The sequence below is a fragment of the Paenibacillus roseus genome (assembly GCF_016424485.1).
Classification (GTDB): Bacteria; Bacillota; Bacilli; order Paenibacillales; family Paenibacillaceae; genus Paenibacillus_D; species Paenibacillus_D roseus.
This window is the reverse complement of sequence record NZ_JAELUP010000077.1, coordinates 102,805-160,475: the sequence shown is the minus strand read 5'-3', so window position 1 is coordinate 160,475 and position 57,671 is coordinate 102,805. Positions and strand designations below refer to the sequence as shown.

The following is a 57,671-nucleotide window of genomic DNA, read 5'->3' as shown; positions in this document are numbered from 1 at the left end:
ATGCCCAGCGAAATGAAGAGCACGCCTACGCTGCCCCATACTTTATCGTTGTTCAGACCGAAAAATACGCTGGATAGCGGCATGCCGCCTACAATCGGGACACTGCCCGGAATTTGCACTTTGGCTCCGATATATCCCTCGAAATCAATGCGGTTCTTCTCCAAATTCTGTCCAACGAAGATTCCAGCCTTCCCGATAATGACATCCCAGCCGCCAATATCAACTTCCGCCGCTAGACGCACAAACCACGGCGTCATCCATTGCGCTTCCAGCAGCGCCTTGCTGAGCATTGGGAGGAGGTCATCCTTTTTAGGATCAGGCTTTAATGAGAAATCCATCGTCCCTTCTACTTTGAAGCCGGTTCGCTTCACAGTGAGATCGACCTTGCCAAAGAAATTCGCCGGTGAAATTCCGAATTTCAAATCGACACCAGCCTGCACCACCAGCGGGAACGGATCTTTGTCGCTGCCGCCGGCAATGGTATCTGCCAGCTCACGGATGGCTCCGCGGATGGCGGTCAGGTAGGTAGCTCCGCCAATCATGACGCCCGGTTTCCCCAAGGTCGTGCCAAAGGCAACGACATCGGGCAATATTCGGCCGTCCGCTACCTTTTTGAAGCCAAGCTCCGCCTGTACTTCAACGGTATTTTTCAAATCCGCCTTGAACTTGATGCCATACTGGTTGTCGATATTCTTCACAGGCTGCACATAATGCACGACGTTCAGCTCGCCGCTAACGCCTCCGCCGTCATCATCCTTGCCTTTCTTGTCCTTCTTGTCTTTTTTCGAGCCCAGAAGCCCGAGATCCTTATCCAACTCAAACTTCATGGACGCGTCTACGCCTACGAAGCCCTTCTCATTGAAGACGACATTTTTAACTTCGCCCTCGACCACCTTCAGCTTGATCGAGCCGCCAAAGGAGACGCCGCCCTCGCGCAGTATGAAATCGTTAAAGGAGAAGCCGAAGCCGGAGATCGAAAAGCTCGGAGCCGCGAACAAGCTGTGCTTGTTAAAATACACCTTCTCAATCATCACCTGGCGAAGCGGATTAATCCGGTCTCCGAGACCGCCGACCGCCCATTTCAGACTGCCGTTCAGACTGTCGTCCTCTTCGTTGCCGTCATTGTCTTTCTCTTTTTCCTTCTCTTCGTCTTCTTCCTCTTCGTCCTCGACCAGACTGTCGCCAACGGTCTTGTTGAAGCCGTTATAGAAATCAAGCGTCCACTCTCCCCGGTGGAAGACGAAACCGCTGCTTGCCACACTGAGCAAGCCGTCACCTTTTACAAATAAGGAATCGAAAAACGGCATCCGGTCATAGCCGTTCACCTTGCTTTTCACACCGAAAATATCCAGTTTGCCGCGGACAAAGACCATGTCCTTGCCTTTATAAGCGACGGCGTCGTTAATAATTGCAGGTTCCGTGCGGGTATCGACGACGGCCTGGAGATCCTTGCCCTCGCCCACTTCCCGGATCATGCCCCTGACGACAACGAGCTTCTCGCGTTTTGCGCCTTCCTCGCTCTCTTCATCAAAGAACTGTTCCATTTCTTCCTCGGAAGAGAACAGCTTGTAGCTATAGGCCGGCACTTCCTCCAGTGAATCCTCATCCAGGAATTCGTCCAGCTTGAACTTCGGATCGGCCGCCTTGCTCGCGATTCCGAATAAGGTCTTCGTCTGCTTGAAAGCTGTAATTGAACTGTATAAATCCGCTCCTTGCTTAAACGGCTCACCAGGGAACAAACTGTTTAACTCATCGAGCAGTTCCTGACCAGGAGCGCCGCCTGTTGCCACATGCTTCAAATCAACGGTTTGCTTGTAGAGCGCCATGAGACCCGCTTCTCTGATCCGTGATTTCGGATTGTCGGTGACCCTGAACAATTGACTGGTTGTAATATCATACATGGCAGCGATTTCTTTGTCCCCGCCAGTGTCCCCCTTGAAGTCAATCTGCACCTGGTACTCGCCCAGCGGCAGCTCCGGCCCGAGTCCGGCCTGAATGACATCACCCGCGGCGTTAACCAGTTCCCCTCCACGGTATGCGATCCGCATATCACCGGAGAAGCCGTCATCTGTCGGCTGCAAAATAACCGAGTCCTTGACCGATACTTTGTACCGCTTCCCGGTTGCCTTTTCCTGCAGATATAAATCGAAGTTGGGAGGCGTCGTTTCGTTGCCTGTATGGTAAGCTTCAATATTCGACAGGTTGACCGTAATGTACTTGATGTCCTTGCTGTACAGTTCCTTTGGCGACATCGCATATACATAAGTTGGGACCGCATTGCCGACAGCAGGAAGCAAAATAAAGTTTGCCTTGCTCGATTCGTATTGCGCTTTTATGTCCTCATCCTGAATGCCGTTCTGGTTTGGCTGGCCCAGCTTCGCTTGTGTTTCCGGGCTTTTGACCTTGAGCATGTACTCCCTCGTCACCGGCCATGGTCTGCCCTTGGCCTGCACTTTGAAAGCTACCGTTACCGTATCGCCAGGCTTATACTTCGGGATAATCCCCTGCGCTGCTTCCTCCGGGGTTGCCGGCTTCATGAACTCCAGCGACTTGCTGCGGAACGCCTCGGTTGCCACCTTGCCGTTCTGATCCCGTACAACCCGCCCCTGATCATCCAGCTTGACGAAGTTCAATCCGTTCTGCAAAGACAGCTCCACGTTGATTTTGGATTGCTCCATATTAAAAGAGGCAAGATTCTCGACCTCGGCAATAATATCAAAGACGCCTTCGTTCGCATAATCACTATTATCCGATAGGGTGGCAAGCTGCTGTACCGGATCGATATAGCGGATGGAAAACACTTGATTGGGCTCAATAATCTCGCCCAGCCCGTAGACGGTCTCAAACGTCTGTACCGCCTTGTCATTGAGCGCCCTTGGCAGCCAATAAAACGCGACTGCCGAGTCGGCGGTGCCATAGTCATTCGTATCGCGTGTAAAATCGAGATTCGGGTTCGGCTTGTAATCCCACTTCGTGTTCGCCAGTCCATTCCAGTGACCAACGATCATCTCGTCTACGAGATTGATATTCCCCTCGGCAAAATTATTGAAGCCGTAGGCAATTACGTTCGTAGCGAGCGGATCAGCCAAATCCAGATTGTCCCGCATTACCCAATAAGGAGGCAGCTTGTAGAACGCCGCATCCTCATCGGGAATGCCCAGCTTCTTCGGATCATGAACCAGCTTGCGCTCCACCATAAGCGGTTGCGTGGAGATGGTCCCGATCTGGAACTCTGGCCCGTCATTGCCCGCGACCATTGTATCAAGCAGAATCCGGCTGCCAAGCTGTACCCTTGCCCCGCTTCTGTTCACGACTTCATAACGGACATTGACGTTACCGGAATTTTTCTTGTCGGCGCTGTCTGAATACAGCATTAAAATCTGCTTGATCTCCACGCCTTTTATTTTCCACACCGTTTCGATCTGCTTCGTGCCGTTTGGATTGCTCACGATTTTTGGCGCGGTAATTTCCGAGAACAGCCCGGAAGCGAATTTATACGGATTGCCGAAAATATAATCGGTTCCGTCGATTTTAAAGGTCGTAAAGGAGGTCTCCGGATCGTCGCCGCGGAACAGCATATCGACGTTCTGGTCCTTCTTGCGGACCGGCTGGCCTTCCACGGTACGGATACCGAAGCGTCCCGTGCTGTTGTCCACCGTTACCTTGATAAAATCATTTTGCAGTACGGTCACCTTCGGTGCCGTAGCTGCCGCCGCAATCGCCTGAATGCCGCTTATATTGGAAGGAAGCAACAGGATAAGAGCAAGCATAAAGACTAGCGTTTTTCTCATCAGCAGCACAATTGTACCTCCTGTCTGTTGGTGGCAAATTACAGCTATTTGCTACAATTTGCCGCAATTTACAGCATAGCAACCGTCCGCCATCTCACAGGGAGATGGCGGACTTGTCTGGTTCTGTATGCTTGTCCACAAGTTCATGTGGCTACTTCGTCCTGGAAATAAAGAAGGTTGCGTATTCGCGCTCGCGTTCCTGATTTCGGACAATAATGGTGTACCAGCCTGCCTGAGGGAAAGTGACGGTAAATTTGCCGTTCACCAATTCTTCATAAGTAAGCTTCTTGGCAATATATTTCATCTGGCCTTCACGGTACAAGCCGGACTGGTACATCAGTTCGTAGGTTCCGCGTTCATTGACTTCCCGTTTGCCGCCGATATTCATCAGGTTGTGGCGGGAGATATTGAACGTTACCGCGTTGGTATCGAACAATACAGATTCGCCCAGACCAGCGGAAATGAGCGCCCCATTGCCGAAGATCAACATGCCGTCTTCGCCAATTACGTACACATCCTGAACAATTGTGGAAGTATTCCCCACCTCGTCAGTCGCCGTATAGGTGACCTGCTGGCGTCCGGTCTTGCTAAGGTCCAGAGCGCTGATGGATACTTTAATATTCTCCGGCTTGGAAACATTGTCCGTCACCGTGTACCCGCCCAGGTCCGTACGGAAATCAAAATTTTTCTTGTTCTGCACTACTCCGGCCTGCGCCTGCTTCAGCACCAGTTCGGGCGCTTTATTGTCAAGTCCCTGTACGGTTACCGGAATGCGGTTCACATTGCCGAGCAAATCGGAGATTGCAATGATGGTCTGGCCTTCAGCGGAAAAAGTTCTCGCATAAGAGAAGCTTCCGTCAGCCTTCGTAATCTCATTGCTGTAAGCACCGCCTTCTACAATCGGGGCCATTCCTGCAAATACGCGGTTAGGCTCGGCGGTCTTCCCGGTAAGCGTCACCTTGACGCTGCCTTTGGCATACTTCCTGCCGTCAATCGTTGCGATTTTAGCGGGTGGTACCGGATTGCCTTGCTCATCGACAAAGGTGTACGCAATGTTATCGGGAGCAGGCGCTTCCGCTACAATGCTGCTCACCTCTTCTTTGAGCACGGTCGTATTGCCAAACAAATCCGCTACGATAAACTCCAGTGTCCCGTTGCGCTCTATAGAGACAGCAGGCTTGCTGTTCAACACAATAAAGTCTTTGGCCAGCGCGTCTTCCTTCTGCACTTCGAGCGTGACGCCAGAGGACAGTATGACGTTGCCGTTATGATCCCGAATCGTACCGAAGGTCCGGCTGCCGTCCGGACCATAATTATAGGAGCGAACGAGTTTTACCCGCGGCCCTTGTTTGTCAATATTGGACACGGTTGCTGTAGCTGTCCCTGTATTTCCTGCCTCATCCTTAAATTCGAAAGTAAAGGAGCCGTTTTCGTTAAAGATGTATACGTTGCGCCCCTGGTTGTTTGTAATCTGCACCGGCTTGGAGGTTCCAAGTTTGACCGTGACATTGCTATTCGTCGGTCCAGTGATCAAATACTCGATGCTTCCAACGGGCGTGTCGCCGTCAATACTGTTTACGACAGCGTAAAGCGTCTCTTTCCGATCAGGGTTCGCGGTATCCGTCAGGTCAAAGGCGTAATAGCCATTCTCTTTCACCGTAAACGTATTGCCCTTGCGAATCAGAGGCGCCGGATTAACGGCAGACGTTACAATCTTAATGCCCAGCGGCGCCGCAACCTCGATATCCACCCCGCGATTCGGGTTCACCGGTCTTGTCGTATGAAGCGTCGCAATGGCGTACACCGGCTCTACTGGTGACAGTGTACCGGCTCTCAGCGGCTGCGGCTCACTCATCTTGCCCCCGGGAGTCCGGTATTTGACCATAATCTGCTGGTCGGCAACCGTTCCTGCGGGAACCTTAAGGGAGGCAAAATTGGTATATGGACGCCATTTCCCCCAACTGACCCCGTAATCCGGCGACAGTGAAAATTCATAGCCGCGCTTATCCACCGTATCCAGACTCAGCTTGAGAATTGCCGTATAGCCGTCCTGCTCGTCCCCATGTACATAGATCAGGTCAGACTGGGAAGCCGCCGGCTCTGTATCGCTGCCTCCTGCCCGGGATACCTTGAACGTACCGGTTGTCCCTGCAAGCGCCCGGTTGCCTGCGCCGTCTACCGCCAGCACATGCAAGCGGAAGTCTGCGATTTCGCCCGGTTGAAGGCGGGAGGCGTCTATAGCAGCCACTCCCCCTTCGGGGAGCACTTCCCATAGCGGAGAGCTCTCGTCCGGTGCAGCCTCTCCATCCCTGACCCACTGGTAGCGAACGGAAAGTCCCTGCTTGCTGTATGGCTCAGTAACCGTTACTTGCACTTCCTGCGAATCCAGCGGGTAGGCGACACCACTTTTGCTGAAGGAAATGGCAGGCGGTTCATTATCGAAATAGTAGGCTTTGGAATAGTAATAATACCGTTCACCTTCCTTGGCCATCAGGTGCAAATATTGGATGCCGTTACGGTCTGGATCGGCGGGAATGAGATAGTTATCCGGGTCATCAGGAGAAATAGTCAAATCCGTATAAGCTCCCACGGATGGCCTGGCCGCGCTTATGCTGTATGCATAAGCAACTTTCTCCGGGACAATGCCGCTAATATAGAACCGTACAGCATGGCTCTGCGCATAATTCGGATTGGCCTCGGTTACAAATTCGGCATGGACAGTCTGTTCCGAATTGACCGTTACCGGAGCTTCCAACATCGTAATGCCTTCATTGCCCGCATGATCCGAGGCCTTGATGTACAGCCAATATTGTCCGTCTTCAAATACGTTGTTCTGTGTCGCAAATCTGGCCTGAGTGCCGGAAATCACTGCAGGACGCCACTCAATATCGCTTGGCTGGCTGCCATCCTTCACCCACTGATAGAATACCTGGTCAACACCGCTGTGCTTGTCATCAATAACAGCTTCCACCTGTACATTGACACTCTGGTCGCCCGTCACCTGGCTAAAGACAACATCAGGCGCTTTATTGTCCATCTTCAGTGTGGTCACTGCATAGGTCCAGTTGGAATCTTCCTGCTTGAAGTTCGAGAGCGGCCAGACGGCTGTGTCTCCGTATTGTCCGACAGCCTGCATAGCCTTGTTATTGGCGTAAAAAATCTGCTCCGCCTCGGGCGCATTCGCCAGCTCGGCTTTCCAAGCCTCGTACTGGCCAGGGTTATCGCTGATATAGCTTTTCATCTTTGCATATTGCATTAGTTCCCTGGCTGAATCCCAAGTCATATCAGCAGTCCATGCGTGCAAGTACCACTCTCCGCTGCCTTCGGCAGTGAAGGCTTCAGAAGGCGGTGCAATCAGGTTCGTCTTGTTGTTCGTGACCTGAAGCTGCACATTCGCGTATTCCCCCGGGTACAGCTCTTCTGACGGCTGCTTGGCGGACAATGCGTAGCGCTTGATCGCCGCGAACTGGTCAGCCCCTTTATCTGCAAAAGGATTATCCGGGCTTTGGCTCCACCAGTAGTAGACCAAGCCGACAGACGGCGAAGCCGGTCCTGTCATGTTGGACGGGCGGTAAATCCCGCGGCTCGGCCGCTCGGTTCCGCGCTGGCTCGCATCCGGCTCCAGATGTGGAATTTTGACGGGTGGATCATTGGCGTCAATCGTTACCTTGCCGTTTTTACGATAAATCAGGTCAGTAGCTCCATCCGCTTCATAACGGAATCCGATGACCGGCTTGGTGTTATCGATAGACAGCTTGGCCCAGTCGATCGTCGAATTCACTAGTGATTCGTCCTCGCCGTTCTCATCCCGGTGCAGCCCCTGGTAATTGGCAGGCTGCATGAGTATGTTGCCGGCATAGTCCTGGAGAACACCCTTGTCGGAGTCATCCCCCTTCTGACTATTGCTAAGCGCAATCACCTTCAACAGCGGCGTCTCATCTATCAGTTTGTCCGTCACGTAGGCTCTGAACAGCCATTTATCGCTGTTCTCACCGGAGACGTAGTGAGCTTTTATCCCGTTGTTAAGGAGCAGGTAGGTATTGGTCGCTACATAGCCCTTCCTCACGACCGCTTCTTCCGACAACTGCAGGCTGAAGTCGATCACGTCATTGTTATTCAGCGTCATGCCTGTCAGAATTTCCGGCTGAATGCCGTTGCCTGCCTTCGTGTACTTCGGCGCTACAGCATCGACAATGACTTTAAAGCCGCCGTTTTTGTAATCAAACGGGTTCACGGTCTTGGACTTGAGGTAATCGAGGCTGGCCGTGCTTGCCTTGCCTGGAAAGTTCGGCCTTACCGCATTCCCGGCTGCATCAGTCAGAACAGCATCCTTCAGCTTCTGCTCCATCGTCTGGTCGATTGGCGAGCCATCCGAGGTTCCGGTAATTTTGGGGTCAAGCGGAATATTGCCGCTATGATGATACTTGGCGCCTATGTATTGATATACAATCCTGCTGTTCAACTCTTTCAGACTCGCTGCGGAAGTATAAGTCCGGTTCTGCAAGTATTGCTGCTGCCCGGCTGCCGGAAGCCCCGTTCCTGTCGGATTCACAAACAGCGGGTGCCTGAGAAAATGCTCATAGTAACCGGAGTTTAACGCGGTAGGTCTAACAGGCTCGCTGAACTCATAAGCCAGCGTAATATTCTCGTTGGCCTTGACATACAGCTCCTCTTCACCGGTATTGGGATTCGTGCGCTCCGCCCCGTCGCCGGTAAAGGTGTAGCCCGTCATGACCGGCGCTGTCACATCCTTGAATCTGAAGTAAAGCCCCCGGACTCCTGACCTCTCGTCCGTGCTGTCGCGAATTCCTTCGATAGTGACTCTAATCTTTGTCTCCGTTCCCAGAACCCGGGTTATGCTTCTCGGCCCTACACCGCCATGGTAGGCTCTTTCATGAATCTGGTTCACACCGCCGATGTCAATCCAGGCCTCTGTGCCCTGGTAGTCCTTGTCCAGGCAAATGCCAAACACGCTCCTTGTACATTCCTCTATCCAATCCAGAGCACTCCAGCCGACCTGAACCTCGGCATGACCGCTGGCGGCAAGCTCTTTCAGATAGCTGTTCTTGGAAACATCAAGCTCGAATACAGCTACTGATCCGTTGGTTGAGAATGTGTCACCGGCGCCGAAATCTATCGTTACATCTCCGGATTTGGAATAGGTAAAGCCGTCTTTCTGAGAATTGAAGTTCACAACGGCGTTCGTCGCTGAATACGTCTGGTTTCCAACGCGAACACCGTTCCCGAAAAATACTTCGCGGTCCTCCCCGGCCGCCTGCGCCACGCTGATGAACATACCCTGCAGCGGCAACAGCAGCGTGGACAGGATCAGCAGTATACCCAGCAGCCTGTGTGTCTTGTGCTTTCTAAGCAATACTACAACCTCCCTTAAAAATGCTGAATAAATGTATGAATAGGACTTTTAACCCATGTGCAAACGGCTTTGTCGTACTTTGATAAGCAAAAAGCTTCATTTCGCTTGAAATATAAACGATTTATAATGGCAATCTATAAATTTTTATATTTGAATACCTTCCAGCATTCAGCGAAAATCGACAATTATCCACCTTTTGCACTAGATTTTCGACACCGATTCAAGTATAGCAACTAGCTCTGAGCAAATTCTGAGCAGATATTGTTCAGAACGGTTCAGAACGGTTCAGAGTGTGGGGTAGTATAATTCTTTAGAGTCATTCCGAATTTATCGGAATAGAAAGCAGTGACAGGAAGCTGGGTGGTAGACGAAGGATTTTGTTTGTTATAATCGGTTTAAACAAGGGAAGCGGAGCAGGAGAAAGACAGATTGCCGTAGATGTCGGGAGGGATGGGGTATGCGTAATAAGCTGTTGTTGACAGGCACTGCATTGCTGGTGGGATTCGGGATTTTTGCAGGCGTCTATTTCTATTATTTGCCTAGCCAGATGGTCAACCGATATTTAACAGACTTCAACTCGTATTCGGACAATAGAACGTTGTATCCCAATGAGATTTCCAGATTTCTCAGCTTCCATCAGGTTCATAGCCTGCCCTCTCCTTCTGTGAAACTGAAAATTAAAGATAGCGCCTTCAACTCAAGGGAAGTGCTGGCCAACTTTGAAATCATAACGTACGCAGGAAAAAAGCAGGTTGCGGATGTGTACTATGGAATGCTTGCCTTTTCTATGGTTCGGGATCAACTAGATTGGAGAATTGAATCGGTAAAGGTTGTGAGAGAGATGGGGAAGGCTGGACGATGAGCTTGGGTCGCGGAAATACTGTATATCAGGCAGCAGCAGCCCCCAGGTTTAGTACGCCTGGGGGCATTGCTATGATCGATTATCCGGCATCCGCCGTGGTTAAACTCCACTTCCTGACAAACTGGTCTATCCGCTCCAGCGCCCTGTTCAGTTGCTCTGGCGCCACCGAGTAAGAGCAGCGGATAAAGCCCGCCCCGCCTTCACCGAATACAGTGCCGGGTACGACGCCAACGCCTGTTTCCTGCATGAGCTGAATCGCAAATTGTTCAGATGTCAGCCCGGTACCCGCTATAGAAGGAAAAACGTAAAACGCGCCCTCCGGCAGATGACAAGGCAGACCGATATCCTGCAATCCTTGAACAAAGCTGTTTCTGCGCTGCTCGTATGCAGCGATCATCCGATCCTTTGCCTCTATGCCATTGCGCAACGACTCCAGCGCTGCGATTTGCCCGATTGCCGGCGCGCACATGGCCGTATATTGATGAATTTTCAGCATCGCTCCGATGAGCTCTCCCTGCCCGCAAGCATAGCCGATCCGCCAGCCTGTCATGGCGAATGCTTTGGAAAAGCCGTTGATGACAATCGTCCGTTCCATCATGCCCGGCAACGATGCAATGCTGACATGCTTGCGTCCATACGTAAGCTCACAGTACACCTCATCAGACAGCACAATCAGATTATGCTCTTTGATAACCTCGACTACCGGGAGCCAGTCCTCAGCGGTCATGACAGCGCCTGTCGGGTTGTTGGGGTAATTAAGCATTAAAACCCTTGAGCGGGGAGTCAGCGCTGCCTTCAAGGCTTCCGCCGTGAGCTTGAATTGGTCAGCCGCCGATGTCGGAATCGGGACGGTGCTCCCTCCATTAATTGCAACAATAGGAGAATATGCAATATAGCTCGGAACCGGGATCAGCACCTCGTCTCCCTGGCAAATAAAGGTCCGCAGCGCCAAATCAACAGCCTCACTCGTTCCCACCGTAACCAGCACCTCGCTGCCCGGCTCGTAGTGCAGTCCCCAGTTTTGCTCCATATAGCGGGCAATTTCCTCGCGCAGCTCAATAATCCCGGCATTCGAGGTATATTTCGTAAAGCCCTCATTCAAGGCACGGACGCAAGCTTCGCGAATATGCTCTGGTGTCACAAAATCCGGCTCGCCCACACCAAGCGAAATGCTGTCCTCGCCCTTCATATCGAAAAAAGCGCGTATTCCCGACGGCGGTATATCCCTTACAAGCGGTGAAATCCATTCGCTACCCATGGCTCAGCACTCCCTGATGCTCTTTAGATGATTTGGCTAAAGACAATTGTATAATTCGATCAAGCAAGCTGCTGTAACTCATACCGGCAGCCTCAGCGCTTTTGGGCAACAGGCTCGTTCTCGTCATCCCCGGCAGCGTATTAACCTCCAGTACATAGGGAATACCTTCTCGCAGGATGATATCCACACGAGCATAAACACTGCATTTCAATGTGCGATAGCTGCCAAGCGCGGCGGCACGGACCCGGGTATGAACATCATCTGGCAAGTGGACGACTTCTTCTACCGCCCCGCCTTCCTCATATTTGGCTGAAAAATCGAACCACTCTGACCCGCTCGCCTGAATGCGAATAATCGGCAGCAGTTCTCCATCTATAATGGCACAAGTGATCTCGTCCCCCTGAATAAATTGCTCAATCATAACCTCTGTATCCCAGCGGAAAGCATCCTCGACTGCTGCTCGCAATGCTCCACGTTCCTTAACAATATGGGTCCCGATGCTCGAACCACCGGAATTCGGCTTAACGACGACAGGATAGCCCAGCTTCTCTACCGCTTCGGCTGAATAATCACTCATACTGCTCCAGCACAGCCAATCGGCGGTTGAGATGCCGTCATAGCGAAGCAGCTTTTTCGACAAGTCCTTGTTCATGCAAATACTGCTGGACAGCACGCCGCTGCCTGTATACGGGATACCCATGGTTTCCAATGTTCCTTGCACCGTGCCGTCCTCCCCATAAGAGCCATGCAAGGCTAGCAAAGCCAGGTCCAGGCCTTGTGCTTTCTCAGTCAGGTCCTCGCGGCTTGTAATTTCAACAGGGATGATCTCATATTTACTCCGGTCAAGCTGATCCAAAATGCCTTTGCCTGAATGAAGCGATACCTCACGTTCTGATGATACCCCGCCCATAACAACTCCGATTTTCATGTTGCGCACCTCTTATCCCAGTAATGTTTTAGCTATCTCGCCAATCAGCTTGATTCCTTTAACAATATCTTCGTCCGCCACGCGGGAGAACCCGAGCCGCATCGTATTTTTACCCCGGCCATCCGTGAAAAAGATATCCCCCGGCGTGAAAATGACGCCCTGCTCCGAGCACAAATCCAGCAGCTTCCGGGTACTGAAACCTTCCGCAAACGTCACGAACAAATGCAGCCCGCCATGGCCGGAAACTTCCGCATACGGAATATATTTTTTGGAGCATTGCATCGTCAGTTCATATTTCCGCTTGTATTCGGCGCGCGCTCTTTTCAAATATTTCTCCAGGTTGCCGTTATGCAAATATTGGAACAATATCGACTGATCCAGGGTAGAAGTGTGAATCGTTCGCGCTCTTTTGATGCTTTCCAGATAACCGATCAATTGCGCATCCCCAATTACCCAGCCAACCCGCAAGCCCGGGAACAATACTTTGGAGAAACTCCCCAAATAAATGACGTTGTTGCCGCTGCCCGCCGCGGCCATTAACGGTGCAACATGCGCTCCGCTATATCGAAGTTCCTCATTGAATCCGTCCTCAATGACCGGAATCCGATACTCGCTCATCAACCGCATCACTTCCTGACGCTTCTCCGGCGACATGACAATCCCCGTCGGATTATGATAGGAAGGCACCAGATAAGCGCAATCATAGGCTTTCGTAGATAGCGCCCGTTCCAATTCTTCGATATGAATGCCATCATGTTCCATAGGAACACCGGTAATAGCGAAGCCATGCAGCTTCAAATTCTTGATTGCTGTATTATGGGTCGGGTTCTCGCAGAGCACTCTACCGCTGCGCCTTCCGAGCGCTGACAGCACAATGTCGATCCCTTCTGTAAAGCCGTTGGTGATCAGAATGTCCTTGCCCTTCAAGTCTACGCCCTTATGCTCCATATAGCTGAGCAAATAATCAATCAGCGGCTTATAGCCTTTGGCATAACCGTAATTGAGCAGCACATCTCCTTCCACATTCATCCGGTCCATAAATGCGCGCTTCACATTGCTGAGGTCAAACAGTTTTTCATCCGGTGCAATACTTGTAAACGAAATAGCCCCCCGATGCGCGCTAATACCATGTTTCATCAGGTCCAGCTTCTCAGCCATGCGAGCGTGATCGCTAATACGGTCCTGCCAATCAATCCGCAGCGACTGGGCTGCCGTTCCGCCAGTGGAGGCTGCAACATAGCTGCCCTTGCCCTGAACTACATAGGTGAAGCCGTCATCCTCCAGCTCGGCGTAGGCGGAGATAACCGTATTGCGGCTTACCTTCATCAGCGCACTCAGTTCACGGGTGGAGGGCAGCTTCTGATGAGGCTGCAGAGCCCCTTTTATAATTAAACGTTTCACGTAATCCTTCACTTGTATATAGACCGGTCGATCGTCTACCGGCTTAAAGTCATTAAACATCCGAACATCGCCCCCATAGCTATAATGTCATACAATGAGACATAAAAAAAGAACCACTTTGCCGGATTTTTCATTTGGCTGTGGTTCTGGGGAGTTTCACTTTTAACTTTCAAACTTCAATATGATAAAATATAAACGATCAAAATTATCATGTGAGCAACTAAAAACTTTAAAAAGGGGAGTAATACAATGGCCGCTTCCAAAAAACAACTCAAAACATGCAGCAACGGACATCACTTTTATAAAAGCAGTGATTGCCCGACCTGCCCGGTCTGTGAGAGGGAAAATAAAACTGAAAGCGGGTTTCTGTCTCTGCTCTCCGCCCCGGCAAGACGGGCACTGGAACATAACGGAATCACATCATTGGATCAGCTCTCTGCATATAGCGAGAAAGAAATCCTGCAATTCCACGGCATGGGTCCTGCCTCGTTGCCAAAACTTAGAACTGCTCTTTCAGAAATTGGGCTGGCTTTTAAAAACTGATCACTCTATACTTCCTCGCCCTCATCATCAGATCGAAATAATCTGCATGCAATTCCGAATCTCCTGAACTGCTGACGGCTGTCGCCACTCTCTGCGGTAACCGAGACAAGCACATATTAGCTCTGTACCGTCATAATCCTGCCTCTTGCGGTAGTGTACGTGGCCCATGATGCCGTAACGCACCTCGTATTGCTTGTACAGCTCGGCATATTCTGTACTTCCCAGGAAAGCATTGAAATATTCCCATACCGGATGAGGGGTCGGCACTTTAAAATTCGGATGCGTCAGCATATGCGTGACCATAATAACCGGCCTCCCGCGATAGGACTCCAGTTCGCTTTTCATACGATTATAAAAGTACCGGTGAACATCGGGATTATTCATTCCCCAATCCACCCAGTGGCCGTCATGCCACATCCTGCCCATCGCTTGCATTTGATCAAATTGCTCGGTGCTATACTTGCTGTCACCCATTGTATAGTCGTACCAACCTGAGCTCCCAATGACCACCCATCCGTTATCCAGTTCAAAAGGGCGCTCGCACAGATTCCCTTCATACGTCTGAAACTGCTTGTACACCTGCCATGTATCTTTAATCCCGTTAACCTTGCTCCAGTAATCATGGTTGCCTGGAACAAACAATACCGGTATTCCTGCGCGTGCCTTCAGCCACTCCAGAACTGCAAGGCTCCGGTTGACATCGTTGGAGATATCTCCGGCAATAATTAAAGTGTCCAGCTTGCTCTCGTTTGCGACTCCCAGCAGTACTTCTTCTATAGGTGCCTCGCCTGCAAGCTCGTTTATATCGATGTGCAAATCGGATATGACGCCAATGTTCACTATTTTCCCGCCTCCTTCTGCATAAGCTCCCTACTCTGGCCGTCAGCTTCACAACAAGCGAAAAACCACCGCTAAATAGGTTAAAGCCCTACGGTGGTTTCACTTGCAGTCACGTTTAATTAAGCCATAATTTTGCACACATCATTGGTAAAAGCTACCGGGTCTTGCAGCGGCAGACCTTCGATGAGCAACGCCTGGCTGTACAGCAGGTTGGTATATAAGGCCAGCTTCTCCTGATCATTGGCATGGGCGTTTTTCAGGGACTGGTACACATCATGGTTGATGTTGATCTCCAGCACTTTGTCCGCCTTTACTTCCTGACTGTTCGGCATCGCGCTTAGCACCTTCTCCATCTCAATGGTCACTTCACCCTCGGTGGAGAGGCAGACCGGATGGGTTTTCAGGCGCTTGGATGCTTTGACATCCTTTACTTTGCCAGCAAGCAGTTCCTTCATCGCCTCGAACAGCTCTTTATTGGCATCCTGCTCCTTCTCATCCTTCTCATTCTCGTCCGTTTCGATGCCCAGGTCGCCGCTGGATACGGATTTGAATTCCTTCTCCTTATAGGACTGGATCATCTTGATCGCAAACTCGTCAATGTCGTCGGTGAAGTAGAGAATTTCATAGCCTTTGTCCAGTACAAGCTCCGTCTGCGGCAGCTTCTCAATTCGCTCGATGGATTCACCGGAAGCATAGTAAATATACTTCTGGTCCTCAGGCATTCTGGATACATACTCATCCAGGCTGACCAGCTTCTTCTCCTTGGAGGAATAGAACAGCAGCAGGTCTTGCAGCACATCCTTGTTCGCGCCGTAGTCGCTGTAAACGCCATACTTGAGCTGACGGCCAAAGGAATTGTAGAATTTCTCGTAACTTTCTCTCTCATCCTTCAGCAGGCTTTGAAGCTGACTTTTGATTTTGCTCTTGATGTTCTTGGCAATGAGCTTGAGCTGGCGGTCATGCTGCAGCAACTCGCGGGAGATGTTCAGAGACAGATCCTCGGAATCGACCATCCCTTTCACGAAACTGAAATAATCCGGGAGCAAGTCGGCGCATTTGTTCATGATCAGTACGCCATTGGAGTACAGCTCCAGCCCCTTCTCATATTCCTTCGTATAGTAGTCAAACGGCGTATTTTCCGGAATAAACAGGATCGCATTGTAGACGACCGCTCCGTCTGCGCTAATATGGACATGCTTGAGCGGCTTGTCGAAGCCGTAGCGTTTTTCCATATAAAAACTGTGGTAATCTTCGTCGGTCAGCTCACTCTTGTTCTTGCGCCAGATCGGCACCATGCTGTTGACCGTCTGTTCTTCTTCATACTCCTCGAACTCGTTGTCGCTGTCTTCCTTCGGACGCTGGCCTTTGAAATCCATTTTGATCGGATAACGGATGAAATCCGAATATTTCTTGATGATGGCTCTCAGGCGATACTGCTCCAGAAATTCATCGTAGTTGTCATCCTCGGTGTTTTCCTTGATCTTCAGGACGATCTCCGTACCTATGGAGTCTTTCTCCGCCTCAGTAATCGCATACCCGTCCGCACCGGCGGACTCCCACTTGAAGGCTTCGTCGCTGCCAAGCGCCTTGCTGGTTACCGTGACTTGATCCGCAACCATAAATGCCGAGTAGAAGCCTACCCCGAACTGACCGATAATGTTATGCCCGTCCTTCGCCTCGTTCTCCTTCTTGAAGGCGAGCGAGCCGCTCTTGGCGATTACCCCGAGGTTGTTCTCCAGCTCTTCCTTGGTCATCCCGATTCCCGTATCGGACAGCGTCAGCGTACGGCTGTCTTTGTCAGCGGTTACTTTAATATAGTAATCTTCTTTGTTGAAGACGAGCTTGTCATCGCTCAGTGCTTTATAATAAATCTTATCGATGGCATCGCTGGAGTTGGAGATCAGCTCTCTTAAAAAAATCTCCCGCTGCGTGTAAATGGAATTAATCATCATCTCCAAAAGGCGCTTGGATTCAGCCTTGAACTGCTTTTTTGCCATGAATGGGGGGCTCCCTTCGAATTTAAAATGGGCATCAAAAATTAGACTGGATTAATAGTGATATTAGCACTCAGGAAACCCGAGTGCTAACGGCTAATTTTTTTATAACATATCCCAATTTTTAATGTCAAGGTTAAGCCGAAAAAAATGTAAATATTTTGTCCAAAGCGTCTTAATGTGTATGTAGTTGCTGCATCCAATCAATTACCACGATCGGAAGAGCCTTTAACGGGAGCCGCGGCCCAACTGTTATTCATTCAAGTTAGCTAACGCCTCGCCTTGATTGACGATTTTCGTCCAAGTTTCCCCCTGGTCAGCAGATAAATAGATGTCTTTATTGAATGTTGAAAATACGAATTCCTGTTTAACAACGGGATTGATCGCAATGTAAGATGGCGCGTCATCGATTAAATCTGGAACATTTATTTGTTCAAGAGCAGATTCAGAATTCAGCTTGAACATAACGCCCTTTTCCTGATAGCCTCCTGCATATAACTGGCCTTCTGGACTATATGCTACGGCCGTCACCTGAAAGTCGTCTATTTTTTTGAATTGGTTACCATAATCTGTAGACAGATATAACCCTTTTTCCGTCCCTACTGCAACAATCGCATCATCGGTTGGATGGACAGCCAAAGCGCGCGGCTCCTCCGTCAGTCCCTTCATTTCACTTTTGTGCCAACTCTTTGCTTCATCCTGCGTATAGTACAAGCCGACCGTGTCCAACCTTTCATTCGGTTCCGGATTGAAGACATAGATCGTATGGCTCGCATACGAAGCACTTAACAAGTGGAAATCAATCCCTCCATATAAATCAAGGTGCTCCAAGCTTTTCCCTTCATCTGTGCTCTTCACGATACCAAGCGGATTTTTCAAGCTTGAACCCATAGCCGGATGCCCGCTACTGTAAAACCCGCCATCAGTCATTGCGAAACCCATGTAATCATGCTTGCCCCCAGGAGCCTCGCCCCAGCTTCCCTCAGAGAACTTTTTCAACCCGTCATGAGCAGGAATATAAAGTCGTTGACCATCAGATGTATAGCCTAGTCCGTGAATGTGGGTAAGGATAACAGGCTCGCTCTTCTTCCCTTGTGCAGAACATCCGGCCAAAAAAACAGTGATCAGTATAATGAGCAACGGCCATTTCCGTTTAATAGAGCCAAATTTCAATTCAAACATAGGTCTTCTTCAAATCCCTTCTTAGTTTCAACTTTTGCCCTAACATAAAGATAAAACCATAAAACACTCCATGTAGCAAGTGTCTCTATGGTTTTCATCTTCTATGGCAACGCCAACTCTTCTTCCGTTACCCATTTATGGTTTTTCACTTCTTCTCCAGTTGTGGTGGAGGTGAAGTCAACCATATAAACTGTCGTTTGCTTCGCAGAATCAATCTTCGCTGTAGCGCCTTCCATCCCAGGCATATGATCAGCATCCAACACCACTTCATCCCCTGGTTTGAACGGTTCATTCCCTGCACCCTTGATCTCTTCATGAACGACCCACTTATGATCCGTTACCCGCTCGCCGCCGGTGACAGGGGTGTAAGAAACCGTATAAACCGTCGTGTCATAAGCACCAGCAATCGTTGTCTCTGCATCCTCCATGCCACTCATATGCGAATCTGCAATTACTGCTTTGCTTCCAACAGGAAAAGTCGGGCTGGAAGCTTCACGCATTCCTTCAGGAGCCCCGCTTGAACTGGAATGATCCATCCCTGCATGACTGTTCTGCCCTCCACTTTGCGCTCCCTTGTTCGTTTCATTAGGCTCAGCGCTTTTGCTGCTTCCGCAAGCGCTAATCACAAGCAAAGCAGCAAGACTTAGTAACACCAGTGTTTTCTTCATTGCCTTCACTCCTTACCGTATTATCTCTTGACTCCCAAAGTGTCTCCATAATACTGATCCGTCATGCCAAGAGGTCCGCACAATAAATGTACCGCATACTTATGAAGAACTTGTGTAGACCTGATGGGAAATTTTAGGAATCCGAATAGTAAAGGTTGTGCCTTGCTCGCTTTTCACTTGAATCTGTCCGCCATGAGCTGAGATGAGCTGCTTCACTATCGTTAACCCGAGTCCGCTTCCTCCGGTTCTCCGGCTTCGTGATTTATCTGCGCGATAAAACCGCTCAAACACGTTGGGCAAGTCCTCAGAAGGAATCCCACTCCCCGAATCCTCCACAACGATTCGAATCCCAGCCTGCTCTTCGGATGCTGTAATGTTCACTTCACCATGCGCTGGAGTAAATTTGAGTGCATTGCTCAGCAAATTGACCATAACCTGAATCATTCGGCCATGGTCGATAAACACTCGAATAGTCGGATCAACCGTATAATTCAGAAAAACTTGTTTCTCCTGATAAGACGCATCGACCAGATGGACAGCCCGTTCAATAACCTCCGCGAGCGATTCTTCCTTTTGCACTAATTTAAAGCCGGGCGATTCTAATTGGGTTAAATCCTCCAACTCCGCGACCAGCTTAGTCAAGCGCTCAATCTCTTCATAACAGGTGTGAATGCGCGCCGGGGTCGGCTCCCAAATACCGTCTTCCAGCGCCCTCATATGGCTTTTCAGTGTCGCCAACGGCGTTCGCAACTCATGGGCGATATTCTCTGTCATCGTCACGCGAAGTTGCTCCTGATTCTGCAATTGCACCGCCAGTGTATTGAGAGAAGCGCCCAACTCGGCCAATTCATCCTTGCCTGAAAGAGAAACCCGCGCATGCCACTCGCCAACGGTCATCTTCTCCGCCACATGCTTCATATGCACCAGAGGAGTAGAAATTCGCTTCGCTACATAAAAACCAAGTATGATCGCGAGTACAATCGATACCAGACTTGTCCACAGAATCGTCTGCAGCAAAGCGAGTTCCAAATGACCGTTCATCTCAAGCCAGTAATCCATCTTAGATACTTGAGACTGGTACATTATAAAATGGTAGTGTGTTTTAAGAATAAGAATCACACTAGAAATAATAACAATGCCGGCCGCAATGCCAATAATAATGAGGGCGAGTCTCATGTAGAGTCGCCGATTCATATCGCTCCACCTGCGAATCGATATCCGAAACCGTATACCGTTACGAGATAGGATGGCTTCTTCGGATCGCTTTCAATCTTGTATCGGAGATTTTTCACATGCTGATCTATGGTACGCACATCACCTTCGAAATCGTGACCCAAAACGCGTTCAATGAGCTCATCCCTTGAAAAGCTTCGCTGAGGATATTTGGCCAGCAAAAGTAAAATCCTGTACTCGTTCGGCGTCAGATTCACGGGCTCGCCATCACGAAAAACTTGCTGCTTCAACGAATCAATCGTCAGTTCGCCTTGATTAAACGTCAAACGGTCGGCAAGCAGCACATCATCAGTGGAACGCCGCAATATCGTCCGCACCCTGGCTACAAGCTCTCTCGGATCAAATGGCTTTAACAAGTAATCATCCGCTCCTACCGCTAATCCTCTTATACGATTGCTTTGGGAGATTTTGGCAGTGAGCATGAGGATGGGCACAGAATGAATTTGCCGAATAGCCTGACATACTTCCTCGCCTTCCATATCCGGCAACATTAAATCGAGAATTACAAAATCCACCGGCTGGGTTTGCACATACTGGAGCGCTTCACGGCCGGTCTCCACATCTATCGTCCGGAACCCTTCTTTTTGCAAGTAAGATCGGATAACCTCGCGAATATTCACTTCATCATCCACAATTAAGATGGTTTTCATGACATTCCCTGCCGCTCCTTTAAAAAGAGATTATACGACGAATGAAACTATCGCCTTGCCTTGCTTTCCGATCTGTCAAACTTTATTTCACATCATACCCTTGATTTTCAATGGTTTCCTTGATTGTCGCGATCGTCACTTTATTTTCGTCAAAAGCAACAGCAACTATGCCGTCAGCAAGGTTCACTTTCCCTTCCACGCCAACTTCTTTTAGAGCACTTTCAATGGAATTCACACAGTGGCCACAGGACATACCGGCTACGTTCAACGCTAAATTTGTCATATAAGAACCCTCCTGTTTTCTAATTTATTTATACATAGAATACCCCCCTATAGTATTATTGTCAAGTAAAAAAAGAAGACTGCGGTTACAAACCTTGTCACGACCACCGTCTTCATAGCATCCTATTCTTTCTACAAGGCTTCTATTCAGAAGCCCGATTCACTTAAACTTCTTCCAGTCCATGCTGCTATTATTCAACAAATATTCAAAATTGCCTTCAAGCCGCTTTTGCTCTGCTTTTCTGGCTTCTTCAGCCTGTTTGCGATCGTCTTCTCTTTTCTTGACTTCAGCCGCCTTCATTTCGCTCGCCTGTGCCTTTAATTTGTCCAGCACCTCAGAATTAAGCAAATCCTTTAATGTAGCCGGCTTGACCTCTGTCGAAGCGGATGATGGAGCGGGCGCCGCTTTCTTTTTCTTCCCCAATACACTCACCCCTTCTGAATTACTCCTGTCGTGACTGCTTCAATCTAAACGTATGGTACTGTGCAGGTGGAATAATGTCAAATCGTTTCAGTTGTCCGCAGCTTCAGCATATTCGATGAGCCGTCATACGAATTTCAACATTGAACAATGGCGGTCCTTCTATATAAGAAACTAGAAACAGCAATGCGGCAGAGTCTAGAAGATGTGATTTTTTAGCTCATTTGTTTAAAAGATGAAAGTAGCGATATACCTTGTTTAGCTTATTCGCTTGTTTGCCATTTTTATTTTCCATATTGCCAAATTCAAAGAACTTCACTTTTTTGATGCCAACATATTGGAACAAGGCTCGTTTCATTAAAATCTTATGCGCATTGTTTAACCATACTAACGGATAAAAGGCCGGTCCCTTCATACTAGAAATACATACGACAGATTTGCCCTTTAAAAGTCCCTCAGGCAATAATTTGCCATCATCCTTATAGGCAAACCCGGACGCAAACATGCGATCGATATAGCCGAGAAGCATCGCTGGCGGACGTCCCCACCAGATCGGGTAGATGAGCACAATTTGATCTGCCCACAATAGCTGTTGTCTATATTTTTCCAATTCAGGTACACGATGCATATCTCTTCTGCGATTATCCTTATCAAAAAATAATATCGGATTAAATTGTTCTTCATACAAATCAAGCACCTGCACTTCATCAATAGCAGAATTGGCACTGCTGGCCTTGAGCACTTGCTCAAGAAAAGCAAAGCTTAGGCTCTCGTGATTCGGATGTGTATAAATAACAAGCATTTTCATAAAATCGCCTCTTTTGCGTTGAAGAATTAAATAAAGCTTAACAGGCACGTTATTTAGTTGTCAAATGATAATTGTTTTATGATAACTAATTTGCTATCGTGTAGGAAAGAGGTGAGTAGATTGGAAGAGCAACTGGAATATAAAAAACGATTATTTCAAAAGATGATTGGCTTTACATCCGCCGTTCATCAAACAAGCGCAACATTAACAAAAGGTGTCAAATCCGACGAAATTACACCTGTCCAATACAGCATACTGGAGCATATTATGCTCCACCAGCCCGTTACAATTAGCGAAATTAGTGAATGTCAGCATATGTCCATGCCCAATACTAGCCGGGAGCTTCGCAAGCTAAGCGAAAAGGGGCTATGTGAAAAAGTGGAGACTTCGGCTGATCGGCGCAAGCAATATATTCGGTTATCGCCAGAGGGGAAGCGTGTTATGGACGTTTCTTTTCAATTAGTTGAGGAGCGTTTTTTGCAGTTGATTCAATCGATGGAGGCACGAGAGCTAGAGGAGCTTGCGCAGGCCATTGATTTGCTGCAGGCGAAAGTTTTTCGATAATTGAGAATAGCGAAGAGGGGTTATCCGTATGAGTAAAGCCATACTAAAGAAATCGTTAAAGCGTTTATTGATAGCAGCTGCTAGCCTTTTGGCTTTAATCGTGCTGTTTTTTGTCATCGTGTACACCGTTGATGTAGTGAGCAGCAAGTCTGAAGCGAAGAAAATCGAGTCTTATGGTCAATTAGTGCCAGTAGACGGCAAACAGATGAATGTATTGATCGAAGGTAACGGCGACGATACCATTGTATTGATTCCAGGATTTGGGACAGCCGCTCCAGCACTTGATTTTAAGCCGCTTATCGAGCAGCTTTCCCCAACAAACAAAGTTGTTGTGGTTGAGCCGTTTGGTTACGGGTTAAGTGATGAGACGGATAAGGAGCGTACCACAGAAAATATTGCAAGTGAAATTCACGAGGCCCTTCAGCAACTTCATATTAACCGTTATACCCTAATGGGCCATTCGATTGCAGGTATTTATAGCTTGCAGTATGTGAATCAGTATCCGGATGAGATTAAAGCCTTTGTAGGCATAGATACTAGCGTACCTAATCAAGTTGGTTCGGATGATGAAATACCCATCGAATCAATTGGTACTCTTAAGAAAATGGGCATATTCAGGTTGGTTAACAAGCTTCAAGGAGATATTTACGTAGGTCTTCCTTTTGACGAGAAGACAAAAGAGCAGATGGGTTACATTAGCAACAAAAACTTAAACAACGATACAACCCTTAATGAAATGAAACATTTTAATGATAACTTTGAAGCTGCCAAGCAGCAGGTTTTTCCAAAACAATTGCCACTGCTTATCTTTGTACAAAAAAACAATACAGAGCAGTTGGACTGGATTGCCTTGCATGAAGAGCAGATCAAGCAATCTGATCGCGGCAAGCTGGTGTTATTGGATGGCGATCATTACTTGCACCATACCTTGTCCAAGGAAATTGCCGAGGGGTACAAGCAATTTATGCAGGACCAGAACATCAAATAATGATGACAAAAAAACCGTCCATTGGGCGGTTTTTTGCTGTTTAGGTAGGCGGATAACGTACAAATAGGAACCGACGATATTTGGCGTGTCATTGTGGTTTAGAACGAGTGAAGACGCAGCTCATAAAAATATTGAACAGCCGGATGCTTTAGCTTTATTTTTTGGGACATATTTAAAAGCCGCTTTTTCCCGACTCGTCTGTCTACCAGGGCCAATATCGTTAATAAAATATCCTTGCTATCTATACTCTCTTCAATGGGGGTAGACAAAAACCGATTAGCTACAGCTGTGAAATTGGATTTGATTAACGCCGCATGTGCGGCCTGGATTTCCTTTGCGGCTTCTGTTATTTTTCTATCTCTTGCAATGATAGCCAGCCGATCCTCAGGAACCTTCCCGTTCATGCTTAATCGGACTGCCTCGATCTCTTCATGACTGAGTAGAATGTCGATATGAATAAGCGCATTTTTTATTTCCTGCTCCGACTGATACCATTTAATCGGTATCGTTGCGTCATTCAAATTAAGGACGTTTTTTTTATTCACCGTAATATAACAAATGCCTGCTTTATCAGGTAAGTATCGATAGCCGGTTGCCCGGTACTCGACTTTCCCTTGTAATGCAGGGCTAAGAAAGCTCTCCAGTTGCTGCTTTAATTTACTCCAGGACATGACATTCTCCTATTTATAATCAATTGGTACACCTTGCACACACTTGATTCGCCGAGTTCTTGTTTGCAAGCTATTGACACCTTAGTATATATCATATCAAGATTAGAAAATATGTTCTACTACTCCAAGGATCAATAAACCTCCCGTAACGAATACAATTTTCCGGCTTTCGAAATCAAACCGGGAATATGCCTACAGCTTATCGGTTATCACATCGGTTTCGTTAATGAAAGTCGTATTTGACAATCCCTTACAAAGTCGCTTTTGACTACAACCGCGGCTCCAGGTTTCGCTGGATGAATTCGGTTGATGTTAAGGGTACCGTTCTGATCTTTGCTTCCATCTTGACTCAATAAACTCGACACGTACCATTTCGTTATGAGACTATCTTCTGGAATGCCGATTCCCGTCAAACGACGAGCTCGACAAGTTTTTAGACGCGTTAAGCCGCTACGTCAATTACAGATTGTCCGTGGTCATTAGCGAGGTTAGGATATAACGGGCTACCTCACGTTGACAACTGCTAAAAAACAACTTTTTCATCTATGGATAGTTATAAATCTTTCGAAGAATATATATAAACAGAAATAATTGACAATATAATAAGATATCCAACAAAATATGCTATTCCGAAATGTGGTTCTAAATTTAAATTAAATAGATATGTATATTCATTTGCATTAGTTATATCAAATGGCTTATATGTAAAAACGGGAAGTAAGGCATTGGATATCTTATACACACCAGAATCTACTATATTTATATAATCATTAGAGTATCTTGCTGATGAGTAAAAAATATTATATAAATAATAAGCTATTATTGGGAGGCATCCAACCAATGAACTTCTTGATAACATCACCAAAAATACCGCCAATAAACATAAAAGTGTGCTATTCAATCCATGAGTTATTACCGTTAAAAATATATTCCATTCAAAAAAACTTATATTAAAAAACACAGAAATGGAGGAAACTAGAACTGCTAATAATAAGAATAGTAGAGCATTTATCACTACAACGCCTAATAGCTTCGCAGTTAAAAAAGATTTACGACTTACCCCCCCGGTTAGATACATATAATCTGAACTATTGTTAGAGCTTTTATTAAAGTTTAAAGCTATAGAAAAAACAATTACAAATGTAAATATTGATGAAACCATAGCAAAGAAAGAGTTGTAATATCTATTTGTCATTGAGACTGCATTGACATCTCTTTCTGAGACAGAATAATCAAAGAAACCAGATGCTGCTAATGAAATGAAACATGTTGACACTAATACACTAATCAATACTAGGGCTGTTTTGAGAGATAAGTAGGTAATAATAAAAGACCTAGTGATGTTACAAATTCTAATCATCAATCAATGCCTCCTAAATATTTAGATAACCTCTCGGCATTCGCCGAGGCAGATGGGACAGGACTTTCCTTGAACCCTCTCATTGTACTCTTCTACCTACGTAGGAGTTTTTTCATTTTCCCCCATATTGCATTTTGAAAATGTTCAAGGAATTCTTGGAAACTCAAATAAGAAGCACCTTCAGGATGATCTTCCCAGTGTAGGCATGCTCTACAACAGCTTCCATCGGCTTTGCCCGGCAATGGTCAAGAATCTATGATTCACCACTCAACGTAAAAGTTAGAAAAAGCGTTTGGCCCATTTGATGATGCTCTATGCCGATAAGCAAACGGCCTTACCTGCTGATTGCTTGTTCCATTTCTTTCGAACACAGATTACGGCTGTATCCGTAAAGTCGGGGTTGGATCGGGAACATGGGAGCCCTTAGCGTAACTGGCGATGGTACCCCGTTGTCACATCCACATTTCCTCGAAGCAAACCCGCTTGCGATTGCCGTGCCCACGTTATAGCTGATTGCAACCATCATCGTCTTACTCCCAGCCAGAATGCAATTCCGACTTGGACAGTGCCATGAGAAATACTTCAACAGCTACTATCTGTATATCTCAGCAACGGATAGCAAACACGTTTTGCCCTTGTACCAAAGGCTGAGGTCTGCTTCCCGGCACGACGCGGACACTTTGTTCAAGAGCACAGTTAAATTTAAGCAACATTATACCTTGGATACGATCAATAAAATGCTGCTTGCTGCCGCGCATGATGGGAGGGTATTTATTTGCCTCTTGATCACCAAGGCGTTCAGTCCTTCATTTAGATTTCGCCCAACGGGACGGAGTCCAAGTTGAATTGCCGTAAGTGGAGATTCCTGCCTAGTCGCTGCTCTACAGCGAAATACGGTCGCACCTTCTACACAAATACTAAGGGCAGTCTAGGTTCTTTATTAAAAAGATCGACTACAAACTAGAAGGTGGCTGGCATCGTTCGACGAGGATGTGTGTATTGTTCTGCTAGCACATGGACACCTGGTACGTCAGCCCTGAGATCCGCCTCATTCTAAATAAGTAATTCTTCAAAAAATGGCGGAGTCCGTCCATTTTTGAAATTGGTTTTCATCTTTCATGTTTTCCAGCAACAGCGTTTCAGAGACCTCACTTCAACCCTTCAAGGCTGCTCTAATTCCGAGAGATTATTGAGGTCTAATTATCAGATTCGTTTAAACCTCCAACTTTTGTATTATTTAAAAACTCAATATATTTATCATCTATTTTACTTTTTTGTTTTTCTATAGATTCGACCATTACACCTAGAGAAGTAAGTGACTCGATTATCTCTTGCATACTTTTATTCTGGCTGTTTTTAATTATTATTTTTTTACTATCCATATAATGAATACATGGTTTATATGTTGATAACTGTTCAATTGATAGTGAACTATTATTTGAATCGTACCTCACAACAAAATCAGTTCCAGTTACTTTACTTACATCACTAATTTGTCCTATAGTTTTGGAATGATCAAAAAACACCACATCATCACAAATACTTTCTATTTCTTCTGTATTATGGGATGATATAATAAAAGTCTTACCTCTTTCTTTCAGTTCTTTTATGAGGTTGAAGAAATTGTTTCTGGATATAGGATCGAGACCAGTAGTCGGTTCATCATATATCAAAATATCGGGATCATGTATAAGTGATTGAATCAAACCAACCTTTTGGCGCATTCCTTTTGATAAATTTTTAGTCAGTGCTTTGGAAGAATCTGAGATTCCAAACATTTGAAAGTATGTATTAATCCTTTCAATAAATTTTGAATGTGGAACCCTTCTTGTCAACGCAAAGTTTTTTAATGTTTCAGTAACAGTTAGCAATTCAGGAAATACGATATTTTCTGGTAGATATCCTATTCCCATGTTACCTCTATTATCTTTAATTGATTTATTTTGAATGTAGATATTCCCTTCAGTAGGTGATATTAAACCAAGCATTAGTTTCATTGGCTGTTTTACCAGCACCATTTTGTCCTACAAATACCGTAATCTTATTGCTCCTTATATGAAGATTAATATCTTTCACACCAAATTTCCTTTTATTATATCTTTTGGAAACATTAAAAAATTCAATAGCGCTAACTTCAGTTTTCAAAAAGAACCCCCCTAAGAACTTCCTCTTCAAAATTTAATATCTTCAAATAACGATTTGCTGGAATCTCGTTGCTAAACAATTCATTATTCACTGAATAATCAATAACCCCTCCTAAAGAATAGAGTGAATTATATTGATGTGATACAGAAAAAGGAATTATCAGATTATATTTACCGGGGGTTAATTCGACATCCCCAAGTGAACTACTCAGATTTGTTTCTTTAGGAAAATCATATACTCCTTTGGCCAACTGATCTAAAGTTTGGGAACTATTCAAATCTCTGATTTTTGAAATGCTTTCTTTTGTGACAAAAACACTTTTTTGATTGACACCATAGTTATCCAAATTTAGGTTGAAGGTCTTTAATGTCAATGTTTCTTTTACGTCTATACCCAATATAATCCCTACAGTGCTAATTAGTTCTAATTGCTTAAGAATAGGAGTTATTGAAGTAACTGACAAGTATTCAATAACATTTTCTTTTTCACTGTAACCGACAAATGAGAAACTTCCCACATCAAACAAATAAGGTTTATCATTATTGAATATTTTTATTTCTAACTTTGCGTCTGACATTATTTCATTGCTTGGTGGAATGCTAAATATTAATTTTCTTGTATACACCTTTTGTTTACCAACGATTTTAAAGGTCGCTTCACCTATACTGACTAGCTCCGCATATATCCTCCTATTGGAGGATGGAGAAAACAAATTAACTTCTTCATAGTTGTTTTTTTCACTGAATTTGGAATTTGGTGCGTTTTCAAAAAGAGTAAATTCAACTAACGGATCCTCACTATTAGGATAATAGGTGATAAGATGATCAAATGGAAAAATCGTTGGTTGAAAATTAATTTTATTATTTTGAGATTTATAAATAGACAATAATAGGAGTGCCAAGGAAAATAAAAATATAGTCAGAAAAACGTATCTTATCTTCATAAAAATCTCACTTCTTTCGGCTAATCTTTCTGAATATAATCAGTGACATAGAGCCATCTATAATATCGAATAGAAATATTATAGATGGCTCTAACTTTTTCTTACAATAATCACAAGTCAATGATTATCTTAATTGCTCGTTATTGTATTATTATAGGGGAACTATATCAGTGTAGTAAGCCTCGTAAGATGGTTCAAATAGGTCAAATCCACCAGAGTCAGTAGCAACCCATCCTACGTAAAAAGTTGCGGTACCATGAATGTATTTAGAAAATATTTGATAAGCCGCAATAAATTTATGTCTTCCTGGAATCGCTGGAGTAAATCTATCTATTATAGTCACTTTAGATGATGAGCTCCAGCTTGAAGAAGCACTTATCTCTGCACCTAAACCGTTACTACTACTAGTAATTTTTCCCCCTACGCTACCGGCAGATTGATAGTACCACTCCCTTGAAACTGATCTATCCATATTGTACACACTATTATTATAGTTGGAGTGGGTAACCAAAACCCCCGAATCCATAATGATACCGTAGTGGGTGCCATTGACAGTTACATCCCATCCGTAGAACTTTGCAGCATTTACTGAAACGTCGGTATCATCCGAATTTTCAGCATCAACCGAAACTTCGATATCATCGGATTTTTCAACATCAACCGAAACTTCAGTATTATTTAGACTTTCAGCATTAGCCGAACCAACTAAAGTTAACATCAACGCCACCACAAGTAATGTCAAGGAAAATGCATTATAAAATAATTTAACTTTCACTTTCACTTTATCACTCCTAGTTAATTTATATTGAATGCTGGCCATCAATTCAAACATTGTAACCCTTCTTTTTTACATAAAATTAAAAATTTATTTGTTTCCAATTGGCAATTAGTTTGATAATAAATGAATGTTATTTCCAAACCTATACTAACTATAACTAAAAATACCCAATATTGTAAACCGTGAAAATTGATTTTTATTGTCGAATTATATTGAAAAATGTCTAATTTTTTTTGATTATTTCTATGGATTTAAATGAAAGGGGGAGTTCGTATCCCTATACATGAATCCACGTCAACTCTGAATTACGAAGACACCACCTCTTAAAACATAAAAAGCACCTAAATCTTTGGTAATATGGTGTTTGCCTAGGGCTTGTATGCAACCTATCGAAATAGCCAAAAACCTAGTAAACTTAGCTTATGAAAGACAATACGAGACGACCTCTTTGACACCTTACTATATTGAATCAAGATGGCTGGAAATGCTGCGAAAATCTGGACTGCCCAGAAGCAGGACTAGGGGAATCAAGGAAAATGGTTTACAGGGAGTGAGCGTTGACTTCCTGTTGACTTCGACATTTTCCAGCATAACGCAAAAAAGTACATCGCCACATGAGCAATATACTTCGATTTACAACTTGTATAACGACTTAAGCCTTCTCTTCGTCGTCGGTAGCTGTCGGATTCTCTTCATAGCTAATCCACTCTCTCCAATTTCCCTTCCTTGAAGTTACCCTTATCGTTCAGTCTGTACTTCCAGAAGCGGTTGATTGCGCCCGGAATATGTCAGGTTGTTGTTGATTGCTTCTGTTTCCCCACGATAGCTACAGGCTCATGCAAATCGATGAGCGTCAACTCGCAAATGCCTAGCCTGTTTCTCCGGGCCAAGAAAACGGAAGGCTTGAAACCCCGAACGCTGAACGACCACGAAAGTCACTACCGCTATCTGCAACGCTGGTTGATCGAAAAGTATTCGACGCTCAAGCTGGAGGAACTGACCGAATTGAGCCTTCGCAAGTATCCCTCGGCAGGCTCACAGACAAAAGAACAAGCGGGTATTCGTGGGATGATGTTCCCGTACGAGCGATTCCAGCATCTCCTGACCGAGCCAGAAAAGGACGAGCAAGACGGGCAGGATGAGCGGAAGAACGCAAGTTGGCGGTTGCCGGATTTGCCGGAAGCTTAACACACTTGTTCCCGACGCTTCAACAAGAGGCGGCGGAGAAGTTAGACGAATTGCTCACAACAGCAGCCGAAGCCGCAGCAAACGTGACGAAGGCACAGTAGCTTGTGGCTGAATCTGTTTCAGTGTCAGGGGTACGGCAGGGTGCGGTCAAATTTAAATACCCAAGAGGACAACACAAGCCAAAAAACATGCCAAAACAGGGATAGTCACTTTCAGGCTTTCCCAACGTACCCCAACAGCAACAAAAGCGATGCCTTGCAGGGGGAGTGGCTGAATAATAATCCAAGAGCAAGCAAGAGAAGCCAAGCGAGTACCCATGCTTGTGGCTGAATCTATGCTTGCTCTTGCTGTTCCTGCGTTTGCTTCCGGCGGTGGTCGGGTTCCGGGAGGGATTTTGCCCGGTACGGCTCCCGGTCGTGATGGTTTGCGCGATGGAACGGTTCTGGTTCTACCACGTCCACTCCCCTATGCCAATGCCACTAAACCCGTGGATACTGGGAACGCAAAGGAAAGCCAAGCGAATTGTTCCCAAAGGTGATCGTCCACTTGCTCCGCACGAAAGGTTGCGCCACGCCTATTTGTGGATGGAGGGAAGCAAGGCGCACGATACCCTTCAACAACAACCTGACCCGGCCGCCTCATTGTGCTGACTCCGAGTTTCTTGCAACTGCTCTCGCCGACTTCTTCTTTGCAAGCTGTTGACAGAAAAGCCAAAGAGGGCCGCAACAGCCTGCCCAACGGCAACCTGTCACAACCCCTAAACCCGCGTCCGACACGGCCTCTCGGTTCTTACTCTTCCCCCGTCGCAACCGGATTCCCCTCGTAACTAATCCAATCACTCCAGCTTCTTATCCCTCCACGAGCCCCTATGCTCAGTGGGTTCCAACGCCAAAAAGTAGGGGTTCCGATCAGCGCGGCGGGAATGCCTCGGAGGACATGCCAACGTCCATGTGCAACGACCTCCCTTGGCTACGTTTGGGAGGACTTTTGGAGCAAGAAACCCGTGGAGGACGGGGCTGGCGGAACAGTACAGTTTGAGCCGGGGCAAGTCATCCACCTATGGCTGGGTTAAGCCGAACGAAACGCCAACAAAAGGCCAAGTGAAGCAAGGTAGCACCCGGAGGGGTGAATGGGCTGCAACACTGAGTCTGTAAAATAGATTGTGTAAACTCCAAAACCGATTAAAATGGAAGATAACAGAAACCTGTCACAACCCCCAAACCCGCGTCCGGCGTGGCCTATCGCTTCTCACTCTTCCCCCGTCGCCACCGGATTCTCCTCGTAGCTAATCCAATCACTCCAGCTTCCCACATACAGCTTCACATGACTATAACCTGCTTCCGTTAGCGCAAGCACATTCGGACATGCGGTAACGCCCGCGCCGCAGTAGACGATAATTTCGCAATCTGCCGGGATGGCTTTGAACCGCTCCCGCTGCTCGACCGCGCCGAGAAACAGGCCGTCCGGCGAGCCGTCTTCCCAGTAATGATTAATCGCTCCCGGAATATGCCCGGCCTTCAAATACTTCGAGGTATCCTCACCTGTATAACGGTTGTGTATTCGCGAGTCGATAAGCACACTGTCCGCTTTCCCCATTGCAGCCTTAACGTCGCTAATCGTCGCCTGCAGCCGCTCATTCCAACGGGGAACAAACTGCTTGGCCTCAGGCCGGGAAGACACTGACGTTACAGGGTATCCATTCGCGAGCCAGCCTGAATATCCATCATTGAGCAGCCTGACCCGTTCATGTCCCGCATATTTCAGCATCCACCAGAGACGGGATGCAATGCTGCCGCCCTGATCATCGTACACAATGACCTGAGTATGACTGTCAATGCCGGCACGGCCCAGCTTCTCCGCAAAAAGATCGGGATGAGGCAGCGGATGACCGCCGCCGTGCTCCTGCTTGGGGCCGGACAGGTCCTCATTCAGATCGAAGAAAACTGCGCCGGGAATATGGCCTCGCTCATAGGCCGCATAGCCGGCAGACGGCTCTCCCAGCACGAATCGGACATCTGCAAACACCGTATGCGGATCATGGAGGCGATGAACCGCCTCGGATGAATGGATCAAATTAGTCATTGGCGCTCCCTCCAATCGGCAGAATAAGCTCCGTAATGTAGTTGTTGCTGTCTGCTGTACTCCACGGGTCAATAATGTAGCGCTCGTACGAAGCGCCCTGCAGCTCTATCCCCTGCTGCTCGGCCCATTCCTGAATTCTGTCGTAGCTGTCCGCTAGGGTCAGGTAGTCACCCTTATGCACAAGGCTGACGGCATCGAATCCGCCCACCTCCGTCGTCAAAGCCTCGTTCGTCTCATCCTCAATAACGGCGGTATAGCAGTCCACGCCCGTAAAGGTATGGTTCTTGCGCTGTTGAAAATCCTCAAAACAAAGCATGAACGGCCCGTATGCAAAAATATTATTGCGGCTGCACAGTTCAACCAGAAGATTGCTGTAAAGCACCTCGATGTCCGCAGATTGACTATGCTCAATTTCGTAGCGGAACTTCAAGCTGCGGTACTTGGGAAATCGGGTCAGCGTGACCTTATTCTCATTTACCGACTTGGTAAGCAAAGTCTCCCCCTGCTCCAGCAGCCGCTGCCATTCCTTAATGGCAAAATGCTTCTTCTGCAGCACGACCATTTGCTTCTCGACAATGAGCAGTTCCTTGGCCATATAGTCTTCCAATACCCCAAAGGTCGGCCGCTCCAGCATTTCTTTAATATCTTCCAGCTTGAAGCCAAGCTGTTTGTAATATTTAATAAGCGGGATTCTGCGTATCCCTTCTATTGAATAGTAGCGATAGTTTGTTTCAGGCGAGATTTTCCCCGGCTTGAGCAGGCCGATATCATCATAGTATCGCAGCGTCCGAATGGGGATATTGCACAGCTTCGAAACCTCGCCAATCGTATGCCATTCCACGCTCCAGCCTCCTTTATCTCTCAACAAAACTCCGTCCTATAACAGTCCCTTGATCGCTTCCTTCATGATCAGCAGCTCGGGATTAACAAGTCGCTCCCGCTTATTCTCCCGATTGAAGCCCACCTCAAGCTCTTCCTTGAGCACACCCGGTCTGGAGGACAGCACGTAGATACGGTCAGACAGCAGAATCGCCTCTTCAATATCGTGGGTAATAAAAAGGATCGTAATACCGAGCGCCTTCTGCATCTCCAGCAGCCAGGTCTGCATATTCGACTTGGTGATGGAATCAAGCGCTCCGAACGGTTCGTCCAGCAGCATGATTTCACCTGATGCCAGGAACGTCCGCAGGAAGCTTGCACGCTGCTTCATTCCCCCCGACAGCTCGCTCGGATATTTTCGTTCATAGCCTCTAAGCCCGATTCGATCAATCAGGGCTTCCGCCTTCGCTCGCGAAGCCTTCTTGTCCTGCCCCTTCAGGTCCAGCGCAAGCACAATATTGTCGAGTACCGTCTTCCATGGCAACAGCAGGTCCTTCTGCTGCATGTACCCGATTTGTCCGTTGACATGAACAGTCCCCTCATCCGCCGGAACCAAACCGCTAATAATATTAAAAAGCGTGCTCTTCCCGGAGCCGCTCGGGCCCAGGATAGACACGAACTCGCCTTTGCCCACATGCAAAGCAATGTCCTTCAAGATTTCGGAAGCACCGTACGATTTGCTGATCCGATCCAAACGTATCAAGGCGTCACATTCGCGTGCAGCCGAATTGGCCTTCCCGGCCAGCGTTCTATCCTGCATGGTAACCTCCGCTACTTCCAGTGGGTTGTTTTTTTGGCGATCATGTTGATCACATATATAAAGGCCACACTTATAATAACAATAACCAGAATTGCCCCGAATACTTTATCCAGCGCATAGGCATTTTTGGCTCGCACCATATAGACGCCAATGCCCTTGGTGCCTCCCTGCCACTCCCCGATAATCGCAGCCATGATCATATAAGTAGCAGCGATCTTGAGACCGGAGAAGAAATTGACGAGCGCGTAAGGGAGCTTCAAATGGATAAAGGTTTGCAGCTTCGATGCTTTATAGGTACGGAACAGATTCAAGTAATCCTTGTCCACCTTTTCAAAACCGTCAACCAGACTGATGCATATCGGGAAAAAACATACCATGATGATAATGAGCACCTTAGGCAGAAGGCCAAAGTCAAACCATACAATGAACAGCGGCGTCAGGGCGATAGTCGGTATGGTCTGCGAAACAATCAGGATCGGGTATAACGATTTCTTCACGATCGGGAAGCTGTCCATCATAACGCCCAGCACGAACGCAAGCAATATCGACAGTGTAAAACCGATAATGGATTCATAAAGGGTCATCCCGACATGTCCTGCAATCGTCCCGAAATCGCTGATGAGCGCATTCACCGTGTCCAGCGGAGAAGGCAGAATATAGAGAGGTATTCCACCCAAGGTTACCACCATCTGCCAAAGCACAATAGCCAACAGCAGGGTCGCAATCGGATACAGCCTCTGGTCCATCCTCTTGCTTTTGTTCATAAGAGTCACGTCCTTAATCGCCCAGCATTCTGTTCAGACTTCTTAAAGTAATAACCAAAAAACACTCTATTCATATTGAATTATTTATAAATTAACAATAACCCGATGTGCTGTCAACGGTCGGATGTGCAAACCGCTATCCAACGTGGAGCAATCTTCTTTCCAAGAAATCAAGAAAATTCTTGCCTGCTTCCTCACTAAACCACTTCGCATGTCCAATCAGGAACGTATCATAAGCCAGATCAGCATTAGCAAGAGAGCCTACGATGCCGATAAAATAGTCGATTTCCGACAGCGCAAATTCCACATGCACAAGCGGAAGCATGGCAACCAGCGCGGCCGACTCGCCGCTGCTCAAGGGGCGAACCGATTCATAGCCCTCAAGCAGCGCTGCGGCTTGCTCAGGATGCGTAATGTCCTGCCTGCGGCTATCATCCATCGCCAGCCATTCAATCGTATTGCGCTCAAGGGCAGTAGCCAAATCATAGACGGCATTTGTTCGATCCGACAGACCAAAATCCATAATTGTCTCCACCCAAGCAAGGTCATTGCCCAGATCGGCCGGATTGCTCCATAGCAAGTTGGAAGCGTGCCAGTCGTTATGTGTCCATAAGGGCTTCAGTTCCTTGAGCCATGGCGCCAACCGCTTATGGAGCGGCATAAGCACCGACTCCAGGTCTTCCTTCCAGGACCGGGTATTCATATAGTCAGAAAGTGCCTTCCGCTCCGCGATGTAGGAAGACATCGCTGCATAAGGGTCGGCTGATCCAAAGATAGAGAAGCTTGACACCAGCATTCGCGGCGGCCTTGGCGGAGCCGTGTAGCTTTCGGCAGCCAGATGCATGCGCGCCAGCGATTCCCCGGCAGCATGAGCATGGGCAACAGACAGAAAGGGACTCCAGGAAACCGCATCCCTGTATAGATCGAAACCCTGGGCCAGCCGGTGAATCTCATATGTCCATTCATCCAGTTCAAAGGCCGTATGCCCGCCAGCGCCGACAATAATATTACTGACAGGAATGCCTTGGCTATGCAGATGAGCAATTAAATGATGCTCCTCCATCAGCCCTTCCGCATCCCGCACAGATTGGTGATGCCGCTTGATGAACAACCGCCCTGCGGTCGTTTCGGCAATCGTGGCGCTGGAGAATGGCCGTGGACTGTGCCAGACCAGTTCCAGTGCTTCACCCAGCTGCGGATACATGACAAGCAGGCGATTGGCTTCCTCCAACTGAATCGGCGCCCAGTCTGGCCGAACAAGCGTTGTGCCCATGCCATGCGCCTGTACCTCGCCAATGCTGCCGCTCATGCTTGTTCCCTCTGCGGCAAATAGTCATTCGTATACGCGCTGTTCCAGCCGTCACGGTTTTGCAAAATGCCGTGATCGGCCAGCCAATGCGCGTAAGGGGCCATCAATTCTTCTCTTTGCACACCCCATTGGCCTTCATGGAGCCAAGTGGCGGCAATGAGCGGCAGCGACCGCTCTACCAGACGAGCCGGGAAGAAGGGGATAATGCGCTCATAGATCGGGGCTGCCTTAAGCGGTTCCGCGGCCAAGGCTTGAAAACCTTTGGCTGTTGCGGCAAGAAATGCTCGGACAGTCTCGGGATCACGTCGCGCCGCCTCTTCCTGTGTTCCCAGCAAATAGCTATGGTACGGCGGCGCGCCAATTTCATCGACCGGCCAGACAATACGCTCCTCATCCGGCACGGCTGTGTCCATCAGAATCTCCCATGCCCAGTAGCTGCCGAAGGTAGCATCTGCCTCGCCGGCAGCAATCGCATCCGGAGTCAATTCCCGGGAACCCGCATCCACGATAATGATATCGTCGGGATTCCCGCCATCTGCGCTCACCAGTTGGCGGATCATGGCAAGGCCACGCGGCGTCGGATTCATGGCTACCCGCTTGCCGGCGAGATCGGCAGGCCGTCTGATGCCTGTGCTGCGTACGGTCTGGACCGTCTCCATCCCCCGATGGTTAATGGCTGCCACGCCAATGACGACGGGCAGCTTTTCGCGCTGCACCAGCAGGCGGTTGCTCGGGAAAATACCGAAATCCGCCTCGCCTTTGGCCAGATAAGCCAGCGTATCTCCGCGGCCGGGATCATACACGGTAAACTCCACATCAAGGCCCGCTTCCCGGTACCAGCCTTGTTCGCGAGCATAATAGAAACCGGCGGCATTGGTCCATGGATAGAAGTATTCAAGCATGACTTTCACATTTTTCATACGTCAACATCCTTTTCTGTAAGGTCTGTTATAGGTATCATTTCGGAAGAAATTCGTTTGTAAATGCGTCCTCCGGCTTCAAATCCGATTCAATAACCCCTTTGCTTCTCAAAAACTGCGCATAACCGCTCCATATTTCCGTCTTCATATGACCCCAGGCAGGCGCATCGGCAATGTACTGACCAGCCAAAAACTTCTGGCTTTCCACAGCCAATTGCTTGTCAATTTCCGGCGCATGTTTCAGGAGAAGTTCTGCGCTTTCCTCCGGGTGGTCAATGGCGTATTGGTAGCCCTTTTGCGTAGCCCTTAAAAATTTGCGCGCCTTATCCGGCTGATCAGCTAGGGTCTTCGTCCCAGCGATCAGAATTGGCGTGTAATAGTCCAGCGCAGGGTCCAACTCCCTGGCCGGGATATAGGTGAGCTCGACGCCCCTGAGCTTGGCCTCAATTCCAGTCCAGCCCTCGAATATCCAGGCAAAGTCAACACTTTTACGCGTAGCGGCAAAATAATCGTCACTGCCGATATCCACGTGATTCAGCTTGCTGTAGTCCGCACCGGCCTTTTCCATCACCGCTTGCAGAATGGCTTCCTCGGAAGGTGAGCCCCAGCCGCCATAGAATTTGCCCTCAAAATCCTTCACGCTTTGAATATTTTTGCTCTTGGGAGCGGCGAACCCGGATGTATTGTGCTGAATGATCGTGGCAATGGCCTTGATCGGCAACTTGGCTTTACTCGTAAGCGCATAGGTGACATCCTCCTGATAGCTGACGCCAAAATCGCCCTTGCCAGCAGCAATCAATGTCGCGGTCGTCCCTTCCGATGGCTGTATAATCTGCACATCCAGGCCCTCTTCCTTGTAGTAGCCCTTCTCTAACGCAACGTACAGACCGGTATGATTGGTGTTCGGGGTCCAGTCCAAAATAACGCTGGTCGACTCAAGCTTCTCCCCGCCTGCTGCGCCATCCTTCGCTCCGCTTCCGCCGCAGCCGCTCAAAATAACAGCGGAAACGATAATGACACTGAGCAATGCAAATAAGCTTCTTTTCATACAACATTTGCTCCCTTCTTACTGCTGTGTAGCTGCAATTTAGCATGTTGCTGACCGGATCGATCCATACCGTCTTTACAGCCCATTATTTATTATGATCTATTCCTATGAACTTACAATGATATAAAAAAATAATAACCCTCCATGCAACTGGAGAGTCAAGCGATACATTCATTTTTATGCGATGATAGGGGAAGAGATGATGAAGCGAACATTATATCGCTTGTATTGTACGGAATCCAGGGGGGAACAGCTATGCACTATGCACTGATTGATTGGGATAATACCCTGCATCGCGGATACACCATTTATGGACTGGCTGACCATCTGGTTGAGCAACAACTCGTCAGCGGGCAGTTGCTGCTTGTCTTCAAAGAACTGGAGCATCAATATTTGGCAGGAACCCTTCCCTATGCAGATTATACCGAGCGCACCTGCGCATCCTTTGCCAAGGCTTTGGCGGGCTGTTCGTTCGCCGACTACGTGGATGCGGTTCGGTCCTACCGCCCTTTGAATGAGGCCGGCCTTTTTCCGGATGCCTATCGGCTGTTTCAATTGCTGAACAAATATGGCATTCGCACATATCTTGTGAGCGGAGCGCCGCTTGACCTACTCGAAACCTATCGCGATCAGTTGGGGTTGCGAGACATCTTCGCCTTTCAACTTAAGACCGCGCACGGCAGGATCACCGGACAAGTCGCTCAAAATTACGGCTTGAACAAAGAACGCATCTTGCGCCATGCAAGCTTTCAATCCCTTGATTCCGTTCACCTGCTGAGCATGGGAGACGCTGTAGCCGACATCCCTTTGCTGAACAATAGCCTGATTCCCATCGTTGTCGGCAAGCATGACCTGACGCTGCGACCCGAATTGACGCCAATCCGCTTCACAAGGCAGGAATGGAATCTGGAGCTTGTTGAAGAGCGGATTCGCCAAGTTATAGAGCAGCCAATCAACCATTAAATCAGGATGCCGCCGTTGGTTCTTCCCGTGGAATATGGTATAATCACGGCACCATATTACAGATGCTGGAGGCTATGCCTTGCTTACCTTTGAACAGAAACTTGAGATTATTGAATCTTTCTCCGAATTGACGCGCAAAGATGTTTCACTCAAACGGGTCAACTTTCATTATGAAGACAGTATTCACGATAAGAAAAATGTCGTCTATCACTTGCACCCCAACGGGAACGGCTATGTATATGCCGAGCTGATCCTCGGTTATCCAATCGATGACAAAGGCTTCGTGAACATCCGGGATTTTACGGCAGACGAACTACGTTCAGTGATCGAGAAATCAATCTGGTCGTTGTCCGGCAAGCCTAAAACAGAGCCTAAAACAATTGCAGCCAGTGCCATTGCCGCCGGGCCGATCACAGAAATCTGGACCAACGAAGAAGGCCACACTCTCCTGTTAAAGCCAAGAGAGGACCTATGGTATGTATATGCCGGGGATGTGCTCGACATGGCGTTCGAAACCCGCGAGGAAGCGGAAGAATATCTGACTGAGGAAGGTTTTGCCCTGCAACAGCAAGCGTAAGCATATGGCTTGCGAGCAGGGCAGCCGTTTTTATTTTTTCAATCGGAAATCAGAAAAAGTCCATTAAATACGGCAGCCGCTCCGGGATACGGCTTTCCAGCAATCGGATACTGTCCTCCGGACCGCTGATACGGCCTGTCTCCCGGAGGAACGACGGCTTCCGCCCCCCTGCCAGAATAGCTGTTAACGACTGAATATCGCATTCTATTGCCTCTCCTGTCTGCACAGCTTCTTCACTGCGCTCCAGTTCTCCTGTACCCGCCTCATTCCAGCTCAAACGGTAAGTCCCGTTATTCCATGGCGCATACGCATCGGACAAAGTCAGCAATACCGACGCCCCATCTGTTGCCGCAGCCCATGGATACTGACTCACGAAGGCTTGCGCGTCCACGATACGCGACATGAAATACGGAATGACCTCTTGCTTGATTCTCGGATTGGACAGCAGGAATGGCAATTGGTCATCTGTCGGCACGATAAGGGACACTTCAGTAATCATCGAGTCATGATTTGCTATGTACGTCCACAGGGCCACCCGTGAATTCTCACTCGTGCTTACATATTCATGCACTGTCATGATCTGCTTCTCAATGTGGTAGAATATATAGCCTTCCGCTTCGTTCTGCTCATTGTAATAGACAGCCAGACGACCGCTGCGGTCCAGTATCCGTTCCTTCCACCATTCTTCCGTACGAACGACGTTTCCACTGTAACGGGAGGCGAACCGGTCGTAGACCGTATTCAAGATTTCAATATCAGGCTCCGGCATACGCTTGACCTGCCCCGAGGTCTCCAGCCGCCGCGGCAGTTGATCGGTCTCCATGGTATACTTCTTTCGCTCTATCGTCAGCTCATAGCCGAATTTCCGGTAAAAAGCGAACGCGAACGGATGAAGCATACTCAGTGATTGCCCGCTGCGCTTCATCGTCTCCAAGGCATGAACGAGCAGCTTGCTTACGCATCCTTGCCGTCTTGCTTCAGGCCATGTCGCAACAGATGCAATGCCGCCCATGGCGAACTTCTTGCCCTGAATCCACGCCTCCAGCGGAATCAGTCTGAGTGCGGACTGCAAGCTGCCCTGCTCGTCAAATACGCCCCAGTCCTGCTCATGCTTGTAGGTTAACCTCCTGGATTCCAAATCTGACGGACTGATCTGAAATTGGAAAGCAAACTGTGAAAGCTCCATCCTGTTATCATATTCGTCTGCGCGAAGCTGCCTGATCTCCATCTTTCCTAACGCCCCCAATCCTGAACTTGAACACTTATATCTATCGTATCAAAACCACTGCTTCCATAAAAGGAAAATATTAAACATAATCAGTTTCTATTCATGCATAATCATCGGCTGCCTCGTACGCCTCTTCATTGGCGATACTCTGAATATCCTCAGCGCTGATGCTCAGATAAATGTAACCGTCCGCGGCGCTTTTGCGGAGCGCCTGCTCCTTGATGAACTTCGAGCTGCCCTCTCCTGCATCCTCGTCATAGACCAGCAAAATACCGTCCGTCTTGCGAAACAGCAGCTCATCCCTTGCCCGAAACTGCCAAATTCCAGTATAAGGCTGATTGCTGACAGAACCGAAGTAATCCGCTCGCAGAATCAATTCCTCGTAATATTCCTTTCTCTCTTCCTTCCAATTTTCCTCCTGATTGGCAAACGCCGTGATGATCGCCAACTGCAAACGGGGATACTGCTCCTTGAGCGCAAGAACAGCCTCACACGCCCATAGATCGACTCCGTATTGCCCCGGCGTGATGACCCACTCGAGTCCTTCCTCAACCAAAGGAAGCAGACGCGATAGTATCGCTTTTTGAATATAAGCAATGCCTTTGTGCTTCTGACTAAATATGCCGAGCTCATGTGCCCGATAGCCCGTGATCAACAGGTTTTTCATGTCCTTCTCCCTATGTAAATGCCTCGTACGCTCCACCTTGCAGGCCTACTTCTCACTGCTCCACGCCATTCAACTCTGACCTCAATTTGGTCTTGGTCACACTACGCGCCAGTACGTCTAATCTGCACGGTTGCCTTTATCTTAACACTACCGCCGCACACTGGGAATGAAACATACGCTCGCCTTGCCGGGGACTGAGAGCCATGAACAGGTTTAATAAGCGGGAAATTAGGGTAAACAGAAACTGTTGGCCGAAGCGAGAGCAAATCTAGCTCTGGGCCAGCATCATCATGAAAAAGCATCCATCTACATCCAAAGAAAGCGAGGCGTTCATAATGGGAGCATTATATACGACAACAGCAACAGCAGAAGGCGGAAGAAGCGGAAGAGTGACGTCAGCGGACGGGAACTTCAATCAAGTGCTGACGGTCCCCAAGGAACTGGGCGGGGACGGCGCGCCCGGAACAAATCCCGAGCAGTTGTTTGCTGCGGGCTATGCCGCCTGCTTCGAAAGCGCGCTGCGTCTTATCGCACGCCAGCAAAAAATAAAGGTAGACGGTACAACTGTAACAGCGAGCGTATCGCTGCATAAAGACGGAGACGGCTACAAGCTGTCCGCTGATCTGAAGGTCAATATCCCTGGAGTGGATAAAGAAGAGGCTGCCAAGCTTGCCGAAGCGGCTCATCAGTTATGCCCTTACTCCAAGGCGACCCGTGGCAATATTGAAGTGAATCTGTCCGCAGAATAACTACAGGATCATTATAAGACTGCGCTTATTCCGCTTGACGATCAAATCCGGCCGGGAGCCGCATCATGCGGCTAACCGGTCGGATTTTTTTGGATGTCTCCGGCTTCATCTCCTACTGGCACTACATTATCTCCGAACGGCGAGCGCCATTGATTCAAAATTCCAGATATTATATAATCAAAGAACTCTATTTTTCTATTTTTCGTCGTCAATTGCAGGCTCCCCTATTTTCCATCCGGGGCGCTATTTTTTTGAAACAGAAAGGGGACCACAACCTTGCGCCGATCCAAAAAACCTCTCTTTTCCATCGTATTCGCCATTGTAGTCCTGAGCATCTTCCTGTCTGCCTATAATTTTCCCAAAACCATTGATGTGACGTATTCTGCAGTGCAATTCAGCGAGGGTGATCTGTCATCCGCACAGGAAACTTCTGTTCAGGTGGAAGGCACCTTGTCCCGGCCTTTATTTGGCGAATCCTCTTTCAGAGGCAAGCTAAGCGTGGAAGGGGATGAGTATGAATATACGAAGAGCTATGAGCTGATTGATGTGGTCTTTCACAAGGAGATCCGCAACGGCTTTGGCGGACTTACCTATACCTCTGCCATTAATGGCAAGCCTGACCTGAAATTATTGGGCGCACTCTGGATCAGAGGGGCTTTTGACCAGATGAAGCTGCAAGTTAATGATCCGGGCTCGTCCGATCCTGACTTCATTACAGCCCCTGCCGCGAATCTGGAGGAAGCGAGAAAAATCAAAGCCGACTTTGACAACGACGGGAAAAAGTAATATAAAATCATTTTTGAGCATCAAGAACAAACATCGAAGCATCTTGCCCCATAAATATTTTACTCCCGGTATAAAAAGTTTTGGACTGAATAGTCTTATACCCTATTTTCATCATTATGTCGGCTAGCTCTGCTTGATCGAATCCGTTATGAACGATATCTGACACGATATTTTCATTTTGATTAAAATCTACGATGAGCAAATGCCCTCCATCATTGAGAACATTGAATAATCTTGCTAAAACGAACTCATAATCATCAATATGAAGCAGAACTTGAGCCATAAAAATATAGTCGGCGCTTAACTCCGAAAAGCCTTCTTTTTCAAAATCAAAGCATAATGTATCTGCATTTCGAATATTGAAATCGGCAATTTTTTGCTCGATCTGATTAATCATGTTTGGTGATGTATCGAGAAACAGAATAGAGTGAAACTCGTTTGCCAAGTTCATGCCGACAAGACCGGTTCCGCAACCAAAATCGATAGCCTTCTTGCTTGTAGCGTCAACTACATATTCACGAATGGCATCCGATGAAACCTTGGCGGTCTGGATTCTTTCAGGAGTGTCGTATACGTTCGCGATCATTTCAAATTTATCTGTATTTCCCATGTTCACTTCTCCAATCTGTCCCAATGTAACAGGCAAGCTCTGTCACAATTACGTGACAGCCCCTTCCCAAAAAATGTCCATTTACGATTTTTATTTTATGAACTGAACGATAGGCTGGCAACTCGGTGTCGAGGCACTCGAAAAGTCGGCTGGTTTATGGATTGACATTGCAGAGTTGACCGGCACGTTATCATAATCGCCAAATCTCATTTCGTCAAGAGATAATGCGCAAATATACGGCATGATGAGTTCCCCCCCTTATGCTTTCGAAATAGGAATGAATATTCGAGTTTGAAGCACGATATCGCTTTTTCCAATTCATTCGGTTTCACGTAAAATTTTCTTTAGGTCGAAGGGAAGATAGGAGATTAAAAAAAGACAGAAGGAGAAGCTGTATGAACAGAGTGGACAAAATCAGATTTATGCTCCTTTACGGTGAAGCGCCTCAGGCACAATGTTACGGTTACATGGAACTGGATCAGAATGACCATATGATCGCGCTCTTCAATCAGTATGGCGAGGAAATAGACATGTATGGCGGACATGAATTTGTTAGGGTACGGACGCTTGGCAAATTCGATAACGAAGACCGCGATCATTTTTATTCCTTGTTAGAAAGTGATGGTGTAGGATAAGTTGCACGACAGGCCGGCAATCTGGTATCAAAGCATTACGAAAATCCGGGTTATTCGATTGATTACATGGTAGAGTTGACCGGCCTTTAAATCGATCGGGGGGATATGTTATGTTATGGTATCATTCAGCCTGCTGGCTATAATGGCAATTTCAAAAAAACGGGCGATCCGTTGCGGTTAGCCCGTTTTTAAAATTGGATGATCTTCGAGGTCTCCTCGAAACCGCAGGAGTTATAGAGCCGCAGTGCATTTACGTTCTCCATTCCCTTGCAACATACCTTGTCTTCGCTGTTTTCCAAAGACTTAAACCTCGTTACCCAAAGCTCCAATTTTTTATTACCGCCAAAAAGTTGTACAACCTGCCTTATCCATAATATTAAACTCGATCATCTTTTCGAGTAATGAATAATCAACCGGACGATCCCACGGGATACGAACTAACTCTTTCGTATGATCATAGCCAACCTTCGAGATTTCCTCAGCAAAACGAACCATCCCCGCTAACTCAGGGGAAACAGCGATATGTTTTTTGGATATGCTAAAGCCGATAATGTATGTTCCGTGATCGGTAAACATCGGTTGGTTCCACTTCATCGTTGGCATTAAATTGGGAAAGGTCTCCATTACCCGAGATAAAATATCTTCCATACGTGCTCGATGCTGCGGATCAATACGATCTAGGAATTCCGCAAACACTTCCATACTGTCCCTCCTCGTAAACTAATCAATACCCGAAGAAAGCATCCTTTTTGATATTCTGTTTGGCAACTTGATTGCCTTGTAAGTAGTTGGAAACCGACTCTACCATGGACTTCGGTCCCGCAATATAGTATTTGCCATTGTTCATATATAAACTGCTGAACTTATTTATCTCCTGGTGCAATTCTTCCCTTGAATCCAGATAGGTTACACTTGTTGAGGTCCTCTTGGAAATTTCATCAAGTTGATCCTTAAATAAAAATTTCTTATTCTCACCCATATAGAGAAGATAAATTTGTTTCTCGACTTCATTCCGCGCTTCTTCTATTTGTTTTAAGATCGACCGAAACGGTGTAATACCAATCCCGCCTGCTATCAGGAGTGTCGGGCTCTCATCTTTAAGATAAAAAGACCCTACAGGTCCGCGCATCATGATATTCATACCTTGTGTTAGTTCCAGCAACGATTTCTTATACTCACTCTGTTGTTTACCGATACGTGTTGTAATTCTGACCACATTCTCAGTTAGAGCAGATGACAAACTGAATGGGCGTGTATCATTTTTTATGGACTTATGTGTAATGCTGAACAAACCATATTGCCCACTCCTTTCACATCAAATCTATTCGTCTACTATTGCTGGCTTCGTCAGGTATTTATTGTTCCAACACCTTTACAAGCTTGTCGATCCATGCCATCCAACCATACTTAGCACCTGTAAGTGCTTGTACATTTGAAATCCCGGTTTGCTCAAGATGCAGGTTCACCTGCCCATCCCCTAAATCCTGTATCGTTAAGGTAACCGTATGCCTCTCTTCCCCGACCACCCAAGAAAAAGACAACAAATCCGGTTCGTCCACGATAAGAACTTCGCTGTCTACAATTCCATCCCAATACTCGTTCGGTTGGTGACGAAACTGGAAGCAATGTCCGACGACAGGCTTAAAATCGTTATCCGCAATCCAATTCGCTAACTTGCTAGAATCAGTCAAAGCTGACCACAGCTTCTCAACCGATGTCTTAAATTGAAAATCCATATTTAGTGATGAACTCATTCAGCATCCTCCTCTAATAGACGGCCTAAACGCATCATATTGTTATTCCAATACTTACTATAGAAAGCAACCCAATCTTCAACTGCCTTGAGAGGAGATGCGTTTAACTTGTATCGGGTTTCTCTACCCACTCTACGATCATGCACCAGACTCGCCTTCTTAAGAATTGTCAGATGCTTGGACACCGCCGTACGCCCCATTGGAAAATGCATGGTGATCTCATGAAGCGGTAACTCATCTACATCAGACAACAAATGGATCAGTCGGCGCCTTGTAGGGTCTGCAATCGCATCAAACACATCCCGTATTTGAGCAGCTTGGCTCATAGCAACCCACCAAATTCCCTTCTAAATAATATTAGTTAATCAGACACTATATGGTGTCCATTTAATTATAGGTCACCATTTGGTGTCGAGTCAATAAAAAAGGTGCCTGTTAAATGAATATACACTGTCAAACTTGAAAAGTGTGAGATATTATTACTAATAATGATGTTAAAAACCTCTTCTTGCATCTCAAGAAGAGGTTTTTAACAGACAAAAAGGAGGCCCAAAATGAAAAGTAACGATTTATTTTTTATTATTATCATCGTACTATTAGCACCGATATTATTCATTACTATAACCACATATTATACTAATAACTTAATAACTCAAATTAATTGGGGTGTAATCATTTCACTACTAATTTTCATTTCATATCGAGTAAACTCTTTATATCATTTGATTAAAAAAGAAAAAAATAATGGTTCAACCTAACATTCAGTGCTTGAAGAGCCTTGAATACTTCCATGCCTCTTCAACTACATATCGCTCTTCAGTCAATCTTTTGAAGCCGCCGATTGGGTCGCAGGGAAATATCAATCTGCCGGTCGGCATCCTTTCCTCTGGCATCCGGGTTTGAGTTGTAATAAAGAATATGCCGCTTGAGCATTGGAATGTGCGTAACGACACCCGCATCGGTCACATCGATGGTTGTCATCTGGAAGCGGTTCTTCTCCAACTCGACTACCCGATAAGCCGGTTGATCCAGACAAGCGGATACTTGAATAAACGTCCAGTTTTGCTGTGTGACAATGGAATCCGCATGGGCATGACCGTTAAAGTAGATGCCCGTCCCCTGCTTTTGCTTCAGGATATTCCATATCGGCACCTCAGGATGAAGCGAGCCTTTCACACGATCCGACCCTATGGTCGTATTATGAACGGGATGATGGGCGAAAATTATGACTGGCTTGGTGCCCGAAGCAAGGACGATCGCCTCCAGCCACTCAAGCTGCTCTTCATCCAGCCAGCCGCCCCCGTTGGATAATTCCATTTCTCTTGCTGTATCCAGAAATACCAGGATAGATGACCCGGCATCCAGCATATGATATTGTTGCTGGCCGGTAATCTCCAGCACTTCCCGCTTCGTTCGGGTATAGAGATCATGATTGCCAAGCACATGAATGAAGGTGCGGTTTCTGCGCCGCAGCATCTCGCTAACTTCCCTAAGCTCGGTGGCCGAGCCGGTGTTGGTCAAATCCCCAAGCGAAATATGAAGGTCCCCTTCTGTCTGCAAAAAACGCCCCAGCAAATTGCCATAGAACAGATTGCGCGCAACAAGCAAACCCGGAATCCCCGGGTCGACATCATGATAGTGCAAATCTCCCATAATAACCAGTTTCATGCCTGCTCCCTCCGGCCTTTAGTGTGTGCTGAGCTTTTATCTATCGTACCGCCCAACTATTGCGCCGCCATTAAATGAGGAAGGGATTTTTGTAAAAATTATTACAATTTTGTTAATCAGCTTCATCATTCATCCTGTTAACCATCTATACCGTCGTTCTTGCCGATGCGCTTCTTTCTGTAGACCCCAGGAGATAATCCGTACTTCTCACGGAACACCCTGTGAAAATAGGTGTAGCTGCTAAGTCCGGTCTCCGCAGCAATCTGCTCCAATGACATCACACTATGATCGAGCAGTTCAAGCGCATGAGCAAGCCGCAACTGTTGTACATACTGCATTGCAGACATGCCAAAATGCTCCTTGAACAGATGGACAGCACGGGACACGCTTAAGCCGGCATGGCCGGCAATGTCCGACAACCGGATTGGTTGCGCAGCATTCTCTTCAATGTAGTTGCGCATCTTCAGCGCATGAAAGGCGGGAAAGGACTGGGCCAAAGGCGCTTCTTCAATTGCCCGATCCAGCAAAATGAGCAGTGAACGGGCGAGCAAGGAAATAAGCTCCGGATCACCTCCGCTCAGCCGCCGCTTTTCACCAATTAATTGATGCCAGATTCCCTTGAGCCGTTCATCCACGACGATGGTTCTGCGGGTCTCCCGCTGGTTGAGCGTCCACCATTTATCTATTCCAGGACCGGAGCACATGACGAAATAATCGCCGTTTGGCTGCATCGGCTCGCCGGTCTTCCCTATTCTTAGTTTGTATGCATCGCCCGGCTTAAACAGCAGCAGATCACCCGGGCTGACCTCAGTAAATTGGCCATTAATCAGCGCCCGGCTGACCCCTTCGGTTTGCAATCGGATAATATAGGTATCCAGACTGTTTTCGTCCTGCTGAAATGGCTCTTGATGCCTCGAATATCCGCACAGCCGGATAAATATTTCCTCGGTTCTCATGCCAAGCCCTCTCACATTCATGATTTTATACAATCAGATCGTATAGGTTTACAATCATAATGTTTCTACAATGAATCGCGTATTCCTCCTATAATAATGACATGAACGGTTGAGGGTAAGCTTGAGTCGCGGACTATAATGACTTGAAATAAGGAGGTATCTTCAAAATGAGCAAACGGATAATTCGATTAATTCAGACCGAACAATCGCAAGACAGACTGGCAGAGAAGGATTCATTAACCTTTAAGACCGATGAGCGCGGCATAGAAAATCAGCTGATCCAGATTTATGATGACTTGACCTACCAGACAATCCTCGGATTTGGCGGCGCAATTACCGAAGCTTCTGCTGTAACAGCCTTCAAGCTGGGCGAGAAAAATCGCGATGAAATTATAAAAGCCTACTTCGATGCCGAGGAAGGCATCGGCTATAATCTTGTTCGAACGCATATTAATAGTTGTGATTTTTCAACCGACAACTATGCCTATGTAGAAGAAGAGGACCCGACCTTGTCGAACTTCGATATCAGCCGCGATAAGCAGGCCATCATCCCTTACATCAAGCAGGCCGCCGCCAAATCAGGGGACGACTTTCTGCTGTATGCCTCCCCTTGGAGCCCGCCGGCGTGGATGAAGACGAACGGAGAGATGAACAACGGCGGCAAGCTCAAGCCGGAATACCGCGAAGCATGGGCGCGCTACTATGTCAAATTCATCGAAGCTTATGAAGCGGAAGGCCTGCCAGTCTGGGGACTGACCGTACAGAATGAAGCCAAAGCAAGGCAGATTTGGGATTCCTGTATGTATACGGCTGAAGAAGAACGTGATTTCGTACGCGATTATCTCGGGCCGACACTCGAAACGGCTGGTCTCTCCCGAATCCGTCTGATGATTTGGGACCATAACAAGGAGCGCGTGTACGACCGTGCGAAGGTTGCTTTCCTGGATGAGCGAGCTTCCAAGTACATTTGGGGTATCGGCTTCCACTGGTATTCGGGAGATCACTTCGAAGCGCTGTCTGCGGTTCATGACCGCTTCCCGGACAAGCAGCTTGTCTTTACGGAAGGCTGTCATGAGGGCGGTGTACAGATCGGTTCCTGGAAGAGCGGCGAGCGTTACGCGCATGACATTATCGGGAACTTGAACAATTGGATGTCCGGCTGGACGGACTGGAATATCTTGCTTGACGAGCAAGGCGGACCGAACCATGTCGGCAACTACTGCGATGCGCCAATCATCGCGGATACGAAGAACGATTCCTTGACCTTCCAAAGCTCCTACTATTATATTGGACACTTCAGCAAATTTATTCGTCCAGGCGCGGTACGCATTGCCAGCTCCAAATATACAGATAAGCTGGAGACGGTCGCTTTCAAAAATCCGGACGGCAGCGCAGTTGCAGTCGTACTGAACCGTACGGATGAGGAACTGCCATATATCATTTCCAACGGCGGCGACATTGCGGAATCCAATATCCCTGCACATGCGATTCAGACTTTGCTCTTTCCATTGAACAACTAGCATGATTCGAGAATAACCGATGCGGCACACAGGCTCACACGCCTGCAACCGCATCGGTTCTTTTTTTACGCACATTTTGTATAACTTACAAGCCACGCTCCAATACCATCTCTGTCAGCAACTCTAGCTGCGCCTCCAGGGAGATAGGATCAAAATATAAAAATTTATTCATGGGCAGCTCAAACATCCGGTTATGCTGAACGGGCGACAGCAATTCCCACAGGTCTACCCCCGCAAACTGCTCCACCCCTTCCCCCTCATTAATTACAAACAAGTAATCGGAGTCCGAGACATAGTCCGGGAGCAACGGAGTCGGTATCCGCTGCTCGATCTGGATACCGCTTGCCATCATATGCTGAACGCTTGGCGAAGGCTTGAACCGCAAGCCCCGGTATATGGGCCAGCCGCAGCGTCCATAGTTTTCGCCAAATATGGAGAACTGGCTGCCGCCAGCCTCAATACGGAGGATGGAGGCCGTCTTGGTCTCTACGTTAATCCCGGCCGCCTGTATCCGCGCACGCGCTGCCGCAGCTTTTTTCTCGTAACGTTGTATGAAATCCTCTGCGTCCTTGCTGTGGTTAATAAGTCCGCCCACCAGTCGGGTTTCTTCATAAATGCCTCGTCGCCCATCATACGGGATAAGCACCGATGGTGCAATCTTCGCATATTGCTCATATCCGCGGGCGTTATACGTATTCATCAGAATCAGGTCCGGCTCCAGGCTCGCCAGCAGCTCCATAGACGGATCTTCGCCCACATTTACAATCTCTGTCTCCATGTCCTTGAGAAATTCGCTGCCACCCCACCATGTTAAATTCGCGCCCACCGGCTTGACGCCCATCGCCGTCAATATGCCGCCATAATACAAGGCTACAACCCGCAGCTCCCGCCTGCGCTCGCTGATGAAGTGTTTGGGAGACAGACCAACCATCTGCTTGAACCTTCGGCTAAAATAATAAACATCCTGAAAACCGGCATTGCGGGCAATCGTGCTCACCTGATCATTGGAGCTTAACAATTGTGTTTTCGCCTGATTGATTCGCAGTTCGGTAACATAATCACTTGGAGTTACTCCCGTTAACTCCTTGAATAAATATGTATATTGTCTGCTCCCCATATTAGCTTGTTCGGCCAACAGCTTGATGCTCATATTGCGGGTAATATCCCCGTGCAACTCATCAATTGTCCGGATAACAGCACGGCGGGGATCACGCCCGGATACATGCAAATTTCTTGCACACAAATAATGCAGCAGTTCCTGCAGCCGGATATGCTGCTTAAAGGCTGCAAGATTATCTGTATTTTCCCGGTGTGTATACATGTCCTTCAGCAGCGCAGACCACTCGGGGAGCGGCTGAACATTTAGTTTGCCGGATAACAGAAACCCTTCTGTCCCCTGACTGTCGCGGGATGCATTCGCCGCGGCCTCCGTCTGCTCCGCCCGGAATATCAGCTTGTAAAGCTCCAGTTCCTGGAGAACTGTATTCGCCACTTCTACCATACTTCCCGGATGAATGAGGAAGCAGCAGCCTTTTGAGAGTCGGAACCTTTTACCATCTATGTACACGATGCCATTCCCTTGCAAGATGCTAAGCAGCATATAATCCGTTAGATACATCTTCTTTGGCTTGGGAGCAGCCGGGTAACGCTCCACTTCAATTCTCAACAAGGTGAACAGATGAGTTTGAAACGGTAGGCCCGTACGGATCATTTCACAAATGCACTCCCTTCCTGCAATCAAATGAGAATGATTATCAAATATTTATTTTCATTTTAACTAAAGAAGGGGAGAGTTTCAATGAGAGATTATGGCATGGCAGCTTGAGGTCGGCGTCTCAGCAATGCTTCTTCATAACGAAAATGCACCAGCCGGGTCAGATTGTCTCTAACTACGGCGGTGCATCTCATCATCCCGGCTCCTGACGGAGCCTTATGGGCTATGAACTACTTTTTGCTTAACAATAGGTCTGCCAGCAAATCAAGCTGCGCATTCATCGAAATCGGATCAAAATAAAAATACTCTTTCCCCAGTTCAATCACCTTATTATTCTTGACTGCAGATATGCTATTCCACAATTTGTTGTTCTGAAGCAGATCCACGCCTTCTCCTTCATTAGAGACGAAGATATAATCTGCGTCCGCTACATACTCCGGCAGCAGCTCCATCGCCAATTGCTGAATTATTTCAACATTTTGAGCTTTAAGCTCTTTCTGAATACGTTCCGGCATTTTAAGCTTCAGTCCCTCATAGATCGGCCAACCGCCGCGTCCGTAATTTGCTCCGAAGACGGCGAATTGGCTTCCTTTTCCTTCAATACGGATAATCGCAGCTCTGGCATTCTCATCAATATGGCCTGCAATTTTCGCCCGGGCTGCTGCGGCCTTTTCTTCAAAGAGGGACACCAGTTGCTCTGCACCGCCTTCTTTGCCAACCAGATCTGCAACCAGTTTCGCATCATCAAATGCATTGCGTTTAGCATCATAAGGGATGATTACGGTAGGAGCAATTTTGGAGAGCTGATCATAATTATCCTCAGTGTTCATAATAATCAGATCCGGATTCAGCTTGGTCACCGCCTCCAAAGATGGCGGGCCGCCAACATCTGTGATGCCATTCGATTCCAGCTCCTTCAGGAATGGACTGCCGCCCCACCAGGTCAAATTCGCACCGACTGGCTTCATATCAAAGGCAAGCAAGATATGATGATAGTATAATGCGACGATTCTTTGCGGGTGTGCAGGGATTTCAACATCTCCTTTCGGCGTGCTGACGATACGAGTTTCCGCTGCTTCCGATGGAGAAGATGTATTACTTTCTCCTTGTGTATCCTTATTATTCGTACGCGAACTTTGACCGCTCTGCATCCCGTTCGTGCCTTGTCCGTCTCCAGTTTTGCTGCCGCACGCAGTAATCATCGTCAAGATGATCAGCAGCACGGCCCCCAACCATACATATTTGTTCCTTTGAGCCAACATAAGTGAAACCTCCATTGTGATAATTATTCTCATTTGCAATTATAGGAGAGATAACCGGCATGAACAATAGAAAATTCCGATTAAAAACATGCATTTCTCTTAAAATGTTGTCGATTTGTACAAAACGAATAGGCTTCTCTGAGCCATAAATGATAAAAATCAAAAAGCCGGACACGACTCAGTCCGGCTTCTTGTGCATAAGGAAAGGGCAATGTACACGAACAGTATCGCGACTACCAGCACGATTCAGTTCAGCCATAACCCTTGGATCATATTCATTTTACTGAAAGCGATACGTCCAGAAACGCTCTGTACCGAAGCGTTCCTGAAGCTCCTTGTCAGTATACTGCTTTCTCCCCAGAAGCTCCGCAGCCTGGAATTGGGAGCGGTGCGCCTGAATAGACGCCATTTTATGCTGGAGAAAATCCCGAACATCATTCTCTATATCAGGGCGGCCGACCGCACGCTCATGATCTCTTGAAAATGCCAAACAGTGGACTTTCGACCGCTTCGCTTCCGGCAATCTGGCAATCGTACGGACAACCGCAGCTCCGCAGGCATCATGATCAGGATGCACCGAATAGCCGGGATAGAAGGTAATGACCAGTGACGGATTTAGCTCCTCAATCAAAGCTCCGATGTTGGCATCCAGCAGCCCCTGGTCCTCAAATTCAATCATTTTATCGTGAAAGCCAAGCATTCTCAAATCCTTGATTCCAATCGCGCGGCAGGACGCCTCCAGCTCCTGCTTCCGGATTTGCGGCAATGTCACGCGGGTTGCGAATGGCGGAATCCCCATATTCCGCCCCATCTCTCCCAGTGTCAGACACGCATAGGTTACCGGAGTTCCGCTATTCAGATGCATGGCCAAAGTTCCCGCTATCCCGAAGGATTCATCATCCGGATGTGGCAGTACAACAAGAATATGCCGTTCCATATTGTTCTTCATCTCCTGTTCAGCAGCATGTTGTCGCTATATATAAGTTAAACGAATGACTTTCGAATACGGACCGCCGTACAGTGAATTCGGCTTGTATGGTTTCAAATCGTTTAGAATGGTTCCTTGCTCAGTTGCAAGGCCACAATCAGCTTGCCCTGGCTATCATGCCCCGCCAGGATCAGTCTTTCACTTTCACTTTCCTCATAATGTGTCAGTCCTTCGGAATAAATCCATCCTGCCTCTGCTTTCAGCCCGATCCGGTAAGGACCGTTCCCGGAAATGGAACCGTGGGAATAACGAATCACCGCATTGGTGATGAAAGTTGCAGCCGGGTGCTTCGAGCTGTCCAGGTGGGCAGCGTAAGCTCCGGTTGTCATTTCAAGATGAATGTATAAATCCTGGTCCTTGAGCCGGTCGATCCGGGACTGAATATCTTCCGGATGAATATGCTGCATTGTGATGCCCCCTGTACCTCAATTTATATGAATCAAAGCTTATCCTAACTTTTCAAAAGCTGCTCTTCATTAGTATAGTCCTAAACATGAGATCATGCAAAACTGTGATTGCCCCAACTTGAACAACATGCTGTTCAGCTCAACTGGAAAACTTGGACCAGCTTACTATACGGATATATCATAATCAACCTGAATTTCACAGTAGAAATATAACTAAATTTTTCATATTCTTACAGCTCGTCTTCACAACATTGTAAAACAATGATATAGTACATGAAACCGGATTTTTCCTGTTTATCCATTTCCACTTTTTTATTATCCCAGCAATTGAAAGGAGTGTTTCTCAAATGATAATTCATGTAGCCCTTGTAACGGTGATGAACGCTTAAAACTGAATACGGGCAGCTCATGCGCGTATAGATGACCGGCACGCTACTGCTTCAGCTTCTGGCTGGAGTCGGTTACGTTTATTTATGCTTGCATCCATGCCCTCTTGTCAAAGTAACCTTTCGTGAATACTGTTAACTGCAGGCACACTTGTTAAGGTGTGTTTTTTGTTGTTTTTCAACTAAAGTGCAGCAGAGCAGCCTATGCATGTAAATGGCTGCTTGCTGTGCTTTTTTGACATGCCCATTGAAAATATGAACAGAATCTAAAAAACCGGAGGCAAAAGAACATGAATACAAACATTGAAGATTATGGCATCTCCCCTATAAAAGAATCCTCAGATTCATCCGCTCCAATACCTGGACGAGTCACCGCTGTACATCGGGAACGCTATGAGGTTGTCTGTCAACACGGGGAAGTTGGTGCCAGGCTCAAGTCCGGCGTTTACTACGGCAAGGCCGAAAATGAATTGTTCCCTACCGTTGGAGATCATGTGATGCTCCAGTACAGCCCCGGGGGCGACAGCCTGATTGTCAAAACCGGTGAACGCAAGTCGGCCTTCTCCCGCAGTGATTACTCGGGCCATGGCGCAGGCTATGTGAAGACCATACGGGAACAGATGGTTGCTGCAAATTTTGATTATGTTTTTATTATGGCATCGCTCAATAATGATTTTAATACGAAACGGGTCGAGCGCTATTTGACTATGGCCTGGCAAAGTGGTGCTCAGCCTGTCATTATTTTAACCAAAGCCGATCTGTCGGATCAGGTACCGCAGCAGGTTCAGCAGGTCAGGAACATCGCAATTGGAGTTGACGTATTTGCGATCAGTTCCAAAACAGGAGATGGTCTTATCGAATTGCAAAGCTATTTGCAGCCGCGAAAGACCATTGTATTTCTTGGCTCATCCGGTGTAGGCAAGTCCAGTCTGGTCAATGCGCTCGCTGAGGAAGACATTATGAAAGTAGCTGGCATTCGGGAGGACGACTCCAAAGGACGCCATACGACAACCCATCGGCAGCTTACATTGCTGAACAATGGCGTGATGATTATTGATACGCCCGGAATGCGTGAGCTGGGGCTATGGGATGCGGATACGGGGATTAGCGAGACATTTTCCGATGTAGAGTCGCTATTTAAACTGTGCAAATTTTCCGACTGTGGACATGATACAGAGCCGGGCTGTGGAGTCAGGAAAGCGATAGAGCAAGGGGAACTCGATGAGAATCGCTGGCGCCGTTACTTGCAATTGAAGAAGGAGAACTTATTTGTCACAGATAAATCCGCCTACCTTCGGGAACGGAAACAGTGGCATAAGTCGATATCGAAAACATTAAAAGAAAGCAAAAAACAGCAATAACACGGCAAGGCTAACCGGGTCAGTTGCTATCCGCTTGCCTGGATAATGAATATGTTCAGACCTAAGTTCTTCAAGTAAGTCATCATGAAAAATGCTTAGGTCTGAACGATATCAATTTGAACGAAAGAAACGGAACAGGACCTCTACTTTAGCTAAAATAGAGTGATCCGCTCATATAAATATATTGCTGCAAGGCTTGAGAGCCGTTCAGATCAGACCAGCCCCCGACTATGGCGAGCAAGGTTCCAGCTGGGACAGGGACATTAATTGTATTATTTAAAGCGGTTAGAATTGTTGATGTCGGGTTATTCACCCCCGGCAGGAAACCGCTTGACGAGTAAGTTACCGATCCCGGACTAATTGTAAAATTATAAGTTCCCGGGGCTGCGGTAGCTAATGCGATATAGGGTCTGAAATTACTCGCTGCAATTGGAGTAAACGCTGCATTATTATTAAAGCTGGCAGCGATCCCCGTCAATGTCACAGCTACTGGGAAGGTGAAGAAGAACTGGTTGTTATCTGTAGCAAAAGGTACGGTAAATGTGCTTCCTCCGGTTAATAAAATATCATTTCCAGTTCTTCCAAAGGTAAGAAGGTTTACATTCAGAGAAACTCCTGATGCATTCGTGCTTGGCAGAGCCGTTCCACGACCGGCGCCTCCGACTGATGAGAACGGAATCACAAGTCCGCCAGACCCTGCAGGACCTGTTGCTCCCGTCGCTCCTGTCAAGCCCGCTTCTCCCGTTGCTCCTGTCGCTCCGGTCACTCCCGCTTCTCCCGTTGCTCCGGTCAAGCCTGCTTCCCCG

General features: G+C 47.4%; 54 protein-coding genes and 1 pseudogene (1 of these 55 running past the window's edge). 13 read left to right on the top strand and 42 right to left on the bottom strand.

The genetic code is table 11. The features are described from left to right. Both JFN88_RS15300 and JFN88_RS15295 read right to left on the bottom strand, forming a co-directional pair. Positions 1-3,791: the 5' portion of an S-layer homology domain-containing protein gene (locus tag JFN88_RS15300; RefSeq protein WP_233167903.1), read on the bottom strand. It extends 3,871 nt beyond the left edge of the window; the window shows 3,791 of its 7,662 coding nt (coding positions 1-3,791); it begins with the start codon at positions 3,789-3,791; its stop codon lies beyond the left edge, outside the window. A 151-nt stretch (positions 3,792-3,942) separates the two neighbouring features. Beyond that, positions 3,943-9,165: a DUF5011/hyalin repeat domain-containing protein gene (locus JFN88_RS15295; protein ID WP_199020142.1), complete on the bottom strand. Its 5,223-nt coding sequence runs from the start codon at positions 9,163-9,165 to the stop codon at positions 3,943-3,945. 457 nt (positions 9,166-9,622) lie between these two features. On the opposite strand from JFN88_RS15295, the gene JFN88_RS15290 reads away from it, so the two are divergent. Then, positions 9,623-10,027 (top strand): hypothetical protein, encoded by a 405-nt coding sequence (locus JFN88_RS15290; RefSeq protein ID WP_199020141.1) that lies wholly within the window; start codon positions 9,623-9,625, stop codon positions 10,025-10,027. 79 nt (positions 10,028-10,106) lie between these two features. Here the strand turns inward: JFN88_RS15290 and JFN88_RS15285 are convergent, their stop codons facing one another. The 3 genes from JFN88_RS15285 to pdxR are packed head-to-tail and all read right to left on the bottom strand — an operon-like array spanning position 10,107 to position 13,674. Then, positions 10,107-11,285: an aminotransferase class I/II-fold pyridoxal phosphate-dependent enzyme gene (locus JFN88_RS15285; RefSeq protein ID WP_199020140.1), complete on the bottom strand. Its 1,179-nt coding sequence runs from the start codon at positions 11,283-11,285 to the stop codon at positions 10,107-10,109. Continuing rightward, on the bottom strand, positions 11,278-12,213 hold the full coding sequence (locus tag JFN88_RS15280) for a D-alanine--D-alanine ligase (protein ID WP_199020139.1): 936 nt from the start codon (positions 12,211-12,213) through the stop codon (positions 11,278-11,280). The genes JFN88_RS15285 and JFN88_RS15280 overlap by 8 nt, the downstream gene beginning before the upstream one ends. A gap of 12 nt (positions 12,214-12,225) precedes the next feature. Continuing rightward, positions 12,226-13,674, bottom strand: coding sequence for a MocR-like pyridoxine biosynthesis transcription factor PdxR (gene pdxR / locus JFN88_RS15275; protein ID WP_199020138.1), 1,449 nt, complete (start codon positions 13,672-13,674; stop codon positions 12,226-12,228). A gap of 189 nt (positions 13,675-13,863) precedes the next feature. On the opposite strand from pdxR, the gene JFN88_RS15270 reads away from it, so the two are divergent. Then, positions 13,864-14,157 carry an RNA polymerase alpha subunit C-terminal domain-containing protein gene (locus tag JFN88_RS15270; protein ID WP_199020137.1) on the top strand — a complete coding sequence of 98 codons (294 nt, stop codon included), beginning with the start codon at positions 13,864-13,866 and terminating at the stop codon, positions 14,155-14,157. A 27-nt stretch (positions 14,158-14,184) separates the two neighbouring features. Here the strand turns inward: JFN88_RS15270 and JFN88_RS15265 are convergent, their stop codons facing one another. The 9 genes from JFN88_RS15265 to JFN88_RS15225 all read right to left on the bottom strand — a co-directional run bounded on the left by JFN88_RS15265 (position 14,185) and on the right by JFN88_RS15225 (position 22,235). Then, positions 14,185-14,997 carry a metallophosphoesterase gene (locus tag JFN88_RS15265; protein ID WP_199020136.1) on the bottom strand — a complete coding sequence of 271 codons (813 nt, stop codon included), beginning with the start codon at positions 14,995-14,997 and terminating at the stop codon, positions 14,185-14,187. 119 nt (positions 14,998-15,116) lie between these two features. Continuing rightward, a complete protein-coding gene (gene htpG / locus JFN88_RS15260; RefSeq protein ID WP_199020135.1) occupies positions 15,117-16,994 on the bottom strand; it encodes a molecular chaperone HtpG in 1,878 nt (625 codons plus the stop codon). A 249-nt stretch (positions 16,995-17,243) separates the two neighbouring features. After that, a complete protein-coding gene (locus JFN88_RS15255) occupies positions 17,244-18,173 on the bottom strand; it encodes a F510_1955 family glycosylhydrolase (RefSeq protein WP_199020134.1) in 930 nt (309 codons plus the stop codon). A 101-nt stretch (positions 18,174-18,274) separates the two neighbouring features. Continuing rightward, positions 18,275-18,850: a YdhK family protein gene (locus tag JFN88_RS15250; RefSeq protein ID WP_332908488.1), complete on the bottom strand. Its 576-nt coding sequence runs from the start codon at positions 18,848-18,850 to the stop codon at positions 18,275-18,277. 90 nt (positions 18,851-18,940) lie between these two features. Further along, positions 18,941-20,035: a HAMP domain-containing sensor histidine kinase gene (locus tag JFN88_RS15245; protein ID WP_199020132.1), complete on the bottom strand. Its 1,095-nt coding sequence runs from the start codon at positions 20,033-20,035 to the stop codon at positions 18,941-18,943. Next, complete coding sequence (locus tag JFN88_RS15240; RefSeq protein ID WP_199020131.1) at positions 20,032-20,724, bottom strand: response regulator transcription factor; 693 nt, start codon at positions 20,722-20,724, stop codon at positions 20,032-20,034. Before JFN88_RS15240 ends, JFN88_RS15245 begins: the two co-directional genes overlap by 4 nt. Positions 20,725-20,806: 82 nt before the next feature. Beyond that, positions 20,807-21,007 (bottom strand): cation transporter, encoded by a 201-nt coding sequence (locus tag JFN88_RS15235; RefSeq protein WP_199020130.1) that lies wholly within the window; start codon positions 21,005-21,007, stop codon positions 20,807-20,809. Positions 21,008-21,166: 159 nt separating this feature from the next. Then, positions 21,167-21,430 carry a YqkE family protein gene (locus JFN88_RS15230; protein ID WP_199020129.1) on the bottom strand — a complete coding sequence of 88 codons (264 nt, stop codon included), beginning with the start codon at positions 21,428-21,430 and terminating at the stop codon, positions 21,167-21,169. 217 nt (positions 21,431-21,647) lie between these two features. Continuing rightward, positions 21,648-22,235: an NAD(P)H-dependent oxidoreductase gene (locus tag JFN88_RS15225; protein ID WP_199020128.1), complete on the bottom strand. Its 588-nt coding sequence runs from the start codon at positions 22,233-22,235 to the stop codon at positions 21,648-21,650. Positions 22,236-22,355: 120 nt separating this feature from the next. On the opposite strand from JFN88_RS15225, the gene JFN88_RS15220 reads away from it, so the two are divergent. Together JFN88_RS15220 and JFN88_RS15215 are read left to right on the top strand one after the other, a co-directional pair. Further along, entirely contained in the window at positions 22,356-22,799 is a 444-nt protein-coding gene (locus JFN88_RS15220; RefSeq protein ID WP_332908487.1) for a MarR family winged helix-turn-helix transcriptional regulator, read from the top strand. Between the two features lie 28 nt (positions 22,800-22,827). Then, on the top strand, positions 22,828-23,787 hold the full coding sequence (locus JFN88_RS15215) for an alpha/beta fold hydrolase (protein ID WP_199020126.1): 960 nt from the start codon (positions 22,828-22,830) through the stop codon (positions 23,785-23,787). A gap of 98 nt (positions 23,788-23,885) precedes the next feature. Here the strand turns inward: JFN88_RS15215 and JFN88_RS15210 are convergent, their stop codons facing one another. Beyond that, on the bottom strand, positions 23,886-24,458 hold the full coding sequence (locus tag JFN88_RS15210; RefSeq protein WP_199020125.1) for an SF0329 family protein: 573 nt from the start codon (positions 24,456-24,458) through the stop codon (positions 23,886-23,888). Positions 24,459-24,843: 385 nt separating this feature from the next. Between JFN88_RS15210 and JFN88_RS24605 the strand changes: the two are divergent. Continuing rightward, positions 24,844-24,957 (top strand): annotated as a pseudogene (locus JFN88_RS24605) (Lrp/AsnC family transcriptional regulator); the annotation flags it as partial. Between the two features lie 54 nt (positions 24,958-25,011). On the opposite strand, the gene JFN88_RS15205 reads toward JFN88_RS24605, so the two are convergent. The 5 genes from JFN88_RS15205 to JFN88_RS15185 all read right to left on the bottom strand — a co-directional run bounded on the left by JFN88_RS15205 (position 25,012) and on the right by JFN88_RS15185 (position 29,738). Continuing rightward, positions 25,012-25,821, bottom strand: coding sequence for a hypothetical protein (locus tag JFN88_RS15205; RefSeq protein ID WP_199020124.1), 810 nt, complete (start codon positions 25,819-25,821; stop codon positions 25,012-25,014). Positions 25,822-27,014: 1,193 nt separating this feature from the next. Continuing rightward, entirely contained in the window at positions 27,015-27,815 is an 801-nt protein-coding gene (locus JFN88_RS15200; RefSeq protein WP_199020123.1) for an ABC transporter ATP-binding protein, read from the bottom strand. Continuing rightward, positions 27,781-27,963, bottom strand: coding sequence for a hypothetical protein (locus tag JFN88_RS15195; RefSeq protein ID WP_199020122.1), 183 nt, complete (start codon positions 27,961-27,963; stop codon positions 27,781-27,783). Before JFN88_RS15195 ends, JFN88_RS15200 begins: the two co-directional genes overlap by 35 nt. Further along, entirely contained in the window at positions 27,953-28,906 is a 954-nt protein-coding gene (locus tag JFN88_RS15190) for a hypothetical protein (RefSeq protein WP_199020121.1), read from the bottom strand. Before JFN88_RS15190 ends, JFN88_RS15195 begins: the two co-directional genes overlap by 11 nt. Positions 28,907-29,057: 151 nt before the next feature. Then, positions 29,058-29,738 (bottom strand): hypothetical protein, encoded by a 681-nt coding sequence (locus JFN88_RS15185; RefSeq protein ID WP_199020120.1) that lies wholly within the window; start codon positions 29,736-29,738, stop codon positions 29,058-29,060. Between the two features lie 849 nt (positions 29,739-30,587). Between JFN88_RS15185 and JFN88_RS15180 the strand changes: the two genes are divergently transcribed. After that, on the top strand, positions 30,588-30,872 hold the full coding sequence (locus tag JFN88_RS15180) for a hypothetical protein (RefSeq protein ID WP_199020119.1): 285 nt from the start codon (positions 30,588-30,590) through the stop codon (positions 30,870-30,872). Positions 30,873-32,120: 1,248 nt separating this feature from the next. Here JFN88_RS15180 and JFN88_RS15175 read toward each other — a convergent pair. The 7 genes from JFN88_RS15175 to JFN88_RS15145 all read right to left on the bottom strand — a co-directional run bounded on the left by JFN88_RS15175 (position 32,121) and on the right by JFN88_RS15145 (position 38,634). Beyond that, positions 32,121-32,954 carry a sulfurtransferase gene (locus tag JFN88_RS15175; RefSeq protein WP_199020118.1) on the bottom strand — a complete coding sequence of 278 codons (834 nt, stop codon included), beginning with the start codon at positions 32,952-32,954 and terminating at the stop codon, positions 32,121-32,123. Beyond that, positions 32,947-33,795 (bottom strand): MerR family transcriptional regulator, encoded by an 849-nt coding sequence (locus JFN88_RS15170; protein WP_199020117.1) that lies wholly within the window; start codon positions 33,793-33,795, stop codon positions 32,947-32,949. The genes JFN88_RS15175 and JFN88_RS15170 overlap by 8 nt, the downstream gene beginning before the upstream one ends. Before the next feature lie 36 nt (positions 33,796-33,831). Then, positions 33,832-34,593, bottom strand: coding sequence for an ABC transporter ATP-binding protein (locus tag JFN88_RS15165; RefSeq protein WP_199020116.1), 762 nt, complete (start codon positions 34,591-34,593; stop codon positions 33,832-33,834). A gap of 11 nt (positions 34,594-34,604) precedes the next feature. Next, positions 34,605-35,357 carry an ABC transporter permease gene (locus tag JFN88_RS15160; RefSeq protein ID WP_199020115.1) on the bottom strand — a complete coding sequence of 251 codons (753 nt, stop codon included), beginning with the start codon at positions 35,355-35,357 and terminating at the stop codon, positions 34,605-34,607. Between the two features lie 136 nt (positions 35,358-35,493). After that, on the bottom strand, positions 35,494-36,666 hold the full coding sequence (locus JFN88_RS15155) for a phosphotransferase enzyme family protein (RefSeq protein WP_199020114.1): 1,173 nt from the start codon (positions 36,664-36,666) through the stop codon (positions 35,494-35,496). Continuing rightward, the gene (locus JFN88_RS15150; protein ID WP_199020113.1) at positions 36,663-37,586 is read right to left on the bottom strand and encodes an ABC transporter substrate-binding protein; all 924 of its coding nucleotides are present in this window, start codon (positions 37,584-37,586) and stop codon (positions 36,663-36,665) included. The genes JFN88_RS15155 and JFN88_RS15150 overlap by 4 nt, the downstream gene beginning before the upstream one ends. Positions 37,587-37,623: 37 nt before the next feature. Continuing rightward, entirely contained in the window at positions 37,624-38,634 is a 1,011-nt protein-coding gene (locus JFN88_RS15145) for an ABC transporter substrate-binding protein (RefSeq protein WP_199020112.1), read from the bottom strand. Positions 38,635-38,889: 255 nt separating this feature from the next. Here JFN88_RS15145 and JFN88_RS15140 point away from each other — a divergent pair, with 255 nt between their 5' ends. Next, entirely contained in the window at positions 38,890-39,597 is a 708-nt protein-coding gene (locus JFN88_RS15140; protein ID WP_199020111.1) for an HAD family hydrolase, read from the top strand. A gap of 79 nt (positions 39,598-39,676) precedes the next feature. Further along, complete coding sequence (locus tag JFN88_RS15135) at positions 39,677-40,174, top strand: hypothetical protein (RefSeq protein WP_199020110.1); 498 nt, start codon at positions 39,677-39,679, stop codon at positions 40,172-40,174. Positions 40,175-40,223: 49 nt separating this feature from the next. Here JFN88_RS15135 and JFN88_RS15130 read toward each other — a convergent pair whose 3' ends face one another. Both JFN88_RS15130 and JFN88_RS15125 read right to left on the bottom strand, forming a co-directional pair. After that, entirely contained in the window at positions 40,224-41,402 is a 1,179-nt protein-coding gene (locus tag JFN88_RS15130; protein WP_199020109.1) for a GNAT family N-acetyltransferase, read from the bottom strand. Between the two features lie 100 nt (positions 41,403-41,502). Further along, positions 41,503-42,069, bottom strand: a complete 567-nt coding sequence (locus JFN88_RS15125) for an SLOG family protein (RefSeq protein ID WP_199020108.1) — start codon at positions 42,067-42,069, stop codon at positions 41,503-41,505. 335 nt (positions 42,070-42,404) lie between these two features. Here JFN88_RS15125 and JFN88_RS15120 point away from each other — a divergent pair, with 335 nt between their 5' ends. Continuing rightward, a complete protein-coding gene (locus tag JFN88_RS15120) occupies positions 42,405-42,818 on the top strand; it encodes an organic hydroperoxide resistance protein (RefSeq protein WP_199020107.1) in 414 nt (137 codons plus the stop codon). A gap of 71 nt (positions 42,819-42,889) precedes the next feature. Here the strand turns inward: JFN88_RS15120 and JFN88_RS15115 are convergent, their stop codons facing one another. After that, entirely contained in the window at positions 42,890-43,030 is a 141-nt protein-coding gene (locus tag JFN88_RS15115) for a hypothetical protein (RefSeq protein ID WP_199020106.1), read from the bottom strand. 64 nt (positions 43,031-43,094) lie between these two features. Here JFN88_RS15115 and JFN88_RS15110 point away from each other — a divergent pair, with 64 nt between their 5' ends. Continuing rightward, on the top strand, positions 43,095-43,604 hold the full coding sequence (locus JFN88_RS15110; RefSeq protein WP_199020105.1) for a hypothetical protein: 510 nt from the start codon (positions 43,095-43,097) through the stop codon (positions 43,602-43,604). Between the two features lie 7 nt (positions 43,605-43,611). Here JFN88_RS15110 and JFN88_RS15105 read toward each other — a convergent pair whose 3' ends face one another. Next, positions 43,612-44,214, bottom strand: coding sequence for a class I SAM-dependent methyltransferase (locus tag JFN88_RS15105; RefSeq protein WP_199020104.1), 603 nt, complete (start codon positions 44,212-44,214; stop codon positions 43,612-43,614). A gap of 395 nt (positions 44,215-44,609) precedes the next feature. Here JFN88_RS15105 and JFN88_RS15100 point away from each other — a divergent pair, with 395 nt between their 5' ends. Then, a complete protein-coding gene (locus JFN88_RS15100; protein WP_199020103.1) occupies positions 44,610-44,849 on the top strand; it encodes a hypothetical protein in 240 nt (79 codons plus the stop codon). A gap of 336 nt (positions 44,850-45,185) precedes the next feature. Here the strand turns inward: JFN88_RS15100 and JFN88_RS15095 are convergent, their stop codons facing one another. The 6 genes from JFN88_RS15095 to JFN88_RS15070 form a co-directional block, all read right to left on the bottom strand. After that, a complete protein-coding gene (locus JFN88_RS15095; protein ID WP_199020102.1) occupies positions 45,186-45,551 on the bottom strand; it encodes an iron chaperone in 366 nt (121 codons plus the stop codon). A gap of 22 nt (positions 45,552-45,573) precedes the next feature. After that, positions 45,574-46,140: an FAD-dependent oxidoreductase gene (locus tag JFN88_RS15090; protein WP_199020101.1), complete on the bottom strand. Its 567-nt coding sequence runs from the start codon at positions 46,138-46,140 to the stop codon at positions 45,574-45,576. 64 nt (positions 46,141-46,204) lie between these two features. Further along, a complete protein-coding gene (locus JFN88_RS15085; RefSeq protein WP_199020100.1) occupies positions 46,205-46,603 on the bottom strand; it encodes an SRPBCC family protein in 399 nt (132 codons plus the stop codon). Continuing rightward, a complete protein-coding gene (locus JFN88_RS15080) occupies positions 46,600-46,929 on the bottom strand; it encodes an ArsR/SmtB family transcription factor (protein WP_199020099.1) in 330 nt (109 codons plus the stop codon). Before JFN88_RS15080 ends, JFN88_RS15085 begins: the two co-directional genes overlap by 4 nt. A 490-nt stretch (positions 46,930-47,419) precedes the next feature. Next, positions 47,420-48,271, bottom strand: coding sequence for a metallophosphoesterase family protein (locus tag JFN88_RS15075; protein WP_199020098.1), 852 nt, complete (start codon positions 48,269-48,271; stop codon positions 47,420-47,422). Between the two features lie 137 nt (positions 48,272-48,408). After that, complete coding sequence (locus tag JFN88_RS15070) at positions 48,409-49,227, bottom strand: AraC family transcriptional regulator (RefSeq protein ID WP_199020097.1); 819 nt, start codon at positions 49,225-49,227, stop codon at positions 48,409-48,411. Positions 49,228-49,394: 167 nt separating this feature from the next. Between JFN88_RS15070 and JFN88_RS15065 the strand changes: the two genes are divergently transcribed. Next, positions 49,395-50,747: a glycoside hydrolase family 30 protein gene (locus JFN88_RS15065; protein WP_199020096.1), complete on the top strand. Its 1,353-nt coding sequence runs from the start codon at positions 49,395-49,397 to the stop codon at positions 50,745-50,747. An 85-nt stretch (positions 50,748-50,832) separates the two neighbouring features. On the opposite strand, the gene JFN88_RS15060 is transcribed toward JFN88_RS15065, so the two are convergent. The 4 genes from JFN88_RS15060 to JFN88_RS15045 form a co-directional block, all read right to left on the bottom strand. Beyond that, positions 50,833-52,458, bottom strand: a complete 1,626-nt coding sequence (locus tag JFN88_RS15060; protein ID WP_199020095.1) for a helix-turn-helix domain-containing protein — start codon at positions 52,456-52,458, stop codon at positions 50,833-50,835. A gap of 233 nt (positions 52,459-52,691) precedes the next feature. Continuing rightward, positions 52,692-53,723, bottom strand: a complete 1,032-nt coding sequence (locus JFN88_RS15055) for an ABC transporter substrate-binding protein (RefSeq protein ID WP_199020094.1) — start codon at positions 53,721-53,723, stop codon at positions 52,692-52,694. Positions 53,724-54,003: 280 nt separating this feature from the next. Further along, a complete protein-coding gene (gene bshB2 / locus JFN88_RS15050) occupies positions 54,004-54,660 on the bottom strand; it encodes a bacillithiol biosynthesis deacetylase BshB2 (protein ID WP_199020093.1) in 657 nt (218 codons plus the stop codon). A gap of 113 nt (positions 54,661-54,773) precedes the next feature. Continuing rightward, positions 54,774-55,118, bottom strand: coding sequence for a YojF family protein (locus tag JFN88_RS15045; protein ID WP_199020092.1), 345 nt, complete (start codon positions 55,116-55,118; stop codon positions 54,774-54,776). Between the two features lie 676 nt (positions 55,119-55,794). Between JFN88_RS15045 and rsgA the strand changes: the two genes are divergently transcribed. After that, positions 55,795-56,865, top strand: coding sequence for a ribosome small subunit-dependent GTPase A (gene rsgA, locus JFN88_RS15040; RefSeq protein ID WP_199020091.1), 1,071 nt, complete (start codon positions 55,795-55,797; stop codon positions 56,863-56,865). A gap of 148 nt (positions 56,866-57,013) precedes the next feature. Here rsgA and JFN88_RS15035 read toward each other — a convergent pair. After that, positions 57,014-57,671, bottom strand: a 658-nt coding sequence (locus tag JFN88_RS15035; protein WP_199020090.1) for a collagen-like triple helix repeat-containing protein, incomplete at its 5' end; no start/stop codon positions are given.

Bases quoted from the DNA above. Each gene is read 5' to 3' on its own strand.
- JFN88_RS15290 (WP_199020141.1), top strand. From the start codon at position 9,623: ATGCGTAATAAGCTGTTGTTGACAGGCACTGCATTGCTGGTGGGATTC.
- JFN88_RS15285 (WP_199020140.1), bottom strand. From the start codon at position 11,285: ATGGGTAGCGAATGGATTTCACCGCTTGTAAGGGATATACCGCCGTCG.
- JFN88_RS15280 (WP_199020139.1), bottom strand. From the start codon at position 12,213: ATGAAAATCGGAGTTGTTATGGGCGGGGTATCATCAGAACGTGAGGTA.
- pdxR (WP_199020138.1), bottom strand. From the start codon at position 13,674: ATGTTTAATGACTTTAAGCCGGTAGACGATCGACCGGTCTATATACAA.
- JFN88_RS15270 (WP_199020137.1), top strand. From the start codon at position 13,864: ATGGCCGCTTCCAAAAAACAACTCAAAACATGCAGCAACGGACATCAC.
- htpG (WP_199020135.1), bottom strand. From the start codon at position 16,994: ATGGCAAAAAAGCAGTTCAAGGCTGAATCCAAGCGCCTTTTGGAGATG.
- JFN88_RS15255 (WP_199020134.1), bottom strand. From the start codon at position 18,173: ATGTTTGAATTGAAATTTGGCTCTATTAAACGGAAATGGCCGTTGCTC.
- JFN88_RS15245 (WP_199020132.1), bottom strand. From the start codon at position 20,035: ATGAATCGGCGACTCTACATGAGACTCGCCCTCATTATTATTGGCATT.
- JFN88_RS15240 (WP_199020131.1), bottom strand. From the start codon at position 20,724: ATGAAAACCATCTTAATTGTGGATGATGAAGTGAATATTCGCGAGGTT.
- JFN88_RS15235 (WP_199020130.1), bottom strand. From the start codon at position 21,007: ATGACAAATTTAGCGTTGAACGTAGCCGGTATGTCCTGTGGCCACTGT.
- JFN88_RS15225 (WP_199020128.1), bottom strand. From the start codon at position 22,235: ATGAAAATGCTTGTTATTTATACACATCCGAATCACGAGAGCCTAAGC.
- JFN88_RS15215 (WP_199020126.1), top strand. From the start codon at position 22,828: ATGAGTAAAGCCATACTAAAGAAATCGTTAAAGCGTTTATTGATAGCA.
- JFN88_RS15210 (WP_199020125.1), bottom strand. From the start codon at position 24,458: ATGTCCTGGAGTAAATTAAAGCAGCAACTGGAGAGCTTTCTTAGCCCT.
- JFN88_RS15200 (WP_199020123.1), bottom strand. From the start codon at position 27,815: ATGAAACTAATGCTTGGTTTAATATCACCTACTGAAGGGAATATCTAC.
- JFN88_RS15190 (WP_199020121.1), bottom strand. From the start codon at position 28,906: ATGAAGATAAGATACGTTTTTCTGACTATATTTTTATTTTCCTTGGCA.
- JFN88_RS15185 (WP_199020120.1), bottom strand. From the start codon at position 29,738: ATGTTTGAATTGATGGCCAGCATTCAATATAAATTAACTAGGAGTGAT.
- JFN88_RS15175 (WP_199020118.1), bottom strand. From the start codon at position 32,954: ATGACTAATTTGATCCATTCATCCGAGGCGGTTCATCGCCTCCATGAT.
- JFN88_RS15165 (WP_199020116.1), bottom strand. From the start codon at position 34,593: ATGCAGGATAGAACGCTGGCCGGGAAGGCCAATTCGGCTGCACGCGAA.
- JFN88_RS15160 (WP_199020115.1), bottom strand. From the start codon at position 35,357: ATGAACAAAAGCAAGAGGATGGACCAGAGGCTGTATCCGATTGCGACC.
- JFN88_RS15155 (WP_199020114.1), bottom strand. From the start codon at position 36,666: ATGAGCGGCAGCATTGGCGAGGTACAGGCGCATGGCATGGGCACAACG.
- JFN88_RS15150 (WP_199020113.1), bottom strand. From the start codon at position 37,586: ATGAAAAATGTGAAAGTCATGCTTGAATACTTCTATCCATGGACCAAT.
- JFN88_RS15145 (WP_199020112.1), bottom strand. From the start codon at position 38,634: ATGAAAAGAAGCTTATTTGCATTGCTCAGTGTCATTATCGTTTCCGCT.
- JFN88_RS15140 (WP_199020111.1), top strand. From the start codon at position 38,890: ATGCACTATGCACTGATTGATTGGGATAATACCCTGCATCGCGGATAC.
- JFN88_RS15130 (WP_199020109.1), bottom strand. From the start codon at position 41,402: ATGGAGATCAGGCAGCTTCGCGCAGACGAATATGATAACAGGATGGAG.
- JFN88_RS15125 (WP_199020108.1), bottom strand. From the start codon at position 42,069: ATGAAAAACCTGTTGATCACGGGCTATCGGGCACATGAGCTCGGCATA.
- JFN88_RS15120 (WP_199020107.1), top strand. From the start codon at position 42,405: ATGGGAGCATTATATACGACAACAGCAACAGCAGAAGGCGGAAGAAGC.
- JFN88_RS15105 (WP_199020104.1), bottom strand. From the start codon at position 44,214: ATGGGAAATACAGATAAATTTGAAATGATCGCGAACGTATACGACACT.
- JFN88_RS15100 (WP_199020103.1), top strand. From the start codon at position 44,610: ATGAACAGAGTGGACAAAATCAGATTTATGCTCCTTTACGGTGAAGCG.
- JFN88_RS15095 (WP_199020102.1), bottom strand. From the start codon at position 45,551: ATGGAAGTGTTTGCGGAATTCCTAGATCGTATTGATCCGCAGCATCGA.
- JFN88_RS15085 (WP_199020100.1), bottom strand. From the start codon at position 46,603: ATGAGTTCATCACTAAATATGGATTTTCAATTTAAGACATCGGTTGAG.
- JFN88_RS15080 (WP_199020099.1), bottom strand. From the start codon at position 46,929: ATGAGCCAAGCTGCTCAAATACGGGATGTGTTTGATGCGATTGCAGAC.
- JFN88_RS15075 (WP_199020098.1), bottom strand. From the start codon at position 48,271: ATGAAACTGGTTATTATGGGAGATTTGCACTATCATGATGTCGACCCG.
- JFN88_RS15070 (WP_199020097.1), bottom strand. From the start codon at position 49,227: ATGAGAACCGAGGAAATATTTATCCGGCTGTGCGGATATTCGAGGCAT.
- JFN88_RS15065 (WP_199020096.1), top strand. From the start codon at position 49,395: ATGAGCAAACGGATAATTCGATTAATTCAGACCGAACAATCGCAAGAC.
- JFN88_RS15060 (WP_199020095.1), bottom strand. From the start codon at position 52,458: ATGATCCGTACGGGCCTACCGTTTCAAACTCATCTGTTCACCTTGTTG.
- JFN88_RS15055 (WP_199020094.1), bottom strand. From the start codon at position 53,723: ATGTTGGCTCAAAGGAACAAATATGTATGGTTGGGGGCCGTGCTGCTG.
- bshB2 (WP_199020093.1), bottom strand. From the start codon at position 54,660: ATGGAACGGCATATTCTTGTTGTACTGCCACATCCGGATGATGAATCC.
- JFN88_RS15045 (WP_199020092.1), bottom strand. From the start codon at position 55,118: ATGCAGCATATTCATCCGGAAGATATTCAGTCCCGGATCGACCGGCTC.
- rsgA (WP_199020091.1), top strand. From the start codon at position 55,795: ATGAATACAAACATTGAAGATTATGGCATCTCCCCTATAAAAGAATCC.